50 protein-coding genes and 2 tRNA genes (1 of these 52 only partly in view) are annotated in these 57671 nt (G+C 41.0%); 24 read left to right on the forward strand and 28 right to left on the reverse strand.

The genetic code is table 11. The features are described 5' to 3' along the window. The 4 genes from BP861_RS01620 to BP861_RS01635 all read left to right on the forward strand — a co-directional run. Nucleotides 1-1562, forward strand: the 3' portion of a protein-coding gene (locus tag BP861_RS01620; RefSeq protein WP_292371906.1) for a minichromosome maintenance protein MCM. 547 nt of this gene lie to the left of the window's left edge; the window shows 1562 of its 2109 coding nt (coding positions 548-2109); its start codon lies off the left edge, out of view; it ends in the stop codon at nt 1560-1562. 131 nt (nt 1563-1693) lie between these two features. Beyond that, entirely contained in the window at nt 1694-1984 is a 291-nt protein-coding gene (locus BP861_RS01625) for a DUF424 domain-containing protein (protein WP_292371908.1), read from the forward strand. Nucleotides 1985-2113: 129 nt separating this feature from the next. After that, complete coding sequence (locus BP861_RS01630) at nt 2114-2737, forward strand: hypothetical protein (protein ID WP_292371910.1); 624 nt, start codon at nt 2114-2116, stop codon at nt 2735-2737. Between the two features lie 31 nt (nt 2738-2768). Then, nucleotides 2769-3728, forward strand: coding sequence for a coiled-coil protein (locus tag BP861_RS01635; protein WP_292371912.1), 960 nt, complete (start codon nt 2769-2771; stop codon nt 3726-3728). 142 nt (nt 3729-3870) lie between these two features. Here the strand turns inward: BP861_RS01635 and BP861_RS01640 are convergent, their stop codons facing one another. From BP861_RS01640 to BP861_RS01660, 5 genes are all read right to left on the reverse strand, one after another. Next, nucleotides 3871-4410: an S-layer protein domain-containing protein gene (locus BP861_RS01640; RefSeq protein WP_292371914.1), complete on the reverse strand. Its 540-nt coding sequence runs from the start codon at nt 4408-4410 to the stop codon at nt 3871-3873. 94 nt (nt 4411-4504) lie between these two features. Then, the gene (locus BP861_RS01645) at nt 4505-5482 is read right to left on the reverse strand and encodes a biotin--[acetyl-CoA-carboxylase] ligase (RefSeq protein ID WP_292371916.1); all 978 of its coding nucleotides are present in this window, start codon (nt 5480-5482) and stop codon (nt 4505-4507) included. Nucleotides 5483-5589: 107 nt separating this feature from the next. Further along, nucleotides 5590-7071, reverse strand: coding sequence for an acetyl-CoA carboxylase biotin carboxylase subunit (locus tag BP861_RS01650; RefSeq protein WP_292371918.1), 1482 nt, complete (start codon nt 7069-7071; stop codon nt 5590-5592). Between the two features lie 21 nt (nt 7072-7092). Next, the gene (gene oadA, locus BP861_RS01655; protein WP_292371920.1) at nt 7093-8814 is read right to left on the reverse strand and encodes a sodium-extruding oxaloacetate decarboxylase subunit alpha; all 1722 of its coding nucleotides are present in this window, start codon (nt 8812-8814) and stop codon (nt 7093-7095) included. Between the two features lie 512 nt (nt 8815-9326). Then, nucleotides 9327-10283, reverse strand: a complete 957-nt coding sequence (locus tag BP861_RS01660; protein ID WP_292371922.1) for a class I SAM-dependent methyltransferase — start codon at nt 10281-10283, stop codon at nt 9327-9329. Nucleotides 10284-10857: 574 nt separating this feature from the next. Here BP861_RS01660 and BP861_RS01665 point away from each other — a divergent pair. Further along, complete coding sequence (locus BP861_RS01665; RefSeq protein ID WP_011306577.1) at nt 10858-11067, forward strand: histone family protein; 210 nt, start codon at nt 10858-10860, stop codon at nt 11065-11067. Nucleotides 11068-11193: 126 nt separating this feature from the next. Here the strand turns inward: BP861_RS01665 and BP861_RS01670 are convergent, their stop codons facing one another. The 4 genes from BP861_RS01670 to thpR all read right to left on the reverse strand — a co-directional run bounded on the left by BP861_RS01670 (nt 11194) and on the right by thpR (nt 14392). Then, entirely contained in the window at nt 11194-11457 is a 264-nt protein-coding gene (locus BP861_RS01670; RefSeq protein WP_292371935.1) for a 4Fe-4S binding protein, read from the reverse strand. 270 nt (nt 11458-11727) lie between these two features. Further along, entirely contained in the window at nt 11728-12240 is a 513-nt protein-coding gene (locus BP861_RS01675) for a COG2426 family protein (protein ID WP_292371937.1), read from the reverse strand. Nucleotides 12241-12359: 119 nt separating this feature from the next. Beyond that, nucleotides 12360-13364, reverse strand: a complete 1005-nt coding sequence (locus BP861_RS01680; RefSeq protein ID WP_292372071.1) for a replication factor C small subunit — start codon at nt 13362-13364, stop codon at nt 12360-12362. 482 nt (nt 13365-13846) lie between these two features. After that, a complete protein-coding gene (thpR, locus tag BP861_RS01685; RefSeq protein WP_292371939.1) occupies nt 13847-14392 on the reverse strand; it encodes an RNA 2',3'-cyclic phosphodiesterase in 546 nt (181 codons plus the stop codon). Nucleotides 14393-14814: 422 nt separating this feature from the next. Here thpR and BP861_RS01690 point away from each other — a divergent pair, with 422 nt between their 5' ends. Together BP861_RS01690 and BP861_RS01695 are read left to right on the forward strand one after the other, a co-directional pair. Further along, nucleotides 14815-15690: a DNA integrity scanning protein DisA nucleotide-binding domain protein gene (locus BP861_RS01690; protein WP_292371941.1), complete on the forward strand. Its 876-nt coding sequence runs from the start codon at nt 14815-14817 to the stop codon at nt 15688-15690. Nucleotides 15691-15909: 219 nt separating this feature from the next. Continuing rightward, entirely contained in the window at nt 15910-16629 is a 720-nt protein-coding gene (locus BP861_RS01695; RefSeq protein ID WP_292371943.1) for a DUF1614 domain-containing protein, read from the forward strand. Nucleotides 16630-16782: 153 nt separating this feature from the next. Here BP861_RS01695 and BP861_RS01700 read toward each other — a convergent pair whose 3' ends face one another. The 4 genes from BP861_RS01700 to BP861_RS01715 all read right to left on the reverse strand — a co-directional run bounded on the left by BP861_RS01700 (nt 16783) and on the right by BP861_RS01715 (nt 23275). After that, on the reverse strand, nt 16783-18063 hold the full coding sequence (locus BP861_RS01700; RefSeq protein ID WP_292371945.1) for an S-layer protein domain-containing protein: 1281 nt from the start codon (nt 18061-18063) through the stop codon (nt 16783-16785). A 510-nt stretch (nt 18064-18573) separates the two neighbouring features. Beyond that, nucleotides 18574-19626, reverse strand: a complete 1053-nt coding sequence (locus BP861_RS01705; RefSeq protein WP_292371947.1) for an mRNA surveillance protein pelota — start codon at nt 19624-19626, stop codon at nt 18574-18576. Further along, on the reverse strand, nt 19623-21857 hold the full coding sequence (rqcH, locus tag BP861_RS01710; protein ID WP_292371949.1) for a ribosome rescue protein RqcH: 2235 nt from the start codon (nt 21855-21857) through the stop codon (nt 19623-19625). Before rqcH ends, BP861_RS01705 begins: the two co-directional genes overlap by 4 nt. A gap of 614 nt (nt 21858-22471) precedes the next feature. Beyond that, nucleotides 22472-23275, reverse strand: coding sequence for a formylglycine-generating enzyme family protein (locus tag BP861_RS01715; RefSeq protein WP_349680983.1), 804 nt, complete (start codon nt 23273-23275; stop codon nt 22472-22474). A 468-nt stretch (nt 23276-23743) separates the two neighbouring features. On the opposite strand from BP861_RS01715, the gene priS reads away from it, so the two are divergent. The 9 genes from priS (at nt 23744) to BP861_RS01760 (ending at nt 30126) form a co-directional block, all read left to right on the forward strand. Continuing rightward, nucleotides 23744-24997 carry a DNA primase catalytic subunit PriS gene (gene priS, locus BP861_RS01720; protein WP_292371953.1) on the forward strand — a complete coding sequence of 418 codons (1254 nt, stop codon included), beginning with the start codon at nt 23744-23746 and terminating at the stop codon, nt 24995-24997. After that, nucleotides 24966-25700, forward strand: coding sequence for a hypothetical protein (locus BP861_RS01725; protein WP_292371955.1), 735 nt, complete (start codon nt 24966-24968; stop codon nt 25698-25700). Before priS ends, BP861_RS01725 begins: the two co-directional genes overlap by 32 nt. Before the next feature lie 437 nt (nt 25701-26137). After that, nucleotides 26138-26416, forward strand: a complete 279-nt coding sequence (locus BP861_RS01730) for a 50S ribosomal protein L44e (protein ID WP_292371957.1) — start codon at nt 26138-26140, stop codon at nt 26414-26416. Nucleotides 26417-26422: 6 nt separating this feature from the next. Next, nucleotides 26423-26611 carry a 30S ribosomal protein S27e gene (locus BP861_RS01735; RefSeq protein WP_011306561.1) on the forward strand — a complete coding sequence of 63 codons (189 nt, stop codon included), beginning with the start codon at nt 26423-26425 and terminating at the stop codon, nt 26609-26611. A gap of 73 nt (nt 26612-26684) precedes the next feature. Further along, entirely contained in the window at nt 26685-27491 is an 807-nt protein-coding gene (locus BP861_RS01740; protein ID WP_292371962.1) for a translation initiation factor IF-2 subunit alpha, read from the forward strand. A gap of 6 nt (nt 27492-27497) precedes the next feature. Next, nucleotides 27498-27653, forward strand: coding sequence for an RNA-protein complex protein Nop10 (locus BP861_RS01745; RefSeq protein WP_292371964.1), 156 nt, complete (start codon nt 27498-27500; stop codon nt 27651-27653). A gap of 9 nt (nt 27654-27662) precedes the next feature. After that, nucleotides 27663-28433 (forward strand): proteasome assembly chaperone family protein, encoded by a 771-nt coding sequence (locus BP861_RS01750; RefSeq protein WP_292371966.1) that lies wholly within the window; start codon nt 27663-27665, stop codon nt 28431-28433. Between the two features lie 102 nt (nt 28434-28535). After that, nucleotides 28536-29897, forward strand: a complete 1362-nt coding sequence (locus BP861_RS01755) for a TIGR00375 family protein (RefSeq protein ID WP_292371968.1) — start codon at nt 28536-28538, stop codon at nt 29895-29897. Nucleotides 29898-30042: 145 nt separating this feature from the next. Next, nucleotides 30043-30126: transfer RNA gene (locus BP861_RS01760), tRNA-Ser, on the forward strand. Between the two features lie 191 nt (nt 30127-30317). Here BP861_RS01760 and BP861_RS01765 read toward each other — a convergent pair. Further along, a complete protein-coding gene (locus BP861_RS01765) occupies nt 30318-31700 on the reverse strand; it encodes a formylmethanofuran dehydrogenase subunit B (protein WP_292371970.1) in 1383 nt (460 codons plus the stop codon). Nucleotides 31701-32365: 665 nt separating this feature from the next. On the opposite strand from BP861_RS01765, the gene BP861_RS01770 reads away from it, so the two are divergent. The 3 genes from BP861_RS01770 to BP861_RS01780 all read left to right on the forward strand — a co-directional run bounded on the left by BP861_RS01770 (nt 32366) and on the right by BP861_RS01780 (nt 33825). After that, nucleotides 32366-32518, forward strand: a complete 153-nt coding sequence (locus tag BP861_RS01770) for a TOBE domain-containing protein (protein WP_394339154.1) — start codon at nt 32366-32368, stop codon at nt 32516-32518. A gap of 119 nt (nt 32519-32637) precedes the next feature. Continuing rightward, nucleotides 32638-32829 (forward strand) — tRNA-Trp (locus tag BP861_RS01775). Between the two features lie 231 nt (nt 32830-33060). Next, the gene (locus tag BP861_RS01780) at nt 33061-33825 is read left to right on the forward strand and encodes a hypothetical protein (RefSeq protein WP_292371972.1); all 765 of its coding nucleotides are present in this window, start codon (nt 33061-33063) and stop codon (nt 33823-33825) included. A gap of 83 nt (nt 33826-33908) precedes the next feature. On the opposite strand, the gene BP861_RS01785 is transcribed toward BP861_RS01780, so the two are convergent. The 6 genes from BP861_RS01785 to groES form a co-directional block, all read right to left on the reverse strand. Then, entirely contained in the window at nt 33909-35105 is a 1197-nt protein-coding gene (locus BP861_RS01785) for a pyridoxal phosphate-dependent aminotransferase (protein ID WP_292371974.1), read from the reverse strand. Nucleotides 35106-35359: 254 nt separating this feature from the next. After that, nucleotides 35360-36001 (reverse strand): hypothetical protein, encoded by a 642-nt coding sequence (locus BP861_RS01790; protein ID WP_292371976.1) that lies wholly within the window; start codon nt 35999-36001, stop codon nt 35360-35362. Between the two features lie 74 nt (nt 36002-36075). Continuing rightward, nucleotides 36076-36864 (reverse strand): queuosine precursor transporter, encoded by a 789-nt coding sequence (locus BP861_RS01795; RefSeq protein ID WP_292371978.1) that lies wholly within the window; start codon nt 36862-36864, stop codon nt 36076-36078. A 162-nt stretch (nt 36865-37026) separates the two neighbouring features. Continuing rightward, nucleotides 37027-37854: a hypothetical protein gene (locus BP861_RS01800; RefSeq protein WP_292371980.1), complete on the reverse strand. Its 828-nt coding sequence runs from the start codon at nt 37852-37854 to the stop codon at nt 37027-37029. Nucleotides 37855-38050: 196 nt separating this feature from the next. Beyond that, complete coding sequence (groL, locus tag BP861_RS01805) at nt 38051-39661, reverse strand: chaperonin GroEL (protein WP_292371982.1); 1611 nt, start codon at nt 39659-39661, stop codon at nt 38051-38053. 124 nt (nt 39662-39785) lie between these two features. Further along, complete coding sequence (gene groES / locus BP861_RS01810; protein ID WP_292371983.1) at nt 39786-40064, reverse strand: co-chaperone GroES; 279 nt, start codon at nt 40062-40064, stop codon at nt 39786-39788. A gap of 237 nt (nt 40065-40301) precedes the next feature. On the opposite strand from groES, the gene BP861_RS01815 reads away from it, so the two are divergent. Both BP861_RS01815 and BP861_RS01820 read left to right on the forward strand, forming a co-directional pair. Further along, nucleotides 40302-40709 (forward strand): helix-turn-helix domain-containing protein, encoded by a 408-nt coding sequence (locus tag BP861_RS01815; protein ID WP_292371985.1) that lies wholly within the window; start codon nt 40302-40304, stop codon nt 40707-40709. A gap of 128 nt (nt 40710-40837) precedes the next feature. Continuing rightward, complete coding sequence (locus BP861_RS01820; protein ID WP_292371987.1) at nt 40838-41962, forward strand: DUF362 domain-containing protein; 1125 nt, start codon at nt 40838-40840, stop codon at nt 41960-41962. Nucleotides 41963-42266: 304 nt separating this feature from the next. On the opposite strand, the gene BP861_RS01825 is transcribed toward BP861_RS01820, so the two are convergent. Together BP861_RS01825 and BP861_RS01830 are read right to left on the reverse strand one after the other, a co-directional pair. After that, nucleotides 42267-44210, reverse strand: coding sequence for a PRC-barrel domain-containing protein (locus BP861_RS01825; RefSeq protein ID WP_292371989.1), 1944 nt, complete (start codon nt 44208-44210; stop codon nt 42267-42269). Nucleotides 44211-44353: 143 nt separating this feature from the next. After that, on the reverse strand, nt 44354-45169 hold the full coding sequence (locus BP861_RS01830) for a PRC-barrel domain-containing protein (RefSeq protein ID WP_292371991.1): 816 nt from the start codon (nt 45167-45169) through the stop codon (nt 44354-44356). Between the two features lie 569 nt (nt 45170-45738). Here BP861_RS01830 and BP861_RS01835 point away from each other — a divergent pair. Further along, nucleotides 45739-45957, forward strand: a complete 219-nt coding sequence (locus BP861_RS01835) for a transcriptional regulator (protein ID WP_292371992.1) — start codon at nt 45739-45741, stop codon at nt 45955-45957. 68 nt (nt 45958-46025) lie between these two features. Here the strand turns inward: BP861_RS01835 and BP861_RS01840 are convergent, their stop codons facing one another. The 3 genes from BP861_RS01840 to BP861_RS01850 all read right to left on the reverse strand — a co-directional run bounded on the left by BP861_RS01840 (nt 46026) and on the right by BP861_RS01850 (nt 51271). Then, entirely contained in the window at nt 46026-46628 is a 603-nt protein-coding gene (locus BP861_RS01840) for a hypothetical protein (RefSeq protein WP_292371994.1), read from the reverse strand. Nucleotides 46629-46743: 115 nt separating this feature from the next. Continuing rightward, nucleotides 46744-48720, reverse strand: coding sequence for an MASE3 domain-containing protein (locus tag BP861_RS01845; protein ID WP_292371996.1), 1977 nt, complete (start codon nt 48718-48720; stop codon nt 46744-46746). 541 nt (nt 48721-49261) lie between these two features. Further along, on the reverse strand, nt 49262-51271 hold the full coding sequence (locus BP861_RS01850) for an MASE3 domain-containing protein (RefSeq protein WP_292371998.1): 2010 nt from the start codon (nt 51269-51271) through the stop codon (nt 49262-49264). A gap of 355 nt (nt 51272-51626) precedes the next feature. Between BP861_RS01850 and BP861_RS01855 the strand changes: the two genes are divergently transcribed. Together BP861_RS01855 and BP861_RS01860 are read left to right on the forward strand one after the other, a co-directional pair. After that, nucleotides 51627-52283: a phosphoribosyltransferase gene (locus BP861_RS01855; RefSeq protein ID WP_292372000.1), complete on the forward strand. Its 657-nt coding sequence runs from the start codon at nt 51627-51629 to the stop codon at nt 52281-52283. A gap of 60 nt (nt 52284-52343) precedes the next feature. Next, a complete protein-coding gene (locus tag BP861_RS01860) occupies nt 52344-53024 on the forward strand; it encodes a dienelactone hydrolase family protein (protein ID WP_292372002.1) in 681 nt (226 codons plus the stop codon). Between the two features lie 164 nt (nt 53025-53188). Here BP861_RS01860 and BP861_RS01865 read toward each other — a convergent pair whose 3' ends face one another. The 3 genes from BP861_RS01865 to BP861_RS01875 all read right to left on the reverse strand — a co-directional run bounded on the left by BP861_RS01865 (nt 53189) and on the right by BP861_RS01875 (nt 57307). Beyond that, a complete protein-coding gene (locus BP861_RS01865; protein WP_292372004.1) occupies nt 53189-53950 on the reverse strand; it encodes a hypothetical protein in 762 nt (253 codons plus the stop codon). Between the two features lie 29 nt (nt 53951-53979). Then, nucleotides 53980-55887, reverse strand: coding sequence for a glycosyltransferase (locus tag BP861_RS01870; RefSeq protein ID WP_292372006.1), 1908 nt, complete (start codon nt 55885-55887; stop codon nt 53980-53982). 544 nt (nt 55888-56431) lie between these two features. Next, on the reverse strand, nt 56432-57307 hold the full coding sequence (locus BP861_RS01875; RefSeq protein WP_292372008.1) for a hypothetical protein: 876 nt from the start codon (nt 57305-57307) through the stop codon (nt 56432-56434). Nucleotides 57308-57671: the final 364 nt, after the last annotated feature.

Genomic DNA, 57671 nt, shown 5'->3' on the forward strand with positions numbered 1-57671 from the left:
TTCAGGAATCACCTGAAAACCTCAAAGGTGGTTCACAGCCCCAGAGCCTTGAGGTAGATTCTGAAGATGATCTGACAGGAAATGTCACTCCTGGAGACAGGGTCATAATTAACGGAATTCTGAGATCCAGACAGCGCACCCTGAAAGATGGAAAATCTACATTCTATGACCTTGTGCTTGAAGCAAATTCTATAGAGCAACTGGATAAAGATTACGACGAACTTGAAATAACTGCTGAAGATGAGGAACAGATTCTTGAGCTTTCCCGTGACCCTGAAATTTACAAAAAAATTGTCGGCTCTGTTGCGCCTTCGATCTATGGGTACGAAGAAATAAAAGAAGCCCTCGCCCTTCAATTATTTTCGGGCGTTGTGAAAAACCTTCCTGACGGTTCCAGAATAAGGGGCGATATCCATGTTATGCTTGTAGGAGACCCTGGAATTGCAAAATCCCAGCTTCTGCGCTATGTGGTCAAACTTTCTCCCAGAGGCGTTTTTACTTCAGGGCGTAGTGCGTCAGCAAGTGGTTTGACTGCTGCTGCTGTAAAAGACGACCTAAACGACGGCAGATGGACAATTGAAGGCGGTGCCCTTGTCATGGCTGATATGGGAATCGCTGCTGTTGACGAAATGGATAAAATGAAAACAGAGGATAAAAGCGCCCTGCACGAGGCAATGGAGCAGCAGACCATAAGTATTGCCAAAGCAGGGATTATTGCCACGCTTAAATCCCGTTGTGCCCTCCTGGGAGCTGCAAATCCAAAATATGGACGTTTTGATAGGTACGAAGGCCTTGCAGAGCAGATAAGCATGCCTCCCGCCCTGCTTTCCCGTTTTGATCTTATCTTTGTTTTGCTTGATACCCCTGACCATAGTTTGGATACCAGAATTGCTAACCATATTCTACAATCTCATTATGCAGGAGAACTTTTCGAGCAACGGGAAAAACTTCCTGGCTCCCATATTACGGAAGATTTTGTCGACGCTGAAATGGAGGTTATTGAACCTGTCATACAGCCTGAAATCATGAGAAAATATGTTGCATACGCCCGCAAGAACGTATTTCCTGTAATGGAGGAAGATGCGAGGGTTTACCTCATAAATTTCTACACGGACCTCAGAAAAACCGGAGAGAGCAAAAATACCCCTGTGCCCGTAACTGCCAGACAGCTTGAGGCGCTTGTTCGCCTCTCTGAAGCAAGCGCAAGAGTCCGCTTGAGCAATACAGTCACGCTTGAAGATGCAAAAAGAACTATCAGAATAACTATGAATTGCCTGAAAAACGTAGGTGTTGACCCCGAGACCGGAGCTCTTGATGCAGATATAATCGCTTCTGGCACAAGCATGAGCCAGAGAAATAAGATAAAGATTCTGAAAGATATGATTAAAAAAGTCTGTGAGAGATATCCGGGAAAGGAAGGAGCCCCATTGGAAGAAGTATATGCAGAAGCTGAAAGAGAGCATGGAATTGATAGAACTCATGCAGAAGATATCATAAAGAAAATGGTAGCCAAAGGAGACCTTTTCAAACCAAATCTAGAACACATAAAAGCTGTTAAATAAATCTACAACACAAAGAGCTTCAAGATATCAAATATCTTCTAAGACATTAAAGTTGATAAATCAGCTACAGATAAAATAAAGACGGTTAAGCTGTAAATACTAAAAGGGCAATACTATTTAAAAGGGAGAGTATGTATATAAAGATTTATAAAAATGGGGAGCATGTCCTTGTTGCGGCCTGCGATAAGGAAGTGCTCGGAAAGACCCTGAAACACGGTAAAACCGTAGTGGAGATCAGCAGGGCCTTTTATGAAGGGGAATGCGTTTCCGAAGAAGAACTCAAGAAAGCCCTTGAAGAAGCTACAACTGCAAATCTTTTTGGAGAAAAAACAATCGAGTTCGCCATAAAATGCGGGTTAATTGATCCTGATTCAGTGATAGTGATTGACGGCGTACCTCACGCCCAGATATTCAGGGTTTAATCCGACAATATTATCGGACTGATCCCAGGAGAGACTGAGTCAGTGAAAGTCAAGCCACTGGCTTTCAGGGCTGATTATATACCGGAATAGAGCAACATAGTATAAAATAAAAATTCAGATCGTGATACAGTGACTGAGAACATTGACGAAGCCGGAATCAGAGTGCTGACCGAAGAGGAGCTGATCTCCGCAGTTGTGGAAAAACACAGGCGGTTTCTAGAAGAAGATAGAAAAGAATTTGGAGAACTGGGCATTAGGCTGAACCAGGTCGAAGAAGCTGCAAAAAACGCAAAGAATTCCAGAATCCGGATGGAGGAGAGAAAAGAAGTCCTCAAGGAGAAGCGCCAGCAGTTTTACCATCAGACCGAGGCTCTCCTTGAAAAAGATGTTTTCCCTAAGCTGGACCCGACTACTGTAAGTAAAGTCAAGGAAGAACTCAAAAAACTCAAAGGGCAGATCGAACCCGAAGAGGAGAAGAGACTTAAAGACTCATTTATGGAAAACCTGCGTGAAATTATTCGGGCAGCCGGACTTGGAGAAAACGTCCTCCTGCAAACCGATGCCAGAATGGAGGAAGCCAGGAATTCAAATCTGGAACTAAATGAACTAATACAGTCGGGAAAGCAACTTGCAGAGGATGACGGCAGCAAGAGTGAAGAGATTTCTAAAAGCAAATCCCAGCATAAATGGCTCAGCACCAAAATAAAAAACCACGAAGAAGCCCTGAATTACTGGGAAAAGTTGAAAGTATAACCCTTTTTCGAAAATACGCTGGAGATAGTACATGACCAACGACGTTTCAAGCACAGAAATTGCAACGGCCGACCTTTCAAACCTTAACGAACGGGAGCTGAAGGGCAAGGTAAACGAGCTCAGGAGCAGGATAGAGAAAAGCGAAAGGCAGTTGGCTTCGATTTTTAAAGAATTGAAGATTAACAGGACCGATATCGACGGACTAAGGGAAAAGAGAGACTCTCTGAATCATCAGGTTAAGGAAAAGGTTGCAAAAGCACAAGAACTAAGGGATAAAAGGGACGAGATCAACAAAGCAATTAGTGAGTACAAGGAAAAAAGAAGTGATGTGAATTCAAAGACGCAAGAACTGTTTTCAGGGATTGCAGAACTCAAGGAACAGAGGGACGAATGCAATAAATGTTCCCACGGAAGTGTGGAATCTCTCACAAAAGCTTATGAAGCCGAGCTTGACGCTTTTCTTAATAAAGAACTGCCTTTAGCAGTGGAAATTAAAATCTTCCAGAAATTGAATGATCTCAGTAAACGCCTGCAAGCTGCAAAGAAGGCAAATGAACTACATGCGCAAATCCAGGATAGTTATAAAGAGTCAAAAGGAATCCATAAGAAAGGGGATGAAATCCATGAAAAGATCCAGGCTCTTTCAGACGAATCTCAGGCCTGCCACCTGGAAATGCTAGAAAATTTCAAATCTGCTGATGAAATCCGAAAAGAAGCTAATACATACCATGCCCAGCTTACGGATAAAATCACGAATATAAACTCAATTAAAGAAAAAATTGATCCGCTCAAGACCAGCATTGCCAATAATCGGAAAGAACTTTCCTTATATCTGGATAAGTTAAAAGAGTTACAGCTTACGAAAGAAGAGCACAAAGTAAGCCAGAAACACAGCGATGCCCGCGAAAAGCTTCAGAAAAACGCTCGTATGAGTCTTGAAGATCTCAAACTCCTCATCGAGAAAGGGGACGTTAAATTCTCCAATGAGTAAAAACTAGGGAAACCGGCGACAAAAATCAATTTCAGGGAAAATGTCCCCGGTTTATTCCTTTTAAATGAGTTTTCTCTTACCGCTTTTATCCGATTTCCTTTGTTATTCAATTTAAATTAATCTGTTTTTCAGTTATTAGGAGTTATTTTTTTGTTCCTTTTCCTGCAAAGAAACCTGTCACGAGAAGCACGGTTCCCAGCCCAAGGAGAAAGATAGGCATACCAAAACCCTTGGCTTGAGTTTCCAGTTCAGGGTCGATGGAAGAGGCATTATTCGAAGCATTTTCAAGCGATTCGGCTGGCATTTGAGGCGCAGGAAGCTTGGTATCAAGATACTGGTATACAGGTGAGAACTTCACAAGTACTCCATCGGCTCCCTTATATATCGTATCCACGGTCAGATTAAAGATTTCGGTAGAGTTCTTAGAATACACAAACTGAGAGCCTTCAGTAACTATATCATCCTGAAGGAGAACTCCATTTCTGCTAAGTTCAATCCAGATTCTTTTGCCTTCAGTATCTGTGCCCTTTATATAAAGTTGATAATCCTGTGAAAAGTTATGAGCATCACCGGACCTTACATAAATCTCTCCTCCGTTGATGATAATGATGGAAAGCCTGTCTTCATTGTCAGCAACAATAGAAAGTCTTTCGTCATCGTCAGCAGCTAAAGCAGGTGACATGGAGTAAAAAAATACTGAGAAGCATAGGGAGATAAGGAGGCAAAAGGAAAATAGAGAAACAAGGTTTGTCTCTTTAACCTCCTTTATTCCTTGTTTATCTGGGACGCGCATAAATGCATCTGCCTGCAATAATTTCTTCTTTGGTATCGTCGGCTTTTCTTATTACTAGAGCTCCGTCGGGGGTTACTCCTACGGCTTTACCTTCTATAATTCGTGAAGGTGTAGTGACCTTAACCTCTTTTCCGATGGTATCGGAAAGAGCAAGCCAGTCATTGAGAATGTGTGAGAAAGGCTGGGTCTTGAAGTTTATGTACTGCTGCTCAAGCTCGAAAAGGAAATCTTGAAGGAACGAAACCCTCTTGATATGCTTTCCAAGCTCGGTTTTTAATGTTGTGGAGCCTGCACGGATAGATTCAGGGATATCTTTTAAATCCATATTTACGTTAATCCCTATTCCCAGCACAACATAGTCCACTCTATCCACTTCAGCTTTTGCCTCAGTAAGAATTCCACAGACCTTCTTTCCATTAATGCGAACGTCGTTTGGCCATTTGATACGGGCATCAAGGCCCATACTACGAATAACATTTGCAACCGCAAGCCCTGCGACCAGAGTAAGCCTTGAAGCATGCCTCAGAGGAATTCCAGGCTTTAGGATCACAGACATCCAGATCCCACCATGAGGAGAGATCCATTCCCTGCCCATCCTGCCGCGACCACCCTTCTGGACTTCAGCAATCACAAGAGTGCCTTCTTCTTCGGATGCTGCAATTTCTTTTGCAATGCTATTTGTAGAAGTTACCTCTTCAAAATACTGGATTTTTTTCCCTAGAAGAGTTGTCTTGAGCCCCATCTGGATTTCTTCCGGGTACAGGAGTTGAGGTACGGATTTCAGAACATATCCCCTTTTTGGAGATGATTCTATCTCATAACCATCAGCCTGAAGGGACTTGATATACTTCCAGACCATTGTCCTTGAGATCCCTAACTTTAGCCCCAATTCCTCTCCGGAAACAGGACTTTTCTGTGCATCTTTAAGTGCCTTGATAATTCGAGATCTTTTATCTCCCATCCGTGCACCCCATACAACTGTATGCGTTCCACCGTATATAATTTTTTAGTTTAGTTTGTTTCATGTCTGACTGACCAGAACCCATCCCTTTCTTAGGAGGATACGTATCACTGCTGTGTATTCTGTGCCATGCTCACATAGGCGTGCACGGCAGCAGTGATGGCCGCAACTTTTTTGTCTTTTGCTTCAAGAGCCGAAGCAAGAGTAGCCCCCTTTTCAGCGTCTGCTTTGACAACCTCTTCAACCGATTCCAGAATCTTATGGTCTTCAATGAAAGCCGTTGTAAGATCACCCTTGCGGAAGGCAGGGTTGCGCATCACCGCTTTATGGAAGGGTATATTTGTCTTAACTCCAACGACGACATATTCATAGAGAGCTCTTTCCATCCTGGCAATTGCTACATCTCTTGTTTTTGCCCAGACACAGAGTTTCGAAATCATTGAATCGTAATAAGGAGAAATCGTATAGCCTGTATGTACTCCACTGTCCACTCTAACTCCAGGCCCACCTGCAGACCGGTATCCTCGAATCTTTCCGGGAGAAGGAGCAAAATCATTTAACGGATCTTCCGCGTTGATCCTGCACTCAATAGAATGCCCGTCGATAACGATATCTTCCTGTTTAAACTCAAGCTTCTCTCCCCAGGCTATCCTGAGCTGCTCCCTTACAATATCAACACCGGTGACCATCTCAGTTATCCCATGCTCAACCTGCAAGCGAGTATTGACCTCAAGGAAGTAGAAGTTGCCCTTTGAATAAAGAAACTCCACAGTACCGGCATTTACGTAACCAATTGTCTTTGCTACCCTGACTGCGGCTTCTCCCATCTGTGCCCTGAGTTCAGGGGTCATGATAGGGGAAGGAGCTTCCTCAATAAGCTTCTGATGTCTCCTCTGGATGGAGCATTCCCTATCCGAGAGGTAAATTGTGTTTCCATATCCGTCTGCAAGAATCTGGATCTCTATATGCCTGGGTTCCTCGACATATTTTTCAATGAAAACCGAAGAATCCCCAAAAGCCGAGCCAGCCATTTGCCTAGTAGAACTGAGTGCAGTGGAGAGTTCGTCCCTGGAATGGACTACTTTCATCCCGATTCCGCCGCCTCCTGCAGAGGCTTTAATCAAAACAGGATAACCGATTTCTTCTGCAATTTTTACTGCCTCGTCCACATCCTCAACCGCATCTTTCGTCCCTGGCACAACAGGTACGCCAGCCTTCATCATAAGGTTTCTGGCCCTGATTTTACTTCCCATCTCGGCAATTACATGGCTGGGGGGACCTATGAAAACAATTCCTTCTTCCTCACAGCGCTTTGCAAAGACAGGGTTTTCGGAGAGAAAACCATAGCCTGGATGAATTGCTTCTGCTCCTGTGTTTTTTGCAACTGCAAGGATAGCCTCCATATTCAGATAGCTCTGGCTGGAAGGAGCCGGACCTATTAGATAGGCCTCATCTGCATATTTGGCGAAAAGAGCATTTTTATCGGCTTCCGAACAGACAGCAACCGTTGAAATTCCAAGCTCCCGACATGCACGCATAACCCTGATTGCAATTTCACCACGATTTGCAACGAGTACTTTTTTGAACATAATCCTTCCACCTCGTTACATTTATTCGATTGACATAATTATGTCGCCAGGGGATACAGTGTCCCCTTCAGAAACGAAAATCTCTCTTACAATGCCTGAATGGGGAGCATGAACAGCATTTTCCATTTTCATAGCTTCGATGACAGCAACTGTATCGCCCTCTGAAACAGTGTCTTCGACCTTGACCTTAAGAGAGAGAACCATACCCTGCATTGAGATGCTCACAGCTCCTTTAACAGACTCTGCATTCGGCTTTTTGGAAGAAGCTTCAGATACGGAAATTCCTCCCCCAAGAGGCTCAATTCTAACCTCGTAGATCTCGTCATCCACTTCGACCTTGAAATGAGTTGGGACTGTGTGCTCCTGCTGAACTGCAGGGACAGGGGCAACTATTGCGAGACTTTCTTCTTCCATTTCTCCTTTCAGGAACTTGGGGGCGATAGCTGGATAGAGAATATAGGTAAGAATATCTTCTTCAGATTTAGCAATGCCCATTTCCTCGGCTTCTTTTTTCCTTTTTTCATATTCAGGTTTAAGTAAATCGGCAGGACGGCAGTGAATAGGTTCTTCGTCTCCGATTACCTTACCTATTATTTCCGGGCTTATGGGAGCAGGAGGACGACCGTAAAGGCCGCGCACGTAATCCTTTACTTCTTTAGGTATAACCTTATAACGTTCACCCATAAGCACGTTAAGAACCGCCTGGGTGCCCACAATTTGGCTTGTGGGAGTTACAAGAGGCGGATATCCAAGTTCTTCTCTAACCCTGGGCATTTCATAAAGTACAGCATCGTACTTGTCGAGAGCGTTTTGTTCCTTTAGCTGAGAGACGAGGTTAGAAAGCATTCCTCCTGGAATCTGGTAGATAAGCACGTTAGTATCGATCTGTTCGGAAATAGGGTCAAGTATGCCCCGGTATTTCTCTTTAAGAGTTTTGAAATACTTAACGACTTCTTCAAAAGCATTCAGATCCAGACCGGTATCGTAAGGGGTGCCTTTAAGGGCGGCTACGACTGTTTCAGTTGGAGGCTGAGAAGTTCCCCAGGCCAAGGGAGAAAGTGCAGTGTCAAGAATATCGACTCCTGAGCCACAGGCTGCCATATAGCTCATAGGAGCCATTCCGGAGGTACAGTGGCAGTGCAGAGAAATCGGAATGGAAATCTCTTTTTTCATGGCACTGATTATCTGGGTGGCGTCATTTGGTGAAAGGAGACCTGCCATATCTTTGATACAGATGGAATCGCACTCTAGTTCTTCAAGCTGTTTTGCAAGTTCAACATATTTATCAACAGTATGCACTGGACTTATGGTATAGCAGACCGTACCCTGTACGTGAGCACCAAGCCCTCTTGCCACTTTGATAGAGAATTCCATGTTCCGGACATCATTGACCGCATCAAAAATCCGGAAAATGTCAATTCCATTCTGATAAGACTTAGTAATGAATTTCTCGACCACGTCATCAGAATAATGCCTGTACCCTACGAGATTCTGGCCCCTGAGCAGCATCTGAGCGTCGGTGTTATGCATTTCTTTTTTAATGTCCCTCAGGCGCTGCCAAGGATCTTCATTTAGATAGCGGATACAGCTGTCAAAGGTGGCGCCTCCCCACATTTCGAGGGAGAAATACCCGATCTGGTCCAGTTGTTCAACCACTTCGAGCATGTCTCTTGTTCGCATTCTGGTTGCCAAGAGAGACTGATGTGCATCCCGGAGGATGGTTTCGGTAATTTTTACACTCATGGATGAACCTCTTAAAAACGAATCAAAATAACCGGTTTTACTATTCTTGATAGTAGACTTTGAATTTTTTTCGAGGGTTTCATTGAGATTCCGGAATTTTCCGGGTTAAGATTTTGATCCGTTTGAGTAAAGTGAATAAATCCTCAGATTGTGATTTTGGTACAATTTCATGTGGTTTTACCGGAAAAGGGGGTTTTTCGGTTAAGTTTAGCCTACTTTCCGTAACCACAACCAGAGGAAAATCAATTTTAGAGATACAAACGCAGTACTAGAAAGGCCTGCGCTGATAAGAATTCTTTAATATAGTATTGTTAACAAGTATATACTTTTCGGCCGTTAACATTAAAGAAAACGGTTTTTAGAAAAAGTTCAAAACTCGTAACTATTCCCTTCATTGAGATAAGGGACCTCTATTGGTTTTATGAATAAATTGTAATCCTAATTTAAGAATATTTTGCAGCGTTAAAATAAAAACCAGAAATATAAATTTCTTAGAATTTGTAGCCTGCAAGTTAAGCTTTTTGTTTTCTTCCTACAAAAAACCACTGATCGTAAGTTCCCTCAGAATCGGTATTATCTACAACCTCACCTTCAACTCCTACCCTGAGAAGGGCCCTGGCAAGAATTTCAATCTCAGGCTTGCTGCTAACAGTAAAAAGTATGAGAGCGCCCTCATTTGCGACCGCAACCGCTTCTCTAATAATATTTATCCACAATTCTTTATTGAACTCATAAACAAGCCCTAGCATAAATCCTATCACGGCATCAAAGCTTCCTGGCTCGAAATATATGGAAAGAGCAGTTGCATCCATTACAACCGTTCGTTGAGGGTTCAAAACTCCCTGTTCAAGCCCCTGGCAGACTGTACATTTGTTAATTTCTACAGCCAGCGGGTTAAGCCCTAGTCTGTAAAGGGCAAGTGTGGACATCCCGTTTCCACAGCAGACTTCAAGTATCCTGCCTTTAGGATAAAAATCTTTTTTTTGAAGAAGATCGAAAATTTCTGCCACCTTTTTCACACGATTTTCAGAAAAAACGCTCCCATAAGACTCGGGTCTGACAGTGCAACCCTGACAGAGATTCCGATTTACAAGCATAATCGAATAGTACTCATTAACGGCGTCTCGCCAGCTTTCCGAAGAAACCTCAATATCTCTTTCAGGGAGACTAAAAGTAAGGAGAGAATCTGTAAGAACCTCAAAATCTTTTTTTGAGCAAGCTTCCGCAAGAGCTCCTGTAAAAACTGACCAGAAATCTACAGGAACTTCTTCATCTGCTGCATTGAAAAGCAACAACCCAAGTGTATGTTCTCCTTCCCGAACTCTAAGGAGCCTCATCCGGCGCTCCTCTGCAAACCTCCGGACGCCTTTAAGATAGTCAAGAGTACGCTCAATAGTTCTCTGGGATAGATAATTATCCTCTATAAAATAGACCTCTTCATTAATGCCAAGGAGTTCCTGTAAAAGCATATCTGTTTAGATTCAGATAATATCATATCAAGATTTCGAAAAATAGATCTACACCTGACTCACTTCAGTGCCAATAACCGCTCCATGCCCAATAATCGAAAAAAACCTAGTGCCTACCAAAAAACTTACTTAACTGTTATAACTACGTGAACAAATGGACAGCGTACTCCCCAGATGAGACTCGCGCAGTGAGAAAAGCAGCACACTAGAGAGTTACATATCGTTAGCGCATTTTGAACCGAAACTCCGAGGCGGGACTGGATTAGATTGGATCGGTCTACAGAGCCGCAACTATGCCGGAAAGCGCCCAGTGGAATTAAGATTATGTCACAACTTACTGAATGTTTACTATTCCCTGTACTCCCGAAACGGATACGGAAGCCCGAAGAGGGACTCAGGGTTAAATAAAAAACAAATGAGAAGCTCTGGAAAGTAAAATAAAGGAGAAAAAAGCTATTAAAAGCGAGAAAGAAAGTAAAAACCCCAATACAAGCAAAGTTATTTATAGAATCTGATTACAAAATCAGGGGTTATAAGCATATATATTAACAAATAAAGAAGATTGGAGGATAATATGGCAAAAGTAATACCATTCGCACCAATTGAGCGTTTAATAAGGACCGCAGGTGCTCATAGAGTTAGTGAGAGTGCGGGAATGGCCCTTACGGAAATTCTGGAAGAATACGGACTTGAGATCTCAAGAGAAGCAATAAAACTTGCAGAACACGCGGGCAGGAAAACTGTAAAAGCTGAAGATATAAAATTAGCAAAAGAGATGCTGTAAATTATACCGGATATAATTATACCGGACGTCCCTTGAATGCTATTTAACAGTGTATCTTGCTTAAGGGATAAAACAAAAAATAAAATGCTGATACTCAGCATTTTCCTATTTTTTAGAAAAGATAAGTTATGCAGTTGCGGTTTCCAGAATTACTACGGTTAGGGATTCCACAGGGCAAGTCTTTGAGCAGGCTCCACAGCGGATACATAGTTCTTCATTGATAGTTGCTACTCCGTTCAGGATCCGCATCGCCAGTTCAGTGGTATCTGGATCAAAATTATCACTCTTAATCAGTTTTGCATTTACAGGGCAAACAGAAGCACATATTCCGCACCCAATGCATTTTTTGGACTGAACTATTTTTTTGTTTTTCCTATCTGCCTTTGCCATTAAAAGTCACCTCAAAATATCCAGAGAACTGCCAGACAACGGAGTAAACTACAAGAAGTTGTAAAAGCAGGAGCTGGGTGTAAATATAGTTGAAAATTTATATTTGATTTGTTGATATATATTTGGCATTTTTAAAATATATGAAGGTTTCGAAATAAACTTTTTCAAAAAATTGCTTGCTCGCAAGCCTTTTGAGAAAAGGCTTGATCGAAAACTCCTAGCAGAGCGGGCAATGATCAACCGACAAAATGTGGTTTGGTCAAAGGTAAATTATACTCCCAGGACTAGATCAGCGAGACCTATGCCTGTTACAGTAACGGCAGTTACTACAATTCCTGCTATCATCACCCCTGCAACAATTGCAGGCAGCGCATGCTTGAACTTGACCCCAAAAACAAATGCCGCTGCACAGCCAGACCAAGCCCCTGTAGCCGGCAGAGGTATGGCTACGAAGATCGTCAGTGCAAGGAGTCCGTATTTTTCAAAAGTCTCGGTATTGTTCCGGCGAGTCCTTGAGAAGAGCCAGGTGAAAAAATTGTCAAAGATCGAATAGCGTCTAAGATAATCCGAGACCGGCTCAAGGAAGAGCAGAAGAGGGATTACAGGAAGAAGGTTTCCAATTACTGAGAAGAAAAAAGCCTCGAAGGGCCCCATTCCATAAATACCCATTGCAACAGGAATTGCCCCTCTCAGTTCGGAAACGGGTATGGCTCCTATAATCAAAACTGCAAGCCAGTGGGGAACAGACCCCAACATTTCTACTAATGCTATTTCAACAGACATGGTAATCAGGATTTATTAATTCTGTAGGCTTCATTTTATAAAAGAAGGCCGAATTCAAGCCCCTTCAATCTCTTTAGAGAGATTGGGTATGAGAAGCTTTATTGCGATTCATTAAAAATTTAATCGGAATTGGAAAGCGCAAAATGCGCGAGTAAAGCTTCTAGCTGGATCTTTTCAGTAGCTCCTTCAGTGAGCCTGAAATCGATCTCACCTATTATGTCTACAAGTTCGACAATGCGCTTTTCAGAGAGCCCGAGATCCAGAATCATCCGGTTATCCATTTCGGAGATTGACCTGTAAATCTGTCCAATTATATCTTCCCCAGAAAGGCCCTCCTCATAGAGCAACCTGTTAAGTTCCTTCCGAGCAGCCCTGAAATTTCCACGCAGGGCAGTTTCAATCAAGTTTCTGATATCTTCCGGATTTGCAGTTGCAGTAGTCCTATAAATGGTTTCCCTGGATATAGGTTTTTCCGGCTCAACAAAAGCAGCAGCCTGGAGAGAATTCACGGCTTTTCTCATATCACCCTGGGCTACGTATATAAGAGCTTCATATCCGTCTTCAGTAACGGTCAAGTCCTGAGCTTTAGCTATGTATTTAAGGCGTTTCCTGATAGCCTCATCAGAAAGACGCCTGAACCTGAAGACTGCACAGCGAGACTGGATAGGCTCAATAATCCTGGAAGAGTAATTACAGGATAGAATAAACCGACAGTTACTGCTGAAACGCTCCATTGTCCGCCGGAGTGCAGATTGAGCATCTGAAGTCAGTGCATCAGCTTCATCCAGGAAGATAATCTTGAACTCCGCCCCTCCCATAGGAACAGTTTTTGCGAAGTTTTTGATTTTTGTCCGGACAACGTCAATCCCTCTTTCATCCGATGCATTGAGTTCTATAAAGTTTTCACGCCAGAGATCTTCCCCGAAAATCTCTCTTGCAATCGAGACTGCAGAGGCTGTTTTTCCGACCCCGGGTGGTCCTGAAAACAGGAGGTGGGGGAGATTTTTTGTCGCTACATAAGACTTCAGCCTTTCGATTGTTTCTTCCTGCCCTGTAACCTGGTCCAGCCGGACAGGCCTGTATTTTTCAATCCAGATCTCTTCTTTAATCGTAGAGTCCTCCATTAATGCTTGCACTTTATTTAGAGAAGATGATATTTAAACTTTTGAATATTTGTGATTATTAAATACTTATGATTCTTACTAGATATCGATTTTTATTTCAAAGAACATAGATTCAGAGAAATTGCATGCTTCGTCTGAAGTAAATAGAAAACAAAGCATAAAAGAATAACATAGCTTAAAAATTATACATATTATGATTAAAAATAGTACGGAAAATTTGGAAATTAAAAGTTATTCAACTACACTTTCAAAGAATAAGTAAATTGGATGTCAATGAAATACATAAATAATTTTCTTATACAATTAATTAAAATCATTCATATTAGATAGTCTGGAATTGAGAATAAAAGAATTAACCAGAACTATCAAAGAAATGGCTCTGACACTTAAATATTCAAAGTAGGTATCACGACAGAACACACTGCACAGAAGAAAGATCTACTAAGGAAGAAAAAAGAGAAGAAAGATCTGACACAGAAAAATTAATCCATGTAGACAGTATGCAGAGTTTCATAGATCGGTCCTTTCGGGGTCAGTGTGCTTTTCTTTAAAAGCACTTTATTTACCCACATAGTACCAATTTCTATATCCTTTAACTCTTTTACTATGTTTATGAATGAGTTTTTCTGCTCCTTCTTGAGGAATTTTACTCTGGCAAGAGTAGCATGAGCAGTAAATTCCCGGTCATCTTTTTCGAATTTGAAAGGTTCTAGTAAATTCTCTACATTGTCGTGTAACGCCCTGAAATTTCCGGTTGCCCCCAGCCAGAGGACTCTGGGATTCGAAGGTTTGGGGAAAACTCCAAGTCCCCCTACTTTTGCTTCGAAAGGCTCGCATGTGATAGAATCGAGAGCTGCGGAAATTGCAGAAACTCTTGATTCTTCCACGTTCCCCAGGAACTTCAAAGTTATGTGAACGAGCTCAGGATCAACAAACTTCAGATCAAAACCAGAGAATCTTTCCTGAAGCTCTCGAATCTTCTCAGTAAAACCGGGGTTTAATTCCACTGCAATAAATGTCCTGATCAAAACATTCACCAATCTTAATTGAAAAACGTAACAGAAAAATCTTCCTGTTAACTTTTCTCTGAAAAATTGAGTTTAGATCCCGTATTTGAAGGAATTGTAAACCCTCAGGGAGACCTTGCAAAAAAAGAGTAAAGGAAAAGAGTATAAAAAGCAGAAAGGAAAAAAGTAAAATCGAAGTAGTTAGAGGGCAATTATAATATATAAGAGATAGGTACTGAGTGGTAAATAAGCTTAAGTATTTATAAAGTAGACCTTAATGTTAACCTAAAGTAAACTATTCCAATCCAGAAAAAACGCTAAATTAAAAAATAATAACCGTAATTTAAGAAAATAATGTTAGTTCAAAAAAATAATATTAACTTTAAAGATAAAAAAGTGGAGCCACAAATCGGTTGCTGCAAAAAGAAAAAGCGGTGGATCACATGGATAGAGCACGTATAATTGCAGAAACGGCAGCCCGGATTTCCAGAGAACTTAATGCTGCCGCAATTATGGTTTCCGGAGAGGTGAGTTTTGAAGGGATCGAAACTGGGGGAATTCCGGTATATTACATTTCCATGCGCCCGAAAAGCATAATAGACCATCTGGTCTCCACTGGAAAGGATGGAAAAAACCCTTTAAAAGAGCTAGGTGACCAGATAAACCGCGAAGCTTCAGGAAATTCTGACCACCTTCAGCAGGCTGCCGCCATAGAATACGTGCTTGGAGAGCAGGAAGGCGGGGTTATTGTAGGCGTAGTAGAAACCCGCGGCTCCAGTTCGATTATTGTACATAACCTCGATGAAAATCCCTTTGTAAAAGCGATGAAGGAATGCCAGGAGAGGATAAAGCCAGAAGTGATAAGCGCAATTATGAAAATCTCTTTTGATATTGTGCTGACAGGCAGGGAAGGCAAGAAAATAGGAGCAGCCTTCATTATAGGTGATTCCGAAGAGGTTCTGAAACGCTCTCACCAGCTAATACTGAATCCTTATGCAGGCCACGATGAGACTTACCGGACTATCCTTGACAAGAAAAACTGGGAATCCATAAAGGAATTTTCCCAGCTTGACGGAGTTTTTGTGGTAGATGAAAACGGCATTATTCATGCCGCAGGTCGCTACCTTGACGTTGATGCGAAAAACATAGATATCGAGAAAGGACTGGGAGGCAGGCATGTTTCGGCAGCCGCAATCAGCAGAGATACGGTTGCAATCGCAGTTACGGTATCCGAGTCTGGCGGGATTCTAAGGGTCTATAAAGACGCGAAAGAAATAATCTGCATGGAATGCCTGAAGCCGGCAGTAAGATATATCTAATTCTGAGGAGAAGAGACTTTTTCCTCAGATAATTTCTAATTACATGCCTTTTTAAATTGCAGACTTTCTGAGAGCAGATACTTTCCAATAGGATGTGTAAAGAATAAGGTCAGCACATAGACTCATAAATGAAGAGAAATAGATTCATAGTCATATTAAGAAATAAAGAAAGTGGGGATTCCTAAATATGTGGGGAAATAAAGAAAATGGGGAAATTTCATGAGAAGACAACTTTTATACATTCCTTTTAGCCTTACATTTCTTCTTCTTCTGATCCTTATTGTGATTTTCGGGCTTAGTTTTCTCTTTTTCGGAGTAGTTATTTCCGCTTTTACGAAAATTGGCTTCTCTATAGGAGATGCACTCATTATCTTGTTACTGTCTCTCCTAGGAAGCGGCATAAATATCCCTCTGGCAACCCTCAAATCCGATACCCCGGTAGTTAGAGATACTTATGTTCGTGTTTTTGGCGTACCTTACAGGGTTCCGTTCCGGCGTGTGATAAGAAATGAAACGACAATTGCTGTGAACGTAGGAGGAGCGGTTATTCCAGTTCTGATTTCAGCTTACCTTCTTATAAAGTTCCCTTCTTCTCTCCTGCTTGCAGGAGCCGGCATCTTAATAGTTGCAGTCATAACTCATTCCGTAGCAAAGCCGATTCGTGGGATAGGTGTCGCAACCCCGGCCCTTGTCCCGCCTCTTGCAGCTGCCCTTACTGCGATTTTATTGACGTCAATAATTCATATTCCGGACTGCCCGGTTGACCAGTGCCGTGTTGTCACAGCCTATGCAGGAGGAGTGCTCGGAACCCTTATTGGAGCCGATCTTCTGAACTTAGGAAAAATTAAGAACCTTGGAGCTCCGGTTGCAAGCATAGGAGGGGCAGGAACCTTTGATGGAATCTTTTTGAGCGGATTTATTGCGCTTCTCTTGATCTAACAAGGAATTAGTTAACAGAGGCCAAGAGCAGTCACAAGGTTAAAAATGTGAAGAAAATGGGCTGAAAAAGAAAAGGGAAGAGAAAAAGGAAGAGAAGAAGAGGCAAATTTAAAGAGATCACTCTCTTTTAATCTAATTTTCAGGATATTTCTCTTAATCCCTCCTTTTTAGAAAAGATTGACAAAGAACTATTCCGAAAGCTCCTGCAAGCATTTCGAAACCAGAAGCTTTCGCAGAAGCTTCTATTCCGGTTTTTTCTTCAGGAAGACTACTATTATCTTCAGGAAGACTACTGTTAATATTTTTGAAATCACCAGCCTTACTCTGAAGGAGAGGAGCGGAGAGTACAGACTCATTCGAGACATTTTCAGGATTATTGGTACCTGAAGCAATTTTATCCTCTACAGTAACGTCGGTTGCTGGATAGAGAACATAGCCTTCTGGAGAAGTGCTTCCCTTTCCTTCATCTGAGGTCTGGAAGTACCAGGAATCTGTAAAGTAGGTCTTTTTATCTTTGTCAAGATTCAAAGTGATAGAATTTGAATTCTTAAGGACGATTTCGTTCTCAGAAGCTTTCTTTACCTCAAAACCCTGATATTTATCTCCATTTTCGATGAGCACGATTTTATCTTTATCTATGAGCCAGGTATACTTGAAAACTGCAAAGGAATCTGCAGCACTTGAGAATACAGTATCTACGTAAGTGATAAAGTAAAGCTGGTCTTTCTTATCTCCAAGGTCAGCTGTTGCTGCAAAGGTTTTATCGTTAACTGTACCGTTTGTATTCACAATCCCAGACTCAATTTCTTCCCCGTTTTTACACAAGGAAAACCAGACCTTCTCCCCTTCAACATCGACCTGATTGACTACCAGAGAATAATTACTCCCGAGATCCCAGGATTCTCCTACCTTTAATGTTTTTTTCTCGTCGGAAGTCTGAGAAACTACAAGGTTTGCAAGCCGGGTGGAATCGTTTCCAACGGTAACATATGGTTTTCCAAACCAAGGAAGCTTATAGTAGAACATCCCACCAAGCTTCTCAGGAGTTGTGTTGGCGTTCAGTTCAAGATCGGAAACAAGTTCATATTTTGAAGAGGACGGACGGGTAGTATACACAAGTTCTTCTTCACCTATTACATGGTTTCCGGGACTGCCTTTACCAAGTTCAGACTGCCCGTCTTTTTCGACATACTGAAGGCGTTCACCCAACCAGTTTTCAGAAGATACAAAATCCTTGTGTTTGTTTACAGGATAGTTAAAGCCGCCAAAAGTGGTAGCATTCCAGCAGAATCCGTCAGATGAGGTTTCGTTAGTGTCGAATGGAAAACCAGAGATAACTGGAGATGGAGCTGCAAAACCCAACGGAGCAAGCATCAAACAGACCACAAGCGAAGCAAGCAGGGAAAACAAAGTTTTTTGAATGCAGGATTTCATAATTGATTATCACCCTTTTTCATTTGTTATCATACATTTAAAGATAATAAGAAAGATTATATTAATAAATAGTATTATAGATTAAATTAAAAGTAACAACAAATAAATCTAATTAGTTAATAAATTTTACTAATTAGAACTAAAGGCAAAGTAAATAACAAAAATAATATAAAAGATAAAGGATAAAATTGTGTGCGGCCACGCACATCCTAACTTGGCTGTCAGACGACTCAATAAATGACAAAAACGTACAAAGAAAGGAATTAAAAGCTTTTAAATCGAAAAATAAGGAATTTAGATATTACTGAGAACATTTATAGGATGCCCTCTGGAGGTCAGGGTATTCATGACCCACCGAACTCTGAGAGTAATAAACGGATAAAGGAGCCTGAATTTGAAGAAAAAGATTAAAAAGTTGGAAACTGGGAAATGCAAACTCAGATCGAATCAGTCCTTGACCTTGAAACGGAGCAGAGCTGCAACCCTTTTAAGAAAAGGCTTGACCGAAAGTCAGCCTTTCACCTTGAAACGAAGCAGGGCTGCGATTCCTCCCAATTTATGAAGCTTTTCTCCTGGCTCAAAGGCTGTACTGAAAACAACGACCTTCCCCTGTGCTTGTTCTACTTCCATAAGGAGTTTATCGATATCTTCCCCTTTTTCCCGCCCTTCTCGCAGGGTTTCATCAGCAATAAGCAGGGTTTCGACAGCCCCGTAACTAAGGGCATTCTTAACATCTGCAAAACCATAAGCCGCTTTGCCGTCCATTGAGATTTCACGGATAAGGTCTTCCATCAGGGCTGATTCGCGGGCTATACGGGATTCCTGCATTATTCGATCAACTGCACCTCTGCGCAGAACCTCCTGAAAGCCGGACATTCCTATCATAGAAGTATCTTCTATCAGGGCTTTTGAAGCCATAGCTGGCTCGATTTCCTGGAAATATTTAATGAAATCTTCTTTGGTAAATCCAGGCCCAGCAATAACTATAGACGCTTCCTCAGGAACGGCATGCCTGAGCTGTTCTACAACTTCTTTGAAAAACTCATTCCTCAAGCCAGTCTCTCGCTTTCCAGAGGACTGCCGGATATGAGAATAGATCTCTATTCCGTAGTGATGCACAAAACCAATATCGGCATCGCCCTCTTCTATTGCGACCATAACAACTTTCGGGCGCTTTGAAGCTTCTTCAGCATCCTGGATCCGCTGGAGCTGGTCATTCTTCCAGTGTTCCTTGATAATGGAAAGATTGGTTCCGATCTCGACATTGAGAGTATGGTAAGAGCCCACATCCATCCCATACTCTATCGTCCCGTGTATCCGCAGCCGGTTCGCAAATTTGTGGAATTCAAGCTCCTCAACTCTGATTCCAAGCCTGACCTTAACTTTTTCAACTTTTTCAGGACGGATTTTGTCACTTGCCGAATCGGCTTTCCGTTTGGTAACAGCAAAAACCAAGTCCCCTTTTTCGATTATGTATTTGAGGTGCCAGAGATCATCTAAGGTTTCGGCTGTTACTGCAATCTCCCCCTCCCTTCCCCTAAGGGAGCGATTTGTAACTCTCATGCCTTTTTCACTCCGTGAATTTCAATTTCCTCTCCGAATCCTTCTCCAAATCCCTCTTTAATTTTCTCTCCACTGTCTTCAGATTCGTTATCTATTTCCAGGGTTCCGTCTTCTTTGCCTTTGTCCTTGATACTTTCTCCCTTCCGTTCCGGTTTCTGGCTCTTTAAGTTCGATTCTCCGGGCGGGACCATCATGGCTATCTGATCAGGAGAAGCAATCTGTTTTACGAAACGAGGATCATTGAGTTCATCGGCATAAATCCTGTAGATCTTTTTTGAAATATCATTCTGGTTAAAAGCCCCAGGGACGATTTCGAGGATATAATCTCCATGTTTTCGGACAGCGGAAGCAGGCCCACCTATCACTCTCGTTTCACCTTTGAGTTCAAGCCCGACTGCAACTCCAAGAGGGACATCCTTAAAGTAATTGCGCTCCCCGCGGATGATAAAAGCCCCTTTTTTCACATACTCTCCTGATTCAGGAGTTTTTGTGACCTGTTCAGCTTTGATCCAGTAGCAGTCGCCACTGAAATGTCCGGCTTTCCAGAGACTGGAATAAGAAACCGCAAACTGTGCCGCTTCCTGCAGAGTAGACTCGGGAACCTCTTTTCCGCCAGTCTTGATAACTGTTAGAGGAGCTCCCGGAGTCTGGGTATGGAAGACAAGATCTCTCTTTTCGAGATATTTCTTAAAGATCTCCTCATTGGTGTCTGCATCCCTGCCTCCTACAATAAAGAAGCCATCCGAGGACACGAACCACCTGAACCTGTCATACCAGTGTTTTTTCCTGGATGCCTTAAGCTTCCCCCCTGCCTTTGCAGCCTTTGCAACGGCCTTTTTCTCCATAGCCTTTTTGGTGTCTTCGATAGCTTTGAGAGCTCCGTCCTGCTTCTTATTAAATTTCTTTACTTTTTCATAGTATTCCTGAGCATTCTGCGGTACTGTCTTTCGGATGTCAAGACTAATACTCTTCCCATCAAGGTTCACAGTTATAGTCCCGGTCCTTGGATCGATATTTGTGATCTTTTGCGCAGCAGGTACGGCCTTTTTAGCCTGTTTCAGAATGGAGCGGATCTCGTCCCAGGAATAGCCTTTTGCCCTTGCACCGTTGAGCACGGAAAGAAGCTCTTCAATAGCCTGGTAGTTTGCGTAGATTGTCTCGGCAAGGATATTATTTTTCTCTATTTCTTTTTCGAACTTTGCAAGGCTCTCTTCCTGCTGAAGAAGCCGCCGTTCATAAACGCCAAGGGTTTTCTCCTTTTTCTGAGCTTCTTTTACTTCTTTGACCTGCTCAAGCGCCTTTTTTCCAAAGAATTCATCAAGTGCCGTATTAAATGAATCGAAATACTCTTTTTCAAATTCGGAATAGCGAAGAAGGTCAAAAGGAAGCACATCGAAAGTTTCCAGCTTTCCGTTAATTTCCTTTTTCACATGCTGGGGCCTGAGTTTAGGAGCTTCGCCTTCAACCCCGGATTCGGATTTAAGTTCGGCTTCGGCAGAGCCTTTATCTCCGGCTTCGATCTTGGACAGTGGAGAGAAGAGATCGTGCATCGCATTGCAGAGTTTGAAGGCATCCTCTTCAGTTGCTTCCTTTGAAGGCTTTGATTTGTCAATTCCTGCCCTGGCACAGACTTCTTCTGCTAGGACTCCTCCCAGATTGAACCTTGTGGCAACCGTCCGGACAATATCAGCCGTAGATTTAGAAAAAGCCTCCATAAGGTCTGGAACCTTAACCTTCAGAGGACTTATCTGTGCCTCAGGCAGTTCATAAATTTCCCCACTCCGGAGCCGCCTATCCTTCATGGTTACAGGATTCATAGGCAGGATAATCCTGTTTTCAGAATCGACAATAAGTACGTTCCCTGGAGCGAAAAGCTCCACAATAAGAGTACTCTGTACTCCCCCTCTCTCTATCCCGATCTTTACAATCCTGTCAAAATCGTGCTGCTCTACAGATGTGATCCTGCCTCCCATCAGGTATTTTCTAAGCAGCATTGGAAAAGCCTGTGGAAGTGTCGGGCTTGCCCTGAGGTATTTACTTAAATGAATGCGCTTCCCAGCCTCAATAACCAGGTTGTCCCTGCCCTGGTGAAAAACGTAAAGATTGATGCGAATCTCCTCATTCGTAGGCTGATAGATCTTCCCGATTTTCGCATCAATAATGGACTTCGGCCCTGCTGACAGCTCGGCAACAACTGCAGCAACGTCGGCACTTGACATATCCTGCTTCATGAAGTGGATATAATAGAGGCTTTTCGTATAAGTATTTCCTGTGCAGTTCTTGCCGAGTCGAGGTTAGTATGGTTCGGTACTCTTTTCAGAAACGAAGTATTCAGAATCCACTTTCTATCTCTTCAACATCAATAGTTCCTTCATCCTCACCGTTTTTTACATTTCTTCATCTGGATACTTATCTTCGTCCGGATAAGAATAATCTAGGTTAAAATAATCTTCATCCAGATAAGAGTCACCTAGAGAATTGTTTTCATATGGATAAAAATAATCTAGGTCAGAATTACCGAGGTTAGAATTATCCTCTTCTGGATAAGAATAATCTAAGTCAGAATTACCGAGGTTAGAACTATCCTCTTAGAGGTAGTTTTGAAACAAGCTCAACTACAAAATAAACCCAACCTTCCCAAAAGAATCAAAAGTTCATCTCTCCTGTAATCACCTTACTCGAAATTCAGTCGTAGATATAGAATTGTGAAACCATAATATAGCGACTCTACATACAGTCTAAAATACGGTGATAACCTGATTTTCAAAATTGATCAATCAATCATTTACATGCCTAAAAATCTTCAAATAAAGAAAAAATATTATGAAAAATCAAATTATAAGACTTATAGTTCCCTCAACAGGCGAAACCCAAGGTTAGCAAAACAACTTTCAGGCTCGCGTTTGAAACGGCCAGCCGAACGGCAGAATCCCGTATCACAGAGCCAACTACACCCACGAGAAACCCGATAGACACGATTTCCTTCTTCCCATACACTCCCATCTGAAGGAGCACCCTTATAATTATCATGCCACTCATCCTGCACCCATTCCCAGACATTCCCATGTATGTCATAAAGTCCCCAGGGGTTTGGTTTCTTGCGGCCAACTGCATGAGTTTTAGCACCCGAGTTTCCAGCATGCCAGGCGTATTCGTTGAGTTTTGACTCATCCTCACCAAAGAAACACCTTGTTTGTGTGCCAGCCCGGCAGGCATACTCCCATTCGGCTTCTGAAGGTAAGCGGTATTTGTCCGTTCCTTCCTTATCATTCAGCTTTGTGACAAATTTCTGAGCATCTTCCCAGGAAACCATCTCAACAGGTCGATCTTCGCCCTTGAAGTGTGAAGGATTATTTTTCATTATTTTTTCCCACTGTTTTTGCGTGACAGCTGATCTGCCCAGGTAAAAAGAGTTTTGAATTGTCACTTTATGGACCGGAGATTCAGAATCGGATCGGCCTTTTACTTCAAAGGGTGACCCCATCTCGAATTTGCCTGCAGGAATCAGTACAAATTGCATACCTGTAAAAGGACTGGTAAAAATTTTAGAATCATCCAGATTGCCAGCTTGTGAGAAGATAGGCAACTCTTCAATTTCTTCTTTTTTTAGATAGTATCGAACTGTATTAATGTAATTCTTAATCCCCATAAGACCCATACCCCAAATCTTTCATTAACTTGTCAATTTGTCAATTTATATTGTCAATTATTATTTTTCAGCTTTGAATTCCAGATTCTACTTACAGATTCTATAATTCTATCCCATTTATTGTTGTTCCTGCTAAAAATGAAACCTTAATGCTACAAATACCTTGATTAAAGAATGCCAGACGTTCCATTATAGTAAAAAGAGTTCTCAAATCCGAATTAACTGTGAAATTATTTTAGAGAAAATAATATAAGCAAAAGTAAAATATGAGATTGATTTATCTTAGGGAAAACCAACCGAAATCCCAAATCAAAAACTTAATCAAAACCTTTGATCAGAATCCCTAAATCGTACTCATATCAGAACCTTTAAACAATACTCCGAATCAAATCCCATATCAGAATCTTTAAACAATACCCCTGATCAGAACCCCGAATTAAGACCCAAAACCCCAGAAGCCCTGAAACTATGGACAGTAGAACCGCCCGTTTTTTGAAAACTCGCTTTCAGAATTATTACAAAAATGCCGAAATAGGTCTTCCTGACCACCTACCTAACAGAGAATGGGCTTTCATTTTCTATGATGACATGCCTGACAAGATGATGCACAGGCACAAAGCCTTCGGCTCGCCCGGAGAAGCTCTTGACTATCTTTACGGCATGGCCCCTGCGCATGTTTACAATTCGACTGCTTATTATGAATATCCTGATGCGCGTAAAATGAATGAGAAGAACTGGCTAGGGGCAGAGTTGATTTTTGATCTTGATGCAGACCACCTGCCAGATGCCCCTCGAAACTATGCGGATATGCTGGAGCTTGTAAAGAAGGAAACTTTTAAGCTCATGGATTTTCTTCTAGACGATTTCGGGTTTTCGGAGCAGGAGATTGAGCTGGTATTCTCCGGAGGGAGAGGATATCACTTACACGTTAAAGATCCAAGAGTCCTAACACTAGGTAGTCCAGAAAGAAGAGAGATCATTAATTATATCAGCGGAAAAGATGTAGATTACGAAAAATTTTTTATACAAGAGGAAATTGCTGGTGAATATGGAGCAGGGGCAAGAAATAATGGAAGAGGGGAAAATCCGAAGAAATGGGTTCTTAAAGGATATGATTATGGTTGGGGAAAGAGAATTGCAAGATTTACTGTAGAATATTTACAAAAAGAAGTTCAAAAAAAGAATAAGAAGGAAATGTTTATAGATTTGCAAGAAAAGATGAGAAAAGAAGGAGAGAACTTAGGTCAAACATCAATAAATAATTTGATAAAAATAGCTTCAAGTGAAAGCAGTTTAAATGATATATTAAATCGTGGCCGTCTAGATTTTAATATAAAAAAGTCAGGAAATGTTCTAAAGCATTTTGTAATTAACTCTACTAAAGAATATGGAATAGATTTTGGAGCAAGTGTTGACGAACCCGTGACTGCGGACATCAAACGTTTGATCCGGGTGCCGGGCTCATTGCACGGCGGGTCAGGGATGCTGGTAAAGAAACTTGCTTTATCCGAATTAGAGAAGTTTGACCCACTTATCGATGCCGTTATCTTTGGCGAAAGGCCTGTAAAGATAACAGTTTCAAAGCCTTTTTCAGTGCAACTAAAGGGCAAGGACTTAAGAGTAGAAGAAGGTATACAGGAAGTTCCGGAGTATGTAGCCGTGTATATGATTTGCAGAGGTGTTGCAGAGTATGGATCTCGAAAAAATAGACGGGAAGATTAGAGAAGTAGAACGCAAAGAGTGTAATTCTAGTACAGTAACTTCAATCCCGCCAGACTTCTACCAAGATGTAGAGAAATACATCAAAGAGTTGGAAGAAGAGATAAAAAACATCAACAGTCCTCGCTCATCGGAAGTAATGTTACTGCAAAACGAACTTCAAAACACGATTCGGTTTGTAGAATCAATTTTTATGAATAGAGTTAAAAAAATAATACCTTTGGCCACATCACAAGCCTTCTCTGAAAAAAAAATAACTAAATCAGACAAAAAAACCACGAAAAACACCGAAAAGATGCTGCCTTCAGAGAAGCGGTTATATTATATTGTAATTGAAGAAATTGAGAACTTGAGAATTGAATTTCTTGAACCTATTCTTAACCCTGAAACTTCCAAACAGAATAAAAAACCGTTTAATTCTGAAAAAAAAGATATTCAAGTAATTAATCAAACATATAATCAGGGAGAGGTTTGGGAAAATGGACAGAAAATAAATGTAGACAAAAATAATATAAATGAGGGATACGTTGTTGTTCGAATACTGAAGGATCTGCCCACCTTCACAGGCGCAGACGGTAGGAATTATACGGTCAGTGCGGAAGAAGTAGTTGTTTTGCCGCAGCTCAATGCTACAGGGCTGATAAAGCGAAATGCAGCTAAACTAATTGTTGGACAGGAAAATTCAGGAAAAAAACTAATTTCCTGAGATTTACAATTTGTTTTAGCTTGAGAAAAAAACGATAGGCAATTTAAAGTATTAAAGCTTCTAAGTTAAGCGATGTAGGCCTGAAAGCTTATCAGGCAATAGTATGAGTATTTATATGTGTAGCTATATTTGTGTACTTTAACCTTGTTAGCATGCAAGCTTTTTCGTAAAAAGCTTGAGCAAAAATTAGTAGTAGCTTAACCTTGTTAACGCTATTTGACCTCGCCTTGATAGAAGGTTTTCACGTGATACCAAGATTGAAAGAGGTCTGAAAAATTTCAAGTTCATCCAATCAAAGGCTTCCCAAATAAGATCTTCCCAGGATCTAAACGCCATACGTAACGCCATACGTATTATTTCCATATGTAAATAATGCCTTTCCGCAAAAGCCGGAGAAGGCAAGCTGAATACCAATAATCATTAAAAAGGTGTTAAGAATGAAGATTCCAAAGAGGTTCAGAACTTACTGCCCATTCTGTAAGACCCATCAAGAAGTAGTCGTTGAAAGGGTCAAGAAGGGTCAGGCTTCATCAATGGCCCACATTACGAGGCAGAAGAACAGACAGCAAGGCATAGGGAACAGCGGAAAGTTCTCCAAGGTGCCTGGTGGCGACAAACCCACAAAACGTATCTGGCTCAGATACCGCTGCACAGTATGTAAGAAAGCTCACCAGAGACCCTGCTTCAGGGCAAAGAAGTTCGAGTTCAAGGAGTAAGATAAAATGGTAGACTATATCCAGAGGCCAAAAAGCAGGTTCCTGCGCGTAAAGTGCAACGACTGCGAAAACGAACAGATCATATTCGGAAGCGCTAGCCGTAAAATCACCTGCGTTGTCTGTGGACGGACCCTTGCCGAACCAACCGGTGGAAAATCGACAATTACTACTCATATTCTGGAAGTGCTTGAATAAACGAACAGGTAAAAGCACTTTACAGCATTAGAGTAACAAGTAACAAAGATATAAAACTAGAGAAGTGGTGCGAATGGGAAACGATAACTGGCCCGAAGTCGGAGAATTCGTTGTCTGTACTGTAAAGAACGTAACGGATTTCGGAGCCTATGTCGAGCTTGAGGAGTTCGGAGGAAGAGAAGGTTTCATTCATATCTCCGAAATTAAAGCAGGCTGGGTCAAGTACGTCAGGGACTACGTAAGGGAAGGGCAGAAGATAGTCTGCAAGGTTCTTAACGTGGACCCTTCCCGCGGCCACATAGACCTTTCATTGAAAGACGTAAACGAGCACCAGCGGCGCGCTAAAATCCAGGAATGGAAAAATGAGCAAAAAGCCGCTAAATGGCTCCAGTTCGTGGCTGAAGAGACGAAAACCGATGAAGGTACCCTGGAATCTTTGCACGAAAAACTCGTAGAAGAGTTCGGAAGTGCATATACAGCCTTTGAAGAAGCTGCCATCGAAGGGGAGAAAGCCTTCAAAGGAGTCAAAATTAATAAAAAATACTTAAAGAGCATAATCAAAATTGCAGGGGAAAACATCAAACTGCCTTTTGTAGACATTGCAGGCTATGTTGATCTGACTTGTGACCTTCCAAATGGCATAGAAATCATAAAGCAAGCCCTGAGTGCTGCAAATTCTATCAATGATGTTGATGGAAAAGACATAAGGCTTGAAATAAGTTACACAGGGGCTCCAAGATACCGAATCAAGGTAATTGCCCCGGATTACAAGAAAGCCGAATCAGTCCTTAAAAAGTCTGCCCAGACAGCAGTCGATACTATTGCCAAACTTGGCGGACATGGGACTTTCAAGCGGCACATCGAATCGGCAAAGGCGTGATATCCTTTGGGACAAAAGATCCGCAAATGCAAAAATTGCGGTAGGTACACTTTAAGGGAAATTTGTCCGGTTTGTGGGGGAAAAGTTTTTCCTGCACATCCGGCCCGCTTTTCTCCTCATGACCCTTATGGCAAGTACCGCAGAATGGCAAAGAAAGGATAAGGAATTGTTATGCAACAAAGTACACTTGTCCGCCTGAAAGAAAATCTTGAACTTAATAAACCAATCCTTGTAGTAGGACTTCCAGGAGTAGGACTCGTAGGTAAGCTAGTGGCAGAGCATTTGGTAGACGAACTAGGGGCTGAAAAAATTATTGAGGTTTATTCCCCACATTTTCCACCTCAGGTTCTGGTCAATAAAGACTGTACGGTCCGTCCTGTAAGCAATATTATATATTACGCAAAAGCGAAAGAGAATGATATCCTTTTCCTTGTAGGAGATCATCAGAGCACGACCTCGCAAGGGCATTACGAACTCTGTTCGCTTTATCTTGACATTGCACAGGAATTCGGAGTGCCGAGAATTTACACACTCGGAGGGTACCCCACAGGCAAACTGACCTATGAGGAAACCGTCCTTGGGGTCGCCAATAACACGAAGTTGATTGAAGAAATCAAAGAGTATGGGGTAGAGTTCAGGGAATCCGAACCCAGCGGAGGTATAGTTGGAGCATCGGGCCTGCTTGTAGCTTTCAGCAAGATGCGAGGTATTGATGCTGCCTGTCTTATGGGCATGACCCCAGGATATCTAATGGATCCTAAAAGCGCCCAGTCCCTTCTAAAGGTACTCTGTAGGATATTCGGGATCGAGGTAAACACAGAGTCTCTTGAGAAAAAGGCAGAGGAAATGGAAAGCATCCTTGAAAAGCTAAAGGAAAAAGAAGAGCAACAGACCTTCCAGGAAGTCAAACCGACTGAAGAAGACCTGCGCTACATAGGATGATAGGGCCTTAGAAAATAATCAGGTAATTAAAATAATATCTAACTAAGATTATCTTATTAAGGCAAGCGCTGAAAATTAGAGTTTTCCGGTAAAGGGAAGGGAATGAAAGTCAACACAGATCTCCATCTCCACTCAAAATACTCCATGGCATCTTCCAGAAAAATGGAACTGCCGACAATTGCCAGGGAGGCTTCAAAAAAAGGGATGGAGTTAATCGGTACTGCCGACTGCACTCATCCGAAGTGGCTCGAAGAGATCAAAAGAGTAGCCGTTTCGGATGAAGAAATCCGCATAGATGAGATTTATTTCATCCCTACTACCGAGATAGAAGATAGCAAACGCGTGCACCATCTCCTTATTTTGCCTTCGATTTCAAAAGCTGAAGAGTTGGCCGAGCGCATTGCTCCTTTTGGCAACCTTGAATCCGATGGCCGCCCGAGTATCAGGCTGGATGGCAGTGAAATTGCCGAAATTGCAAAAGATATCGGAGCTCTTATTGGCCCCTGCCATGCCTTCACGCCCTGGACTGCACTTTACGGCTATCATGACAGTCTGAGAAGCTGCTACGGGGATATGACAGATTATATTTCTTTTCTGGAGCTTGGCCTGAGTGCGGACAGTGATTATGCCGACCGAATAGAAGAGCTTCACCGCCTGACTTTTCTTTCGAATTCAGACGCTCATTCCCCTTCGACTAACAAACTGGCAAGGGAGTTTACACAGTTTGATATGCCTGAGCTCACCTTTGATGGCTTGAAAAAAGCTATTCTCAGAGAGCAGGGATATAAAGCTACTTTGAATGTAGGGTTCTTTCCCGAAGAGGGAAAATACAACCGATCAGCCTGCATTAAGTGTTTTACCCAGTATCCTCTGCCTGAAGCCGTAGAGAATAAGTGGCGCTGCCCGATCTGTGGAGGCGTCATAAAGAAAGGGGTTTTCGACCGAGTTAATGAACTTGCAGACTTTAAAGAGCCAAAACACCCTGATTACCGTCCTCCTTACCTACACCTAATTCCTCTTGCCGAGATTATCCAAATGGCTCTCGGCCATGCAAGCGTTCAGACAAAAGGCGTGCAAACGGCCTGGAATAAACTTATAGAGCGCTTTGGAAACGAAGTCAAAGCTCTTATTTACTCTGAGCCTGAAGACCTGAAAATCGTTGGCGACGACCGGATAGTAAATGCAATTCTGGCTTTCAGGAAAGGAAATGTAATAATCCATCCTGGCGGAGGAGGTCAGTATGGATGGCTTGAGCTGCCTGAAAACCTGAAAAATGAGGAAATCCGGCACACAGGACAGCTTTCATTTGCAGACCTCGAAAAGGTAAATCCAGGGAAAATAACTAACTCTAAGGAGAAGAAGGACAAGAAGACTCGGAAAGAGACTGAAGAAAGAGAAAAAGAAGGATCACGAGATAAAGAATCGGATGAAAATGCAGGCCAGAGTTCACTTTTCGATTTTTGAGGTGTTACTTTCAGATTGAGGTATAGATCCTGCTTATGACAAAATATATAAGAAAGAAGGTATATTCACTAACCCTGCATCTGAAACACGTTAAATCAAAAACGTTGGGCAATGCCCGAGAATTTTCCTAATTTAAAAACAAAATGCCCAGGTAGTCTAGTGGTAAGGCGACGGTCTCGAAAACCGTTTCTTCTTTGGGAGAGCGCAGGTTCAAATCCTGCCCTGGGCGTTGATCTTTAAGTTATAGGTTTAAATAAAAATTACTTGCTCTTAAACAGTAATTTTGCTCTTTTCCTTATATTCCTTTGTAAGTTCTACGTATTCCTCAGCATTTCTTGATATGGCCTCAATTTCTACTTCATCGAGTTCTCTTTTGCTTGAAACCAGTAAGATTAAGATTTTCAGAATTATTTTTCATTCTCAGAAACTTAGTTGACTATTTGAAATCTGAGACCTCGAAGAGAAATTTTGAATTTTAAGATCAGCACTATATAGGTAAAACATCAAATTGATTTTTTTCGCTTTTATTTTCTCAAAGAGTTGTTTTAAGGTATCTTCATTACTCTGAGTGAATTTAAATGGAGAATCAAGGAACGGTTCAAAGTAAATAGGCACATCGTCAAATCTGTAGAACGTCCCGTCACATTCTATGGAGTCAATGACCCCCGGAAGTACAATATCTGAAATAGATGTAGTCGGACAAGGAACTGTATCCAGGCAGATCAAAGGAATTTCGGCAAGGTAAGCTGCACAGTCAGGTGGGATCTGACTCAAAAGATCAGCACATATTACAAAAGCTGCATCTACGTCCTTTTCTCTAAGCAAATCCACGGTTGTGAATTCTCCAGGGTTGTAACGTGGGTGTCCACGCGTGAAGTCAAGCCCGAAGGGGTAACCGTACATGTAGGAAGCAACCTGGTTAAAGCCTGCCACGTTGCAGTGACTACGGATAACTCCAATGGTAATTTTGGAATAATTGTTCAGCTCTTTCACAAGGTTCATGGCAATTTCAATATTCCTGTACTTCCCAAGGGATGAAGATAGTCCAACTCCTACTGAGATCGTCCCAAAGTTGCAGTTCTTCATCATATCGAGCATATCTTCCATAACAGGAATGGAAACTCCTGTAATCTTCTCTATGGAATGATGAGGAGTTTTTCTATGTAAAAGCGTCAAGAGTGCGCTTATTAGCTCATAGTCGGAGTCCGGGTTAAGCTGCACGTGCAGGTCAGAAGCTTTAGCAGTTAGAGTTTTTCTTGGGTCTACAGTAATGATTGTCCTGTCAAAACGCCCACGTTTTGTCCAGTAACCTCTGGGGAAAACCCCATATCTGGACATCTGCCTGGGCATGGATTCAAGTGGATTTGTTCCCCAGTAGACCATGAGATCTCCCCTGTTTTTCTTTTGTCCTTCAGTTGCACCTATTTTTCCGGCTTCCTGAGTTCCCATCACTGTGGCCCCATTGACGATTGTATCAACAGTTGCACCCAAATATTCTCCTATCATAAGCCCCACTTCATGTGCTTCACATGAAGTTTCGCTGCCTATGAAAATCAGGGGGCGCTTCGCCGAAGCCAGGATGTCCGCAGCTATTTCAAGGACTCCGTCCCAGGAAACTGGTCTTAATTTTCCTCCGAACTTAAGAAGTGGCTGTTTAAGCCTTCGGGGACTTGTAATCTCCTTAAATCTGGAAATCCCCATCTTGCATACATTTTTAGCTTCAATCTTTTCATCCTTGATTTCAACCTGGATATCGTCGCAGGCAGCCCCACAGACAGGACAGACTATGTTTTTGAAAAACATAATCAATGCCCTCCAGCATAAAATTTTGGTATTGTATATTCGGTGCACTTTTCAGAAAAAATCGATAGTAGCGTCTCATCTTGCATTTTACTTGCCTCTCAACATTGTTCTGTGCACTGCACAGCAGTTCATTTCCATGCTAATGAATAATGCACAGTAATTTCACAGCACTGTGCCATTTTTATGAACTAGTACTTCAATGTCAACAGGTTTTCAGGAATACGCCTTTTTCCCTGCATCCTGGAAGACGGGTGGGGGAATTCAGGATAGACCATAAAATTTCCAGATCCCAATAGAAAAAAAATCCGCGTTCAAATCTTTTGCTGTCGTTTACCAGTTAGTAGATTCTCAGACCTACGTTTGTTACCAGTAAACTAATTTCTCTTTCAAATTCATATAACTTATATAAAGAATTTGCATTAGGAAATAAATTTACAACTCAAATATAAACATACCGGTTCCTAGATTTCAAGTGGAAATTTTATGTTCCTTTTAAAAATTTGACTATACATAGGAAACTAACCTTATTAATTCTTAAGATTCACATAGAGATATACTTATATAGTGGTTGACGGAAGTTTAATTTCCATGTTTAATGGAGGATCAAATATAAAATTAAGCGCAAGCAACTTTTAAAAGGTAAGGTTAAAAGCATTGTTACCGGGATGGGAAGCTCTGAAATCATAACAGAATTGCCAGAAGCAACAGAAATCACTTCCATCATCACAAAAACATCAGCTGAAAATCTGAACTTAAAAATAGGGAACGAGATTTATGCAGCGTTCAAGGCCTCAAGTGTGATGATAGCCACGGATTAATTACTTATTTTTCATCGTCAACTGATGAAAAAGTATAATCAACATAAAAACATTAGTTCGTGTCGTTAACTATTTAATAGAGAACGAATATTTCAGTTCCTTGTTAAATGTTCTATAAAGGGGCTGTGGCCTAGCCCGGCATGGCGATGGGCTCCAGCGGATAAATGATGAACAACGGGTCTACCGAGTCTTTCCCGACGGGGCAGGACAATGAGGAACCGTTGGAGCACTGATAGATGCTCACCAGAAAACTGTATAAGCAGTTGTTCGGAGATACCCGTCGATCGTGAGTTCGAATCTCACCAGCCCCACCTTTTTTCTTTAATTTTACTTTTCTACATTATTCTTTTAACATTTTCTCCCTATATTTTCGAATCTCGTATCAATTTTGGTGAATTTAGAGATTTAATTCTTTAATACTCAGGTACGTAGAGAATGATAAAAGTAATACTTTCACGTAACTTCCCCAACGGTTAATAATCTGCAGATCCAATCTTCTTCTACCTGCTCAAACCTGCTCAACAGCAAGCGAGGTTCTTATCTTGAGGCACGAAAAAGAAGAAGTAGCTGTCCTTGTCAGAGCCGTTCCCGAGAAAAGCAAAAAGGATGGGAATGGGCATGCCGTCGGGATAATCGGTATTAATAAGCATGGAGAAATGCTGAGGCTCTATCCTCTGGGATTCAGATACGGGGAAGGACTGGTTGATTTCAGGAAGAATGACCTGCTAGAATTTACGGTTACCAGACCTGAGCATGATGTCAGGTGGGAGAGCAGGAAAGTCCTCAGTCACGTGAACCTGGAAAAGCCCCTTAAAGAGAGGGAAATAAAAGAGCTTGTCCTGCCGCTCGTAACATCTATTGAAAAGCTAAATCTCAAGGGAGCGACCCTTGGAGTGGTAAAACCGAAAATCTTAGACCTCGAAATAAAGGTGAACAGCACTGAGGCTTATGACCGGCAGCAGTATTTTAATCTCATAGGAGATTTTCTGGAAAAAGGGGAAAAAGCTGCCCGAATGCCTGTCGAGATCAGGTATTTTTTCAAGTGTGAGGGAGAAAATGCCTGCAGGGGGCATAAAATAACCCTGCTCGACTGGGAATTTAACGAAGACGTGCGGAATATCATAAGGGACGAGCAGGAGCCGGCAGCCATAGAGAGTAAAATAAAAAAGCATTTCTCGGACCTCATGAAAGAAAGAGAACTTTATTTTATCATGGGGACGCATTTCACGTATGGAACCTGGATTATAACAGGACTTTTCTGGCTGGAAAAAAACGGAAAGCTTCAGAGCAGTCTTTCCGAATTTTAAAATAATAGAAAGAAAAAAATTGGTTAGAAAGTTAGAAATGATAAAGAAAAGAGTGGCCTAACTCAAGAATTAACCTAACTACATTATAGAATTTCTAATCCTTCAAGTTCCTTTTCCAAAAAGGCTTCCAGCCTATCCATACCTTCTTTTATATTTTCGATGCTATTGGCGTATGAAAAACGTAGATAACCTTCAGCCCCGTTACCGAAATCGATTCCAGGCGTGACTGCAACGCCAGCTTCGTTAAGGATACGGCGGCTCAATTCCAAGGAGTCGCTGCCGTACTTGCGAGCATCGGCAAGGACATAAAAAGCTCCTGTTGGCTCCTTGCGGACATCAAGGCCCATTCCAATAAGTCTTTTTAACATATACTGGCGGCGTGTATTGTAAGTCTGGATCATCTTGGCAACGTGTTCCTGCGGACCTTTGAGAGCCGCGATTCCTGCCTCCTGGACAAAGGAATTGGCGCAGATGAAAAAGTTCTGGTGGATTTTCTGAATTGCACGGACGCACTCAGGAGGACAAATAATATAGCCGAGCCTCCAGCCTGTCATTGAATATAATTTGGAAAAGCCATTCAGGACAAAGGCGTTTTTCGTATACTCCAGAACAGTGTGCTCTTCTCCGCTATAGATCAGACCCTGGTAGATTTCGTCTGAGACAATAGGAATTCCTTTTTCATCTGCGATCTCGGCAAGGCCCTGCAAGCTTTCCGGAGACATGACATGACCTCCAGGATTTGAAGGACTGTTAATCAGGATGGCTTTAGTATTCGAGCTCAAGCACTGCCTTACTGTTTCGGGTTCCAGAGCAAACCCATTTGTCTCGCTCGTGTAAACAAAAACAGGAGTTCCACCCAGATATTTCACGAAATTTGGATAGCAAGCATAATGAGGGTTCGACATTATGACTTCATCCATTCTCTCAAGTAGAGCCATAAAAACAATCAGAAGAGCCGGACTCGTACCGGATGTTACAATAACCTGATCCGGGCTAAGCTCGACTCCGAACTTCTGCTGGTAAGATTCGACTATTGCCTCTCTGAGCGAAAGAAGTCCTTGACTGTGAGTGTATTTTGTGGATCCCCGGTAAATAGCAGCACAGGCGGCTTCACAGATATGAGGAGCCGTAGGAAAATCAGGTTCTCCTATCTCGAGATGGATTATTTGTCTTCCCTCAGCTTCCAGAGCCTGAGCACTTTCCAGCACTTCCATCACATAGAAAGGAGGGATATCTTCAGATTTTTTTGATAGGATGCATTCTGAGTTTATTGAGAACATAAAAGACCTTCTGAAAATCAATTGTTGTGAAAGGAGCTGAGGTAAAAGCAAGTAACACCGCTGAAGTTATACCTATACTTGAAACTGCGTATGCTTTCAAGATTTAAATATCCTGTGGGAAAAACAGAATCAGAGAAATAATAGGATAGAAAGAAAAAGGCCGAATCCTGAGAAGCCCGAAAGGAAAAAGGGTAATTCCTGAGAAAATTGGGAGAAAAAAATTAGTTCCTTGTATGAAACCAGTATTTAAGAGCTTAATTTCTTGGCATGATTTTTTCGAGAATTTTTACATCTGAACTGCTCCAGCCCTGGTCTTCAAGTATTTTCGCAAAATCACGCTGGAAAACTTGGAATTTTTCAAGATTCTCAGGGATAATACTAAGGAAGTCATAGTCCCCATATGCTCCTGCAAAGAAGGAAGAAACCGTTTCCTCAAACTTTTCCTCGATTCTCTGAGGGTACCAGAATCCGTTCTGTGAGAGTAAAACAACGTTAGGATCAGGAACAGGAATATCATCCGAATAAATGTAAAGCCCTATGGAAACCTCTTCCCCGTACTTTGCAAGAACCAGTTTTTTCTCAAATCCTGATTTCTGGAGCTTAAGAAACCATTCACCCTTTAAAAGATCAGCAGTTTCATTGAGAACTCCATGGGCTTTGAGTATCTTTTCTGCTACCTTTTGTATTTCCAAGATAGAATTTTTGCACTGCTCCTTGGACATTTCAAGACAGGGCATACAGCTTTCACCGGCTGGAACCTCAGCATACTGAGCCTCCCTCTCACCGGGTTTTTGGGGCTTTTTCGTTTCTTCGCCCTTTCCTTCAGATTCTTTTCCCGCCCCCCGCTGAACATCAGGAACAGTCTGCCGCATATTATATTCTGGATATTTTACCATAACTTTGCACCCCTATATTATAATAGGAATACTCATAAATATTAGGTATTCTGCAAGTCATCTCGCAAACCTTTTCAAAAAAGGTTTGATCGAAAACGTCGTGACGGTATGATAAAACGGCGCAACGGTTTGGTTGAAATTTCATGATCCGGGCTTTTTTCAGGCGCCAAATTTGTTTCTGCCTTAACCGAGTTGGTATTCCGGTTTTTCCCGGAGTCGGAACTCTTATTCTCATTTTCGGAAGCAAGCCACCTGACTCCAAGATATACAAATGGGGTATCAAGAAGAGCGAAAATCACTTTAAGAGTCCAGAGCGGCAAAACCATAAAGAATATTGCAACTGCATCCATCTCAGGAGCTGCATGATAGAAAGCAATAAACATAAAAACGATAGAATCAAACAGCTGGGAAACAATTGTTGAAAGGTTATTTCTAAGCCACAGGTATTTGCCCTTCGTTTTCTGCTTCCAGAAATTAAAAGCCCAGAGATCGTGGTACTGGCTTATAATAAAAGCGATCATACTTGCCAGAATAACTCTCAGGGAGTTTGAAAAAACGGAGTTATAAGCCTCATTGTGCAGATATAGAGGGGAAGGAGGGAGACCTGTACTTGCAAATACAAAAAGTACAGCAATGCAGAGTGAAAGAAAACCTGCATGTACAAAAATCTTTGATACTTCTTTTCCCTTGACCTCTTCTACTATATCTGTAATAAGAAAGGTAATCGGATATCCGAAAATCCCTACTGAGGTTACGATTCCAAAGATCTCAATTAGCTTGCTGCCTAGAAGATTTCCAAGGAGCAGAGAGCTGACAAAAGCTGTCAGCAAAAGTTGGATTTTATAATCTATAGATTGTTTCATGGATTCTCAGGGTTTAAGTTAGGTTTGGCGGGTTGGAATTGAATTAGGGATTGAATATGGATTTAGGGATAAATTATAAGCGGAATATTATAATTTATAAAATACCGGTTCACCGGATTCCGGAAAGACGAGATGTAAAGTAAGGGCTGCAGAAGCAGAAAGTTACTTGAAACGCTCTGCTCTTCTGAAAAGGTTTTGAGGTGACCGGTCTACCTCATCACATATGACCTTGTGAGGAATAGAAGAGGGCAGAATAGAACAGGCTTGGCTGTCCGTGCCTCGCAGCCCCCAGGTCTCATCTGTGAGCAGGAAATAGGAGTTTTCAAGCCTGATACCTTTTGATTTCAGGGAAGAAAGAATCTCTGGATTTGAGAGGTCTTTTTGAATTTCTTCCGCAGCTTTTACCTGAGTGCCTGGTCCTCCTTTTTTTACAGGATAAAGTCGATCATCAGAAAGGATTTTTTCCATCGTTCGGACTACCAATCTGTAACAAGTTTTTTTATTGGTTGACATTTCCGGCACTTTCTCAAGATAAAAAACATTGCTCTTATTGCGGGCAATATCCAGGAGAATATCTTCACGTCTTGAAAAAGATTCTACATTACATGTGGATATACTTGATAAAAAAATAGGAAATTTTTTGGATAGGCTGTCTGCAGCTGCCTGATTCATCTTCTCACGGGGAATATACTCAAAGCTGATCCTGGACCCTGAAAACTCCTTATCTAATTCCTGCACCTTTCCCTGAAAAACTTTTACGGCTTCAGTAGAATCATTATAAATAATTATTTCCGTATCACCTTTGAAAAAAATCCTGACAAGGGATACGGCAAAATTAAGGGCTGCAAGCTCGCAATCAAGATTATTGTAAGGTTGATCCTGGACTTTAGTCGTTGACTGGTGAATCTGCCTGCTGTCCCGGAGTAGCACGCAGCCGATATAGGCGTCTTCGTTTTCATTATAGGATGAGTCACAATAGACTTCAAGCATCTTTACTTTCACCTTTCTGGTAGAGAATCTACAGTAAAACAAAACTGGATGATTATAACAGAGAAACTATAGATTAACTGTTATTGATATTGATAATTATGCTCTTACAAAAGTATTACGCTAATTTTAGAAAAAGGCTTTCAGTCTTTACTGCTGAAAAGAAAATAGGAAAAGAGAAAGAAGAGAGAAGCTGTAATCAGATAATTATCGTAGCTCCCCTTTCGTCCTTTTCTTCGTTGAATTCAGTGACAAGGGCTTCGGTTGTAAGTACCATTCCTGCAATCGAGGCCGCGTTCTGGAGGCCGCTTCTGACCACTTTCGTAGGATCAATAACGCCTGCCTCGAAAAGATCTTCAAAGATATCTTTCTTTGCGTTGTACCCAAAGAGCTCGCTGGATTCAGCCCTGATGGTTGCAACTACCTCAGCACCTTCCTTGCCTGCATTTTCAGCGATCTGGCGTACCGGTTCCTCAATAGCTCTCTGGACTATCTTTACGCCTACCTCCCTGTCGCCTTCAAGTTTCAGGGAGTCCAGAATAGCAGCTGCACGGAAAAGACTTATTCCACCACCTATAACCACACCTTCTTCAACTGCAGCTTTTGTGGCATTGAGAGCATCATCAATTCTCATCTTTTTCTCTTTCAGCTCGGTTTCGGTTGCAGCTCCTACTTTGATTACTGCGACCCCGCCTCCTAACTTTGCCTGGCGCTTTTTGAGTTCAGTCTTCCTGTAGTCCGTGTCTGCAATGTTAACCTGAGCTTCGATGAGTTTGACCCTTTCATCAATATTTGCTTTATCGCCCCTGCCTTCCACAATGATGGTCTTGTGGTTGTCAACTGTGATCTTCCTGGCACTTCCGAGCATATAGTCATCGAATTCCTCAAGCTTCATACCTTTGTCTTCGGTGATTACCTGCCCGCCTGTCAGTACGGCAATATCTTCAAGCATCTCCTTTCTCTCATTTCCAAATCCAGGAGCCTTGACAGCACAGACTCTCAGTGCTCCGCGAATGATATTCAGGATCAGAGCAGCCTGGGCATCCCCATCGACATCTTCGGCAATAATAAGAAGAGAACGACCTTCAGAGGCGACCTTTTCAAGTACGGGAACTATCTGCTTCATGCTGTTGATTTTCTTGTCCGTGATCAGGACATAAGGATCATCAAACTCACAGACCATCTTCTCGGTATCGGTTGCCATATAAGGAGATACAAAGCCCCTGTCGAACTGCATTCCTTCTACAACGTCCAGGCTGGTTTCCATTGTTTTGGAGTCCTCAACTGTGATTACTCCGTTGTAGCCGACTCTTTCCATGGCATCTGAGATTAAATTACCTATTTCTTCATCGTTATTTGCAGAAACTGCAGCTACCTGTACGATTTTCTCCTTACCCTTTACCTCAACGCTCTTGCTCTTGAGATAGCCTACAACCTTTTCTGTTGCAATCTCGATACCTTTCTTGACATCTATCGGGTTTGCTCCGGCACTGATATTTTTCAGGCCTTCTCGAATCATACTTTGGGCAAGAAGAGTTGCAGTAGTTGTTCCATCTCCGGTATTGTCCTGCGTTTTGGAAGCAACTTCTTTGACAAGCTTGGCCCCCATATTTTCAAACTTGTCATGAAGCTCGATTTCCTTTGCAATGGTTACCCCGTCATTTGTGACCACAGGTTTTGTACTTTTATCCAGCACAACATAGCGTCCTTTCGGCCCGAGAGTAATCTTGACAGTATTTGCAACTTTGTCCACACCGTTTAAGAGTGCCTTTCTTGCATTCTCATCAAACATTATTTGCTTTGAAGCCATCTGTATTCACCTAGATTAAAACCAAGTCATTTCCAAATCAAGTTTGAATTATACTCTTGAATTTCGTGAATTTACTTTGAATATTATTCTTACCTATGTTCTTCAGAATCGGCCTCGTTCAATGTTATTCTTCAGCAATTGTTGCCAGAATGTCTTTGAAGTCGACAAACAGGTACTTTTCATCTTCAATTTCAATTTCATCTGACTGATACCCCCCATAGATCACATGGTCACCTTTCTTCAGGGGAAGCTCCTTTCCATCTTCAAAAGTCCCTACAGCAATAACAATACCTTCCTTTTTCTCCTGCCGTGCAGACTCAGGAATATAGATCCCGCCTTTTGTCACTTCTTCTTTCTTCTGGTGCTTAAGCAAGACTCGTTCGCCAATAGGTCTGATAATCACTCTATTGTTCCTCCTTATACGTAAGTGACCCCATGTTAGCTGAACATTAACTTGTAGCTATGAGTTAATATGGGATTTGTCAATATATTGAACGCTCGTGCGCTCAACTATCTGCATATAATGCGGAACTCATATTTAAAAATTGCTGGAAAAATAAATAAGATTCTGAAAAAATCGAAATGATATCGACAAAATGAAAAGAAATTATATATATGAAATATTCTAAAATATACATAGATGGTTCAACAGATAATCCTCAGATACCTTGAAAAACCTCACGTCAAAAGCCTTGAAGACGATCTTCTGTGGTTATGTGATAGTTTTGGCTTTTCTTCGGGCAGGGATACAGAAAATACAGCGACTAGAATCGTTTTTAGCCTACTTGACAGACTCTCGAATGATGAAATAACTTCCTCAGAAGCCCTTGCTGAAGATCTTGAGATAAAAATATCCAGAGTAAACCATCATCTCAGGAATCTTAACGATTCAGGTCTCCTTTACAGAAAAAAACGCATGGTATATCTTCGCGGAGGAAGCCTGAAGGCTGCAGTAAAAGAAATGCGAAAAGACTCGGAAAGGATTTTTGATGAGCTCGAAAGCATAGCTGAAGAGATAGATTTAAGAGTAGGGATAAAAAACCGATAAGAAAAGGAAAATAAAACCGGTGAAAAATGAGGTAAAAATCGATAAAGGATAAGATAAGAGTTCAAGAGCAAATCAATTAATTAGAACCGGAAAGAAATTCAATAATAAACCCATTTATTTTTCCAGCCGTGAACCGAGTATCCATAGTCCGCTGCCCTGATTATTCTTACACAAAAAGAGCTATAGCTGAAGCTCTGGAACTTCTCGGAGGCCTTGAGAATATAGTCCATCCCGGTGACCGCGTACTTCTTAAACCGAATATCCTTGCGGCTGCCTCTCCAGAAAGTGCAGTAACTACTCATCCATCAGTTGTAGCTTCAATGTGCGAGCTCGTGATTCAGGCCGGAGGGAAACCCATAGTAGGGGACGGAGCTGGAATTTCAAGGCCAGGAGCCACTTCAAAAGCCCTGAAAATTTCAGGTATAGAAGAAGCTGCCCGAAAAGCCGGAGCAAAGGTAGTAAATTTCGAAACCGCAGGCTTTACCCTGGTAGACGTCCCTGACCCTTTGCAGTTCCACAAACTATACATCGCAAACCCTGTCCTCGAAGCCGATGTAGTGATATCACTCCCAAAATTAAAAACTCATGAACTTACCTATTACACAGGTGCAGTCAAGAACTTTTTCGGAACTCTCCCATTAAGATGCCGAAAAGAGGCGCATCTTCTTGGAAGAAGGGACCTTTTTGGCGAGGCTGTTGCTGATATATACTCAGTTGTCAGGCCAGGCTTTGCAGTTATGGACGGGGTTATCGGCATGGAAGGAAACGGACCTTCTCATGGGAAACCCGTAAACTCCGGGGTAATTCTGGCAAGTAAGGATTGTGTTTCCCTGGATATTGTTGCTGCAGAAATGATAGGTTTTGACCCCCTCAAAATTCCCACGACTGCAGGGACCATGAAAAAAGGTTTTGGAAACCAGTGTCCTGTTGTGGTCGGAATTCCGTTAAAAGAAGTCAAAATGAAATTCAAACCATCTAGCGGAGGAGTCAGTACGGCCCCTTCGTTTCTTACCCGCAATCTTGGCAAATATTATAAGATATATCCCAGGATTAACCGGAGAAAATGTACTCACTGCGGAGCCTGTTATTTAAACTGCTCTCCACATGCTGTTGAACGGCTAGAAGATGGGAGTTTTAAAATTAATGAGGAGAAATGTATCCTTTGTTATTGCTGTCGCGAATTGTGTCCCAATAATGCAGTAGAAATCAAAAAATCGCTGCTTGCAAGGCTTTTGACAGAAAAGATAATCTGAGAAAAGATAATCTGATATGTAAAACGTGACAATATATCAAAAACGTAAACAGAAAGGTAACAGAAAATTAACAGAAAGGTAACAGAAAGGTAACAGAAAGGTAACAGAAAATTAATAGGAAATTAATCCTCTTAATTGATTTGAAGTCGTAAAATAAAGTTCAGACTTTTGCAATAAGCCGAACATAATCTAGCTAACATTTTTACTTTTGATATAATTTAGTTAAGGGAGACATGCTAATATGCCTCCCTCAGACGTTTATTTGTATTTGTGTTTCCACCTCTCTGCTATCACCCTTTCTCTTTCAGTGATATTTGCGTTCTCTCCTTTCTGCTACCGCTTTTTCTCTTTCCAGCCGCTCAAGCCTCTCTTCATCTGTTTCTGTCTTTTCCAGCTGTTCTATCCGCTCTTTTTCCTGCCGCGCTATTACTTCTTCTGCCGTTTCCAGGGGTCCCGTCCTCTCAGTGCGAGCTGTCCTCTGTGGTTGGGTGGTCTCTCTAGGCATTCCTGCAGCCACGCCTGTCTGCCAGTAAGGCTGGTATCCATAATAGATGTAGGTTCTGGAGAGCTCCTCACGAGTCAATGGCCAGTTATTTTTATCAAAGCCTTCTGCCCTTTCCAGGACATCCCTTGGAATATCAAGTAAGAAGGCATGCTCATGCGGCCTCAGTGTAAAAGCCTGCCAGGGAATTGCAAAGAATTTATCGGCCATGCCCAGGAATCCGCCAAAGGAAAGCACTGCATATGCTATTTTACCATTTTCGAGGTCAATCATTAGTTCTTCGATCCTTCCAAGGTCTTCTCCAGCAGCATTGACGACTCTATCTGTTTTTATCGTACTTGCTGACAAAAAGTCCGGCATTTCTCTACCTGCCATAACTTTCGTCTGGATCAGAGTCTCGGCTTCTGCCCGCTCTCTCTCCAGCTGTGCCAACCTTTCTCTCTCTTTCTCGGCCTGACTTTCTACTTCAACACGTTCTCTTTCCAGCTGTGCCAGTCTCTGCCTCTCGGTCTCAGCCTGTCTCTGGGCTTCTGTACACTCCCTTTCCAGTTGAGCCAGTCTATCTCGGCGGGTTCCCTCCTGTACCTGTACTGACCTCAACTCTTCTTCAAGACGGGTTACGGATTCCATTTTTTCCTGTCTTCTTGCTTCTTGTAACTCTTTCTCCAGCTGTGCTAACCTTTGTTTTTCAGCCTGTGCCTGCCTTTCAGTCTCAATCCGCTCTCTTTCCAGACGCGCCAGCCTTTCCCTTTCAGTCTCTACCTGTTTCTCAGATTCCATCCGCTGTTTTTCTAGCTGTGAGATTTTTTCTTCCTGCGTTCTCCTTAGCTCTTCAAGCCTTTCTCTTTCTTGCTGCGTCTTTCTCTCTTCTTCTGTTCCTACAAGTGGAACCTGTCTTTCTCTTTCCATTCTGGCCATCCGTTCAGGTTCGCTTTCAACTGGCATTGCTGCCGAAACTCCTGCCTGCGCTGCCATCCCTGTCTGCCAGTAAGGTTGATACCCATAGTAGCTGTAGGTTCTGGAGAGCTCTTCACGAGTTAAAGGCCAGTTGTCCTTGTCAAAGCCCTCTGCATTATCAAAAGTCTCTTTCGAAACATTAAGAACAAAAGCGTGCTCATGTATTTTTAGTGTAAAAGCCTGCCAAGGAATAGCAAACAATTTGTCGCCCAAACCGAGAATTCCACCATGGGAGACAACAACATACCCTACTTTTCCATCCTGGAGATCGATCATAAATTCTTCGATCTTCCCAATATCCTCTCCAGCTGTATTAACGACCTTATCCCCTTTTAGCGTGCCTGCGGACAAGAAATCTGGATTTTCCCTATCTGTAGACGTGCTTCCCATCCTAGCCATCCTTTCAGATTCGGTCTCTCCAGGCATTCCTATCTGCCAGTAAGGCTGATATCCATAGTAGCCGTACACAGTGGAAACCCACTCACGAGAAGTAATAGGCCAGTTATCTTTGTCAAAACCTTCTGCCTTTTCAAGATTTTCTTTAGGAATGTCAAGGACGAAGGCATGGTCATGAAGCCTTAGGGTAAGAGCCTGCCAGGGAATAGCAAATAATTTGTCGCCCAGACCTAGAAATCCACCGAAAGAAAGTACTGCAAATGCCAATCTTCCGTCACGGAGGTCAATCATTAATTCTTCAATCTTTCCAAGATCCTCTCCGGCTGCATTGATGACCTTGTCCCCTTTTAACGTGCTTGCTGACAAAAAGTCTGGATTATTTCGATCTGCCATAGTTCCAACTCCCTATATTTTAGAAAATATGCGTTTAAACGCCTGTGACTGGAGCACAGTTTCGAATTTCTCCCCCGATTAAGTTTATTCTAGCATCTTTACTTGCCAGAAAATTAATGCCTATATCTCTATCCAATTAAGATTCAGAGATTACCTGGCCTATTTTCTATTCTCTGTGCCTGCCAGTAAGGCTGGTATCCGTAGTAGCTGTACATTGTAGAAAGCCATTCACGGGTAGTTACAGGCCAGTGCTCCTTATCAAAACCTTCGGCTTTTTCCAGAACATTCTTGGGAATATCAAGCAGGATGGCATGATCGTGCAATTTCATTTGAAGAGCCTGCCAGGGAATAGCAAACAATTTACTGCCCAGGCCCAAAAATCCGCCAAAAGAGAGTGCGGCATATGCTACTCTTCCCTCCTCAAGATCGATCATTAATTCTTCAATCTTCCCAAGATTCTCTCCGGCTCTATTGACAACCTTATCTCCTTTTATCGTGCTTGCTGACAAAAAATCCGGATTGTCCCTGCTTGCTATAGTTTCCGTCCGGGCCATCCTTTCAGATTCGACTTCTCCAGGCATTCTTGTTTGTCCAGCTACTGCTACCTGCCAGTAAGGCTGGTATCCATAGTAAGCATAAGTTCCGGCGAGTTCTTCACGAGTTAGAGGCCAGTTGTCTTTTTCAAAGCCTTCTGCTTTTTCCAGGACATCCTTGGGAATGTCAAGTAAGAAGGAATGCTCGTGCGGCCTCAGAGTGAGAGCCTGCCAGGGAATAGCAAATAATTTGTCGCCCAGACCCATAAATCCCCCAAAAGACAATACGGCGTATGCTATCCTTCCACTTTGAAGGTCAATCATTAATTCTTCAATTTTCCCAAGGTCCTCTCCTGCCCTATTGACGACCTTATCCCCTTTTATCGTGCCTGCTGATAAAAAATCCGGATTATCCCTATCTGCCATAGTCCAACTCCCTACACTTTAGGAGATTCCCATTTCAAAGACTGCGCCCCCAGACACAGTTACAGAGCATCTCCTCTAATAAATATTATTTTTTTAATGTTACTTAAAACTACCGGAAACATTAGAAGTATTATTTAATGTTATTAAGTAGAAATATATGAATAAATATTAAGAAGAAAAAGTAATAAGATAGTATATTTTTAAAATATGTCTTGTTTTATATTAGGGAAAAATTATCTAGTAAATCGATTAAAATACCTGAAAGATAATCTCCTATGGAAAGCTGTAGTGTTGAAACTGGAAACTAAAAAATGTAAATTTAGGGAGAAAAATTTTCAGAGCATTTAGAGAATCGAGTTTTTGCAGCTTTTCAAAGCTCTTTTTAAGATATTTTATAGATAAGAGTTGTAAAGTCTATGGGTGCTGAAAGAAACGAAAAGCCGGTAATTAAGTTATAACCTTTTCCTTTTTATCTTTTTGAAAGATCTTTTAACCCAGAAAGCCGAAAATAGATATAAAAAAGATTTTTGAGATAATATTTCTGCAATCATACCTTTAAAGGTGATAAAATGCTTCATAACTATATAGATACCGAATACGCTCCGGAAAAATGCTCTCTTTGCAATGGAACCGGACATGCAAATGGCGGAATTTGTGAAGCTTGCGGGGGACAGGGGGATGTACTGGTTGCTCAGCCTGCAATAGTATGCCCTCTCTGTGGCGGGTCAGGAGGTCTTGATAATGGGACTTGCAGGGCATGCGGAGGAAGCGGCTGGGCTCTTTTGTAAAAATACTTTCAAAAAAATAATTGAATAGAAGAGGCTATTTAGAGGGAATCTCTGTGTATTCAGGAAGCCTATCGCTTTTGCCTTTCCCGAAACTCTTCTTTTCTTTCTTCAGGCAGGCAGTCAAAGCAGGTTTCATAGTTTACGGGTTTATACTTATTCCTGCATTTAGGGCAAAGATTCATACCCCTGAGACTTGAAAAATGACAACGTTTGCAGAGCACAATCGCATTTATCAGAGACTCGCATTCTTCTCTTACTTTTTTAGTTTCTTCTTCAATTAACTCTTTAATCCCGGTTTCTTCAAGCCATTCATGATAAAGCTTTTTGAAGTTGCCTTCTTCTGAATCCTCAAGGAGAACTTCAGTAAACTGTTCCTCAAGGTCAGTATGATCAGGTTCGAATTTATGTACAGTTGAGGCTTTATGCCACGTCGGATGGCTTTTATGACGGTGTTTCCCGGTGGGGATATAATCGAATTTCTGGTACCTCTGCCTGTAAATCTCCCTGAATCTGGTATACGCAGCACTGTAAATCTCAGAGCTAACCTTCGCCGGAGAAAAAGCCCTTGGAATGTGAACACACAGGGAATCGGAAGACCCGCACCACTCACAGGTCTTGCCTTTGAGAAATTCAGCCCTTTTTTCTTTCCATTCTTTTGTGTTGCGTTTCATAGAGTGACCTCAAGAAGATTAACTTAAAAATGGACTTTTTTACATAGCTAAGGCAAGAGAAAAAGTTTCCCAAAAAAAAGAATATGGAATAAAGATATTTCGAAATTAGAAGTTTTTATTTTCCTTTATTGCTGAAGCAGATAATATATTTTGTTCCATGGTCTCTTTTAAGCTCTATACAACCATTGATTTGTTCGACAAGAATATTTACAAGCTGGAGCCCCAGGGAGTCAGTATTTTTAAAATCGATATCTTCAGGAATTCCTCTCCCATTATCAGCTACTGTAAGTATGTAATGGGAATTATCATTTATATAGTCCCCACAATCTTTATTCGGATCTGAAAGCCCATACTGTGCAGTAAAAGTTTCAGTTCTACAAAATTTTATGCTGATTTCGCCTTCTTTTCCCGCGGAAAAAGCATGCTTCAGGGAATTTGAAACGAGCTCATTTATAATAATACCAAGAGGAATTGCAATATTCATGCCCAGACAAACCTGTTCAAGGTTCAATTTGAGGCTTATATTTTTGTTTCCTACATTATAGGAATTGAAAAGATCTGCTGTTAGCTTTCTCAAGTAGTCTGAAAAATCGAAGCAATCTGTACTTTCACTCTCATGGAGTTCTTCATGGATCATTGCGATGGATTCAACACGGTTCTGGCTCTCTCTGAACGCTTCGAGTACCTCTTTGTCTTCGAATTTCTCTGCCTGCAGGCTGAGGAGAGACGAAATTACCTGAAGATTGTTCTTTATCCGGTGATGAACCTCTTTTATTCGAATTTTGTCTATTTTTTCCAGAGCTTCTTCAGCCATTTTGCGTTCAGTGATATCATAAATCAGACCCTGAAGCTTTCCTGAACTTTCAGATTCACCCGAGATTCTCTGGATAATTTCCCTGACCCATTTTATCTCCCCGTCTTTCTTCTTTATTCGATACTCGCTTTCAACAATAAAATTCGTGTTTAATTTTAACTTTAATTTATCCCTTCCATTAAAAACAATAGGACGATCTTCAGGTATGATTAATTCCTGCCAATCAACTTTGCCAGAAAGAAAATCCTTCTTTGGGTAACCTGTCATTTCCTCAACAGAACCATGTAGAAATATCAATCTAAAATCTTTGTTAAGCTGGAATCCAATTCCCTGGAGATTTTTCATGAAGGAATTATAATTTTCTGGATCATTTTCTGGATTGTCTTTTACCTCAACACTTCGATGCTCAGTCAAATATTTCTTGCCTATCATTCTGCAAATATGACTGTATTCGTCTCCAAGGAAAACGGCTTTCTGCCTGAAATCTTCTTCCCGGTATTTAAGCTCCCTGAAGAGCAAACTGCAAGGTTCTTCAAATCCGATATCTACAATTGCTTTATAAATCAGGTAAAAAGACAATAATTTAAGGAAGAGACCTATAACACCCAGAGATTCATCTATTTGACTGTAGAATGTAAAGCATAATTCCGCAAAGATTGTCAAGACTATGGATATTGTAAGTAAACTGAAAACTTTTTCTTCGAATCTATCCCTGACCATATAAAGAAGAAAAAGTGAGCAAAGAAGAATGAAAGAAATTAAGTATCCACTTGTAACTTTGAACTGAGTAAATCCTGAACTCTGTAGATAAAAATCCGGGAAATTTTGGAAGAAGAAAATTGAAACCAGACAGGTAACAGTAATTACTGTATATACAAGAAATACTTTCCAGGCAAAAATATCGCTTCCACGGGTTTTGACATCTCTCTCATGGTTCTCTCCAGTACGTGTTAAAAATAACGGGGCTACGAGAAAAGAAGTGCTTTCCAGGAAACTTGCAACTATCCTGAGCTGAACAGTAAGGTTTGTATCAAACCCTGGAAATACCCCCATGCCGTGGAATGCAAGTGTGCTTAGGAAGTTGAAACTCCCGGCAAAAAAAGAGCCAACCCCTAACACTATAAGATATCGATTCTCCAGGCGGCTTCTAGATTTCCATACAATAAGAAATATCACGTATGCAAAGTAGACGCTGAATAATTCTATTACTGTATGAAAGAGGAGATAATTGCTAAGGCTAATAAGATAAAGCAAAATAATAATGGTTATCCAGACCATCACTTCATTGAAGTCTACTTTTAGCGTTTTTTCCCTGACATCTGATATGTTCGATTACCCCCGTTGTGCCTCACGCCTGAAGAATTCAGAAGCTCCATATAAGACTGAATTTTAGACATACCAAGTGGCCTTAATGCCACCATCGAATGATACTAAAACTTGATTCAATTTAGACACGAAACAACTGCAATAACGGAATCGGAAGAGTAAAAAGCATTGCAGAAAAGAGATTAAGAAGAAGCCCGGAGGCATTATATTCCGTTTACTGTATCCCCAAATACAGCAGCACAGACGATATGCTTCCCTAAGTATACCGATCCGAGCAGGATTATCAATAACCTCCAGGCAATTCTTTACTTGTCCATACCCAACTCACTTCCTAACTCCAGAATATACTAATAACGTAAATTATTTTAAATTAATTATTCAAAAAATTGCCTATAAACAAAAAATATTTTGGCGTAAAAAGTTTCAAGCGCCTGACAAAATTCCTTGTTTAATTACAGTAGTGAGAGATAAATATTTTATAGCGTTTGATTAGTCAATTAGATTTCATACTTTCAGTTTCGCCAAACAGAATAGTGAGTTTCGTCCCTTTAGTTCTATCAAGCTTAATATATCCATCGATTTGTTCAACAAGGATAGTTACAAGCTGAAGCCCAAGCGAATCGGAATTTAGAAAATCTATTTCCTCAGGAATGCCCTTTCCGTTATCTGATACTGTCAACACGAAAGGCAGATTCTCATATTCCTCTGATCTCTCTTTTATGTCAGAATTTTCTGTTGAGATCAAGTATGCAGCATGATGAAGCTTTATACTTATTTCTCCTCCTTTTCCGGAAGGAAAAGCGTGCTTAAGAGAGTTTGAAACCAGTTCGTTGACAATTATCCCAAGTGGAATTGCAGTGTCCATTTCCAGATTAATCTCTTCAAGTTCCAGTTTAAGGCTAATATTTCCATTCTTTACTGTATATGAACTGAAAAGATCCGAAGTCAGCTTCTGAAGGTAAGCTGCAAAATTAATTGTGTCAACACTTTTGCCCTCGTAAAGTTCTTCATGAATTAGAGCCATAGAAATGACCCTATTCTGGCTTTCCCTGAAAGCCTCAAGCGTTTTTTCATCAGTAAATTTCTCAGCTTCAAGGCTGAGCAGTGAGGAGATTACTTGCAGGTTATTTTTGATTCTGTGATGAATTTCTTTTATACGAGTTTCCTGCATTTTTAATAGAGTTTCTTCTGCAAGTTTACGTTTGGTAATGTCACGAACAAAACCCTGTACTCTTTTTGGTTTTCCGGATCGCTTTGGAGTTTTTTGAAGAATTTCCCGAACCCATTTTATTTCTCCATCTTTTCTCCGTATCCTATATTCAAGTTCTGAAGAAATGTCCAGATCAAACATCACTTTTCTCATATTCTTGAGAAATAAAGACTGATCTATGGGCATGACAATTCCAGTCCAAGTTATATTCCCAGAAAGAAAGTCTTCTTTAGTGTAACCTGTGATTTGTTCTACAGCTCCGTCCATTAATACAGGTACGAAGTTCTCATCAAGCAGAAAATTTATAGTACCTTCAATATTCTGCAAGAATGGACGATAACCTTTTCCATAAATTTCCAGATTATCAGCTATGGGCTCGCTTTCCAATTCATCCATTTTTACGCCAAGCATTCTGTAAATATGACCCTGGTCATCCTGAAGGAAAATTGTCTCCTGCCTCAAAGCCTCTTCACTCTGTTTAAGTTCCCTTAAAAGAAGGCTGAAAGGATCTTCAAATCCAGTCTCAACTATTGCCTTGTAGATCAGGTAAAATGATATCACTTTGAAATAGTGTCCTACAATGTCTAACAACCACAGATTTGGATAAGAGTTTAAGCTTAGCTCTCCCAGAATTGTGAGGATTATAGATATCACAAGTAATCTAAATACATGAATTTCAAATTGATCTTTTTTAGTATACAGTGCAATTAGCGAGCACAGAAGAATAAAACAAATCAAATACTCGCTCATAATTTTAAAAGAAGTGAACCCTGAGCCTTCAATATAGCAATCAGGAAAATTCCTGAAAACAAAAATAGAGAGCAGATAAATTATAGTAATTCCTGCATACCCAATGAAGACTTTCCAGGCGAACCGAGTTCCCTCTGTGAATTTACTATTTGATTCCCTATTGGCTGTACTGTAATCTATTAAAAGCAGCGGAGCTAACAGGAAAGAAAAGCTTTCCATGTATCTTGCAGCGATCCAGAACTGCATATTCATATTTAAATCAATTCTAGGAAATACACCCATCCCGTGATAAGAAAGTGTATATAGAAGATCCAGAGTCCCGATAAAAAAATAGGCAATCCCCAAAAATACAAGGTATCTATTTTCAAGGCCAGCTTTTGATTTCCACACTATAAGGAATATTACATATGCGACATATACACTGAAAAGCTCGACTAGGGTGTGAAAAAGAAGGTAGTTACTGAGACTGACTAAATAAAGGATACTAATTATGGCTGCCCAGAGTATGACCTCATATGGCTCGACTAATGCTCTCTTCTTCACGACTTTCAGCGCATGCCCCCCAGTTAAAAGTCAGTTCTCGTAATATCTTAAAGAATATTGGCTTCGTATAAAAATTATGTTAAACTACACATGAAACAAGATTGAATTTAAGATGTAAATGAAATTTAACTTAGGTACCATTTTCTACTACATAACGGGTAAGTAGCTAGAAAAATAAAATAAACGTTTTCAAATTATTCCTTATTTCGAGGATCTATTTTGAGAAAGAAAAATTGCATGTTATATTAAACTTAAATTTTTATACCATATATGTTTAAGGGTTTAAACATAGATATTATAAATTGATACTGATTATTTTTCAATAAATCCAGTTCGATGGGGGTCGAGAGGACAAATGGCACTTTATAAAGATCGAGTGGATGCCGGAAAAAAGCTGGCAAAAGAGCTTTCGAAATATGCGAACCGTTCAGATGTATTGATACTTGCGCTCCCGCGTGGTGGGGTTCCAGTGGCATTTGAAGTTGCAAAGGAACTGAATGTAAAAATGGATGTGTTTATAGTACGGAAACTGGGAGTGCCAGGAAATGAAGAACTGGCAATGGGAGCTATTTCTTCTGACAATATCCGTGTGCTAAATGAAGATGTTGTCAGATCTTTTCAGATACCTGAACGGGTAATTAATATGGTAGCTGAGAATGAGCTCAGAGAGCTTGAACGCAGGGAACGAGCTTACCGTGGAGATAGACCTAAGCCTGAAATCAGCGGTTCAACTGTGATTTTAATAGATGACGGGCTTGCCACAGGTGCAACAATGCGTGCAGCTGCAGCTGCCCTTAAGATTAAGAATCCGGCGAAAATAGTTGTTGCAGTGCCCACTGGTGCACCTGATACCTGTGAGCTTTTCAGAAGGGAAGTAGACGAAGTAATATGTGTGGCAACACCTGAACCTTTTTATGGGGTTGGAGCCTGGTACGGGAATTTCAGTCAAACCACTGACGAAGAAGTCTGCGACCTTCTTAATAAGGCAAGAGCTCTTCCAGCAAGACAATAAATCAGTTTAATATTTTTCACATTTAGTCCTACAATGAATAAAAACCTTTGGAGGGTTAGCATGAGACAATTATCAAGTAAAGGTAAAAGCAGTAGTGAAATCCAGATTCCAATTAATTCTATTACACTTGAAGGAAACCTCACAATTCCTGAAGGAGCAAAAGGAATTGTTGTTTTTGCACACGGCAGTGGGAGTAGCCGTTTCAGCTCTCGGAATCGATATGTTGCACAAGAACTTCAAAAAGAAAGCCTAGGAACACTCTTATTTGATCTCTTGACAGCAGAGGAAGAGAGAATTGACATGGTAACGGCCCACCTCAGGTTTGATATTGACCTGCTTGCAAAGCGGCTTGTTGACGTAACAAACTGGCTATTAAGCAATCCTGACACTAAAAAACTCAGTATCGGTTATTTTGGCGCCAGTACGGGAGCTGCAGCCGCACTCATAGCTGCAAAAGAGCACGCGAATGTTATAAAGGCGGTTGTTTCCAGAGGAGGAAGGCCCGATCTGGCTGAAAAAGCCCTGCCGGATATAAAGGCACCAACACTGCTTATTGTAGGTGGAGAAGATTATCAAGTAATAGAAATGAATCAATGGGCATTAGACAGATTGAAGGCAGAACAGAAAGAACTTAAGATTGTTCCCGGAGCAACCCATCTTTTTGAAGAACCGGGCACGCTAGAAGAAGTAGCAAATCTGGCTGGAGAGTGGTTTAAAAAATATCTTATGGAAGAGAAATAATAAGCAAATACAGACTGTTAAGCATTATATTCAACAAAATTAGTTCTAAATTAGTTTTCAACAAATAGTTTTATTTTTTTACAATTTATAGAAAATGAAATTATAATCTATGAAATGAAAGCTTTCTCGTGATTCATCAGTTTAAAAAACCCGAGCGTTTTACCTTATTGAAAATGTGTTACATGAAAGATGTACTTTGTATTTGGAGCTGCATCTACAATACGTTCATAAGACGCGGTTGGTGGAGTATTTGAAGGATAACCAGTGTATATTCCTACCGATGTATAGCGACCAGCAAGTTCTCCATATTTTGCCATGAGTTTATCTTGAGTAGCTCTCTCGCCATCATATAGAATAACAAGATCTTTTTTATCATCAGGGAAATAGGTATAGTCTTCAAAACTGGTCAGGAAGAGTTTAAATTTAGGGTTATAGCTTTGAATCTGTGTTAACCAGAGATCACGTTCCTCGTTGCTGGCATGATTAGGGTTTCCTGTTAATTTCCACTCCATATCAATATTTACGCCTATGACACTTTTATGATGACCATATCTTGAGAGTACAATATCGATTAAATCAGCTACATCAGCCTCATTAGGTTGAATTGAAAGAATCACCTTCAGTCCATCTCTATCGAACCTATCCAGATAAGGCTCAACTTTGTCAGTCTGATTGTAACTGTAAATCTTTCCATTTTTTTCAAAAGGAAAAGGCACATATGTGAGTTTATTTTCATGTGCCTGAGCAACGACCAGATCAACTACTGCAGATTCACCTCCAAACTTTCTCGCAGCTTCAGACCAGTCTTCAGCAGGCTTCGAAAAATTGCAATTATTCCAGACTCCCTGAAAACATTCTGGTCGTGGAGGAGTAACTGACGCTAAATAAAACAGAATTATGAGAAAAATTAAGAGTATCGAGCCCAATAAAATGTATATCCTGATATCTCTCTTAATTATCTCACCTCAATAGTCCGTGGACCAAATTGTATTTTCAACCCTCTCCCTGTTAGATAGCACAGGTAAAGGTAACTGATCATTACAACTTTAATTGTTGAATAAACCAACACATAAGGAATCAGCATTGGCAGTAGTTTTTTATCTCTGGAAAAAAGTGAAGCAGTGAATACGATGAATAGCAGTACAGGAAAGATAGAGTATGAGAGCCCACGCAGAGATATCAGCAAGAGATTATCGTACTGAAGAAGCAAATAGGGTAGGAACATGATCAGAATAATGGAACAAATTCCAATTATATAACCCAAGTAATTGAGTACCATCCATGCGTTCCTCATTGCCCAGTGTCTATGAAGCCGCCATACCTGAAGATTACCATACCACCACCGTTTCCTTTGCTTATACCATGCTCGAAACGTTTCAGGTGCATTCGTGTAAACTTTGGCTTTTGGTTCTTGAATAATTTTCATGGATTTTTTAAGGGCTTTTATCGTAAAATCTGCATCCTCAACAATTGTCTCGTCACTGAAGTGAACAGATTCACATACCTCGCGCTTGACAGCAGTGAGCGGGCCAGGACAAACAAGAATACTGCCGCTCAAACCCTGAAGGTAACGGGTTATCTCCTGTTCTATAAGATATTCAATCATCTGGAAGTACTTTATAATTCGCTTTTTTCCCTGACTATTATGGATAAAAACATTTCCTGCTATCATCTGTGCGTCATTATTGGCTATGAGACATTCTACTAACGAACTTACTGCATTGGCTGACATGTAAGAGTCTGAGTCCGTAAAAATCAGAATATCTCCTTTTGTATCCTTAATTGCTCGATTGAGAGCATTTGCCTTTCCTATGTTTGCCTTAAGATTGATAAATTTTACAGGATATTTTAAAACGATCTCTGCAGTTCGATCAGTGGAACCATCATTTACAACTATTACTTCCATTTTACCTTTATAATCCTGATTAAGAATAGACTCAAGACATGAACCTATCGTTTTTTCCTCGTTATATGCTGGGACGACGATGGAAACAAGTCCATGATATTCAGGATTCTGAATATTCGCAGATCGATAGCGGTTTTGATTCCTTTTTATGCTCCATCCGGATAATGACTTCCATATGACAAAAAATGAAAGTGGTAACAATGAAGTTATGATAAAGAACCAGAAGTATATTCCAATAATTTTGTTGACTTCAATATTTTCGATAACAGGATCGCTACCTTTCCATGTTCCCACAGGAATAACTGCAAGTACAACCCTTCCCACAGATTTATATTGTGTCATCTGAGTTATGCCGTTGATTACTCCTTTTGGGGTGTTCACCTCGACATCATCCATTCTGACTGTTATGTTTGTATCATTTGTAGATGACAGGTAGTTAATAAGAAACTGATTCACATATGGATTCCAATCCATTGCATGGAGAACAATAGTCTGAGGATGATCTTCCTTGATTTTTACAGATGCCTCCTGGAATCTAGGATCATCAAAGCTTTGCATTGTACGCCAATTCCATGTATATTCATATATGTAAGTTCCATTTGTTTTCATGGGTGGCAGGCTTGTTGCAACTTGAGTGCTTTCTATTGCCTGTCTCACAGATGGGTCTTTCGGTACTCCGTAGATTTCAAAAGGGGAGATGAATACTCTAGGAATAAGTCCGGCTTTTTCAAAGACCAACTTCCCTTTCTGAACATCTTCTTTTGCCTGAGAAGGCGTAAGAATGGAATAGTTTTCATGTTCCCATCCGTGAATTCCCATAATAACTCCCTTATTCTGTGCGTCTCTCAGTGTATTGAGAAGTTCCGGCTCATCCAAAATAGTTATTTTTCCGAATGTAGCATCGTTTAAGTGATCGACTTCTGTACAAAGGAATACTCCAATAAGAAGGGTAATCAATATAGCCAAAAATAATGAGACAAGTGGTATTCTTTTTTTAAAAATTAATTTGTTAAATAAATCAGGGAACTTTTTCTCGCTCATCCATACCTCCTTTTGAGTAAACCTGACATTGGGTTGACTTACCAGGTAATTTTCTTGAGATTTTAAAATCTGCAAGCTGTTTAGTGCTCACCCCTGATCCCCTTAAGAAAAGCCCAATACTTGACTGAGTTATATAATCAAGCAAAACAAACGAAGTTGAATATATTTCTCTTTATATTAATCAAAAATATAAAATAAATAGGTTTTGAAGTATTTGTTCTGAAAAATTGTTCTGAAAAATAGTTTCTTAGAGCAATAAAAGGAGCGATTATACGGAAATCTGTTGGTGATTTCATCCTAGAAAGACTCTTGTTTATTGGTGGAATAAGATAGTAGAAGCCAAAACAATATTAAAAGATAGTAGAAAAACAATATTAATAAAAATTAGCGGGAGATATTCCGCAAAGGAAAAATGAGAGGTAAATCGGATTCTCACAAGAGTATACTTCGATCCACCTCATCAGTCATCTATTGCGTGCAGAATATACTTCGTATTTGGGGCTGCATCTATAATATTTTCGTGAGATGCTGTTCGTGGAGTGTTTGAGGAATATCCTGTATATATTCCGACCGAGGTGTAATGGCTCGCAAGATCTTTGTATTCTTTCAGGATTTCATTCTGATTACCCTCACCATCGTACAGGATAACAAGATCTTTTGTGTCATCAGGGAAATAAGTATAATCTTCAAAATTTGTTAGGAAAAGTTTATACTCAGGATTATAACCTTGAATCTTGGTCAACCAGAGATCACGTTCCTTGTTGCTTGCATGATTAGAGTTTCCTGTTAATTTCCACTCCATATCAATATTTACGCCTATGACACTTTTATGATGACCATATCTCGAGAGTATGATATCGATCAAATCAGCTACGTCAGCCCCATTAGGCTGAATTGAAAGAATAACTTTCAAGCCCTCTTCGTCGAATCTATCGAGGTAAGGCTCCACTTTATCAGTCTGACCATCGCTGTAGATGTATCCTTTATTTTCAAAAGGAAATGGCAAATATGCGAGTTTATTTGCATGCGCTTGAGTAACTACCAGGTCAACCACACCATTTTCACCTCCAAATTCCTGGGCGGATTCAGACCAGTCTCCAGAGGGCTTTGAAAAATCACAATTATTCCAGACACCTTTCAAAGGTTCATTCGCCAATGTCATGTCGTTTGTCGATGCTTCATTATTTGTAAATATTGCACTTTTTGCTTCGGCATTCTTTTGAGTGACATGACCAGTTGCTGTAGTCTTGTTAACGGAGGAACTTAACGCAGCCGGCACGGTTGTTAAAATAAGGCATGTCACCAGGAGTAGGGTTCCTAGTTGTCTTTTTAGCATCGTATCACCTTTGGGTTGGGTTTTTAGAATTTGAGTAAATTCAAAATATTGGGGAAGTTGTATGTTTTTCCCAAAGCTGATACGGTTGTTAAATAAGGTTTCCACTAGGAATAGGGATCCTAATTCTTGTTTTAGCATTGTATCATCTTTGGGTTGGATTCTTATAGGGACTTAAGTGAAATCAAAACATATACAGTAAAGGTACTTTTTCCCAAATATTTCTCAAAATTCCATATTACGTACTCATAATACTTACTTTTCCGAACTAATCTAATCAGGTAGGGATTTTAGAATTCTTCAACAGAACTCCCTGATCAGGTAGGTACTATACGGGTTTTAAGATTCCTATTACATCTGTGTAATA

The organism is Methanosarcina sp. UBA411, from assembly GCF_002495725.1.
In the GTDB taxonomy this organism is placed as follows: domain Archaea; phylum Halobacteriota; class Methanosarcinia; order Methanosarcinales; family Methanosarcinaceae; genus Methanosarcina.

What these genes read in the sequence shown, in the direction of transcription:
- BP861_RS01625 (WP_292371908.1), top strand. Translation starts at nt 1,694, where the DNA reads ATGTATATAAAGATTTATAAAAATGGGGAGCATGTCCTTGTTGCGGCC.
- BP861_RS01635 (WP_292371912.1), top strand. Translation starts at nt 2,769, where the DNA reads ATGACCAACGACGTTTCAAGCACAGAAATTGCAACGGCCGACCTTTCA.
- BP861_RS01640 (WP_292371914.1), bottom strand. Translation starts at nt 4,410, where the DNA reads ATGTCACCTGCTTTAGCTGCTGACGATGACGAAAGACTTTCTATTGTT.
- BP861_RS01645 (WP_292371916.1), bottom strand. Translation starts at nt 5,482, where the DNA reads ATGGGAGATAAAAGATCTCGAATTATCAAGGCACTTAAAGATGCACAG.
- BP861_RS01650 (WP_292371918.1), bottom strand. Translation starts at nt 7,071, where the DNA reads ATGTTCAAAAAAGTACTCGTTGCAAATCGTGGTGAAATTGCAATCAGG.
- oadA (WP_292371920.1), bottom strand. Translation starts at nt 8,814, where the DNA reads ATGAGTGTAAAAATTACCGAAACCATCCTCCGGGATGCACATCAGTCT.
- BP861_RS01660 (WP_292371922.1), bottom strand. Translation starts at nt 10,283, where the DNA reads ATGCTTTTACAGGAACTCCTTGGCATTAATGAAGAGGTCTATTTTATA.
- BP861_RS01665 (WP_011306577.1), top strand. Translation starts at nt 10,858, where the DNA reads ATGGCAAAAGTAATACCATTCGCACCAATTGAGCGTTTAATAAGGACC.
- BP861_RS01670 (WP_292371935.1), bottom strand. Translation starts at nt 11,457, where the DNA reads ATGGCAAAGGCAGATAGGAAAAACAAAAAAATAGTTCAGTCCAAAAAA.
- BP861_RS01675 (WP_292371937.1), bottom strand. Translation starts at nt 12,240, where the DNA reads ATGTCTGTTGAAATAGCATTAGTAGAAATGTTGGGGTCTGTTCCCCAC.
- BP861_RS01680 (WP_292372071.1), bottom strand. Translation starts at nt 13,364, where the DNA reads ATGGAGGACTCTACGATTAAAGAAGAGATCTGGATTGAAAAATACAGG.
- BP861_RS01690 (WP_292371941.1), top strand. Translation starts at nt 14,815, where the DNA reads ATGGATAGAGCACGTATAATTGCAGAAACGGCAGCCCGGATTTCCAGA.
- BP861_RS01695 (WP_292371943.1), top strand. Translation starts at nt 15,910, where the DNA reads ATGAGAAGACAACTTTTATACATTCCTTTTAGCCTTACATTTCTTCTT.
- BP861_RS01700 (WP_292371945.1), bottom strand. Translation starts at nt 18,063, where the DNA reads ATGAAATCCTGCATTCAAAAAACTTTGTTTTCCCTGCTTGCTTCGCTT.
- BP861_RS01705 (WP_292371947.1), bottom strand. Translation starts at nt 19,626, where the DNA reads ATGAGAGTTACAAATCGCTCCCTTAGGGGAAGGGAGGGGGAGATTGCA.
- rqcH (WP_292371949.1), bottom strand. Translation starts at nt 21,857, where the DNA reads ATGAAGCAGGATATGTCAAGTGCCGACGTTGCTGCAGTTGTTGCCGAG.
- BP861_RS01715 (WP_349680983.1), bottom strand. Translation starts at nt 23,275, where the DNA reads ATGGGGATTAAGAATTACATTAATACAGTTCGATACTATCTAAAAAAA.
- priS (WP_292371953.1), top strand. Translation starts at nt 23,744, where the DNA reads ATGGACAGTAGAACCGCCCGTTTTTTGAAAACTCGCTTTCAGAATTAT.
- BP861_RS01725 (WP_292371955.1), top strand. Translation starts at nt 24,966, where the DNA reads ATGGATCTCGAAAAAATAGACGGGAAGATTAGAGAAGTAGAACGCAAA.
- BP861_RS01730 (WP_292371957.1), top strand. Translation starts at nt 26,138, where the DNA reads ATGAAGATTCCAAAGAGGTTCAGAACTTACTGCCCATTCTGTAAGACC.
- BP861_RS01735 (WP_011306561.1), top strand. Translation starts at nt 26,423, where the DNA reads ATGGTAGACTATATCCAGAGGCCAAAAAGCAGGTTCCTGCGCGTAAAG.
- BP861_RS01740 (WP_292371962.1), top strand. Translation starts at nt 26,685, where the DNA reads ATGGGAAACGATAACTGGCCCGAAGTCGGAGAATTCGTTGTCTGTACT.
- BP861_RS01750 (WP_292371966.1), top strand. Translation starts at nt 27,663, where the DNA reads ATGCAACAAAGTACACTTGTCCGCCTGAAAGAAAATCTTGAACTTAAT.
- BP861_RS01755 (WP_292371968.1), top strand. Translation starts at nt 28,536, where the DNA reads ATGAAAGTCAACACAGATCTCCATCTCCACTCAAAATACTCCATGGCA.
- BP861_RS01765 (WP_292371970.1), bottom strand. Translation starts at nt 31,700, where the DNA reads ATGTTTTTCAAAAACATAGTCTGTCCTGTCTGTGGGGCTGCCTGCGAC.
- BP861_RS01770 (WP_394339154.1), top strand. Translation starts at nt 32,366, where the DNA reads ATGGGAAGCTCTGAAATCATAACAGAATTGCCAGAAGCAACAGAAATC.
- BP861_RS01785 (WP_292371974.1), bottom strand. Translation starts at nt 35,105, where the DNA reads ATGTTCTCAATAAACTCAGAATGCATCCTATCAAAAAAATCTGAAGAT.
- BP861_RS01790 (WP_292371976.1), bottom strand. Translation starts at nt 36,001, where the DNA reads ATGGTAAAATATCCAGAATATAATATGCGGCAGACTGTTCCTGATGTT.
- BP861_RS01795 (WP_292371978.1), bottom strand. Translation starts at nt 36,864, where the DNA reads ATGAAACAATCTATAGATTATAAAATCCAACTTTTGCTGACAGCTTTT.
- BP861_RS01800 (WP_292371980.1), bottom strand. Translation starts at nt 37,854, where the DNA reads ATGCTTGAAGTCTATTGTGACTCATCCTATAATGAAAACGAAGACGCC.
- groL (WP_292371982.1), bottom strand. Translation starts at nt 39,661, where the DNA reads ATGGCTTCAAAGCAAATAATGTTTGATGAGAATGCAAGAAAGGCACTC.
- BP861_RS01815 (WP_292371985.1), top strand. Translation starts at nt 40,302, where the DNA reads ATGGTTCAACAGATAATCCTCAGATACCTTGAAAAACCTCACGTCAAA.
- BP861_RS01825 (WP_292371989.1), bottom strand. Translation starts at nt 44,210, where the DNA reads ATGGCAGATCGAAATAATCCAGACTTTTTGTCAGCAAGCACGTTAAAA.
- BP861_RS01830 (WP_292371991.1), bottom strand. Translation starts at nt 45,169, where the DNA reads ATGGCAGATAGGGATAATCCGGATTTTTTATCAGCAGGCACGATAAAA.
- BP861_RS01835 (WP_292371992.1), top strand. Translation starts at nt 45,739, where the DNA reads ATGCTTCATAACTATATAGATACCGAATACGCTCCGGAAAAATGCTCT.
- BP861_RS01840 (WP_292371994.1), bottom strand. Translation starts at nt 46,628, where the DNA reads ATGAAACGCAACACAAAAGAATGGAAAGAAAAAAGGGCTGAATTTCTC.
- BP861_RS01845 (WP_292371996.1), bottom strand. Translation starts at nt 48,720, where the DNA reads ATGGTCTGGATAACCATTATTATTTTGCTTTATCTTATTAGCCTTAGC.
- BP861_RS01855 (WP_292372000.1), top strand. Translation starts at nt 51,627, where the DNA reads ATGGCACTTTATAAAGATCGAGTGGATGCCGGAAAAAAGCTGGCAAAA.
- BP861_RS01860 (WP_292372002.1), top strand. Translation starts at nt 52,344, where the DNA reads ATGAGACAATTATCAAGTAAAGGTAAAAGCAGTAGTGAAATCCAGATT.
- BP861_RS01875 (WP_292372008.1), bottom strand. Translation starts at nt 57,307, where the DNA reads ATGCTAAAAAGACAACTAGGAACCCTACTCCTGGTGACATGCCTTATT.